Below are 57,671 nucleotides of genomic sequence, written 5' to 3'. Positions count from 1 at the left end.
TCGGCAGCTGACCCGCCGTCGCCCTCCGCCGGTAGATCATGTGCGACACCAGGATGACGGCCCACACCAGGATGGCCCCACCGGTCGACACCGACGTGATGTACTCGAACGCCTTATCCGGGACCACCGCGTTCACCACCACGCCGATCCCCATGACCAGCGCGGAGATGACCACGGTCAGAACGGGCACACCCCGTCCGTTCAACCGCGACAGCACCTTCGGCCCGTCCCCGTTGACACCCGCCGTCCGCAGCATCCGGGACGTCGAGTACAGCCCTCCCGCGTTGCACGACGACAGCGCCGCCGTCAGCACCACGAAGTTGACGATGTCCCCGCCGCCCTTGATGCCGATCTGGTCGAAAGCCAGCACGAACGGGCTCGCACCGCCCTTGAACGCCGTCCACGGCACCACCGCGAGGATCACCAGCAGCGACCCCAGGTAGAACAGCGCGAACCGCACCGGCAACGCGTTGATCGCCCGCGGGATGTTCTTCTCCGGATCCTTCGCCTCACTCGCGGTCACGCCCACGAGCTCCACGCCCAGGTAGGCGAACATGACCATCTGCAGCGTCATGAGCGTCGGGCTGATCCCCTCGGGGAACACCCCGCCGTGCGACCACAGGTTGGAGACCTCCGCCGTCTTGCCCGCGTCGCTGAACCCGAAGATCAGCACACCGAGCCCGACCAGGATCATCATCACGATCGCCGCGACCTTGATCATGGCGAACCAGAACTCGAGCTCACCGAACAGCTTGACCGAGATCAGGTTGACCACGAACAGCACGATCAGCGCCACCAGCGCCGTCTGCCACTGCTCGACGCCCGGCCACCATTTCTGGATGTACTTGCCGGCCGCGGTCAGCTCCGCCATCCCGGTCGTCACCCAGATGATCCAGTACGTCCACGTCGTGGCATAGCCCCAGAACGGACCAAGGAACTCCCGGGCATACCCGGCGAACCCCCCCTCGGCCCGCCGGTAGGTGAGCAGCTCACCGAGCGCCCGCATGACAAAGAACAGCATGAGCCCTGCGACGGCGTACGTCAGGATCAGGCTCGGCCCGGCCTTGGCGATGTTCTCCCCGGCCCCGAGGAACAACCCCGTGCCGATGGTTCCGCCGATCGCCAGCATCTGGATCTGGCGGGTACCTAGTCCTCGTTGGTAGTCCTCTTCAGCCTGGTCTGGGAGCTTTGCGACCATGCGTTCCGGCCTCTCTCACATCTCGGCCGCCCCTCCGAGGCGACGCTGACCCGGGTCAGAGTAGGAACTCCGACCACAAAAGCGAAACACCGCCTGCACCACCAAACAAACCCGCCCCCTATCGGTACCGGCCCGGTACCGCTCCGTTACCGCCCTCCCCCCGTTAACGAGTTGGCGCCGTCCTCGGCCATCGCGTATGCTCACGGACGTCGCCAAGCGCCGGTCCCCCGGCCAAGACACTCCTCCGGACCCGCTAGGCTCGGAGACGCAAGGTCCTGTGGAGCAGTTAGGAGTGCTCGCCACCCTGTCAAGGTGGAGGCCGCGGGTTCAAATCCCGTCAGGACCGCCAGACGCGCCGACGCGCGTCCTGGGCAGGTAGCTCAGTCGGTACGAGCGTCCGCCTGAAAAGCGGAAGGTCGGCGGTTCGACCCCGCCCCTGCCCACCTCAAAGGCCAGCACAAACGCCCCGGAGCCAGCAGGCTCGGGGCGTTGTCTTTGACGGCAACGGATGTCCTTCAGAGGCGGACGGTCGGCCATCGATATGAGCCACAGGTTATATTGGTGGAGTGCTCTGGGACGTCATCCTCCTCGAACCAGTCGAGAGTTCGTTCCTCAAGCTCTGCGAATCCCACACGGACACCGCAGCCTTGATCGAGCAGGCCATCGACAGGTTGGCCGCAGTAGGGCCGACACTGGGACGGCCGCTCGTCGACACCCTGGAACACAGCGAGCTGCGCAACCTCAAGGAGCTGCGACCCGGCAGCCGTGGGAGATCCGAGATCCGCATGCTGTTGTCTTCGATCCCGACCGCGCCGCGATCTTCCTCGTCGCCGGAGACAAGGCCGGGCAGTGGTCCCGGTGGTACGACAAGGCCATCCCACTGGCCGAAGCCCGCTGCACCGAATACCGGGCTGCGAAGGATAAGGAGGCCGGACGATGAGTACCGGACGCCGTTGGCAGGACATCAAGTCCGAAGCGCACCGCCGCAAGCCCGAACTGGCTGACCCCCAGCGGCAAGCCCAGGCCCGCGCCGAACTGGACGCCTATGTCGCCGGCCATCATCTCAAGGAACTTCGCAAGGCTATCGGCAAGACACAGGCCGAGGTCGCCCGGATCCTCGGCGTCTCCCAGTCCCGCGTTTCCCAGATCGAGAACGGCGACCTTGAAGCCATGGAACTGGAGACGCTCCGCGCCTACGCCACCGCGCTCGGCGGGCACGTGGACATCACCGTCAGCGTCGGCCCCCACTCAATCAAAGTCGCCTGACACGCGAAAGCTGACAGTAAACGGTGACAGCAACAGCAGGAACCAGCTCCAACCACGGGCGCACGCTGGCAGCCGGTCAGCATCAGGCGATGCTTCGCCGGTAGAGGTGTTGTGTAGCTGAAAAGCGGGAGGTCGGCGGTTCGACCCCGCCCGTGCCCACCTCACGTGACCAGCGAAAACGCCCCGGAGCCACACAGCCTGGGGCGCCGTTTTTGACGGCAACGACCACCATGGCACGGCAGACGGTCGACCATCGATATAAGCTAAAGATTACATTGGCAGGTGTGGCCTGGGACGTGTCATCCTCCTCGGATCTGTCGAGAGCTGACTCCCCAAGCTGCGCGAAGTCGATGTGGACACCGCAGCCGTTGATCGAGCAAGCCATCGACCAGCTCGCCGAAGTCGGGCCGACGCTGGGACGCCCGCTCGTCGACACCCTGGAACACAGCGAGCTATGTAACCTCAAAGAGCTGCGGCCCGGCAGCCGAGGCCGGTCAGGGATCCGCATGCTGTTCGCCTTCGATCCGGACCGTTCCGCGATCCTTCTCGTGGCCGGGACTGGGCCGGGCAGTGGCCTCGATGAGGACGAGGCCATCCCACTGGCCGAAGCCCGCTACGCCAAGTACTGGGCTGCGAAGGAAAGGAGGCCGGGCGATGAGGACCGGAGGCCGTTTGCAGGACATCAAGGCCGAAGCACATAGCCGCCAGCCCGAGTTGGCCGACCCCGAGCACCAGGCCCAGGCTCGCGCCGAACGGGATGCCTATGCCGCCGGCCACCACCTTAAGAAACTCCATAAGGCCGTCGGCAAAACGCAGGCCGAGGTCGCCCAGATCCATCGGGTCTCCCAGTCCCGCGTCTCCCAGATCGAGAACGGCGACATCAAAGCCATGGACTAGAGACGCTCCGCGCCTACGCACCCGCGTTCGGCGGACACCCTCAACGTGGGACCTCACTCAATCAGGGTCGCCTGACGACACCGACCATCTGACGGCACTGCCAACACGCCAAGGGCACCACGCGCATCCACCAGGCACTGCCCGACCTCGGTAGACGCCGAGGCAGTAGTGGCTGTCACTCCTGAAAGCGGAAGGTCGGCGGCTTGCTGCGTATGGCTGAGGCACCGTTCAGGGCTAGGCGATCGTCTGACCAACGGGCCAGAGCACGACCGCGCGGCACATCGGTGTAAAGCCTATCCAAGGGAAGGCAGTGCAGCCGCGAGAGTCAGGAGGAGGACGAACCGAGTTGAGAGTCACGCCGCACGGTGGACTGCTCTTTTCGGGCGGTCGCATAGAGAGAGCGCCACTGCTGCAACTCCTCGCTTTCCGATGAAGTTTTGAGTGCACACTGCTGTGCGTAGGTGAGACATGAGATGACGAAACTTGCGACCCATTCCCAGCGGGGAATCTTGTTCCGACGGCGCCCGCTCAAGACATTACTGACAGTAGTCGGCGAAAGTGGGGCAAGGTGGAGGTTGCCATGCCGCTGACGGTATGACAACTGGGCAAGCGTCCTGTAACTGGGCTGGCCGCACGCCAAATGATATGCCTTGAGCAGGTCGATGAATTGGGTTGAGTCTGCGGGGCCAGTCGTCGATGAAAAATGGGTACGCGACGACGTGGACGTTCGGGGAGGAGTTGTTAGGTAGCCATGCTCAAGCTGAAGAGCGATTAGCTCACGAACTTGCGGAAGCCTCTCCAAGACTTCCAAGAATTTGGCGCTGTCGATCGACAGTCCATGGACCGTCGTCAGCGCGTAGATCGTCGACATAGAGAGATTCTGTGTGGCCACAGCCTCGACGCCGACACAGTCGCCAGGGCCATAGGTCGCCATTCTGGCGATAGGCACATCAGCGGCGGCCCAGCCGTGCACGATAACGATCACAGCCTCCGGGAACCGCCCAGTGCAGGTAAGCGGTTCCCGGGGCTGGAATTCGCACTTCCGGGCCGAAGACAGAATGACTTCTCGTTCCCGGCCCGGAAACGTTGCAAAGAAGGATCCTTCGAAGATCTGCTCCAATGCCCTATATCCAGCTCTCATCCGAGCAATGCATAGAGGAGTGCAGGGAAGGCTGTTATCAGCCCTACGAGGGAGCCAATCATCAGATACGGGCGATGAGAAGAGCGAAGGATCGACGCGAGGTAGGCGACCAGCGCGAAGAACGCGATGGTAACAAATACTCCCGCCATAATGGGAAGTGGATCTTGCTTCACTTGTCTCCCTCAACTTGCCAGTCCGTGGCCTGCGAAGTGCTCGCCAAATCAGAGCATGATCGGGGGAAACTCTCTGGAAGCCCGACCGCACGTCGTTGATGTTGGCGGTCCTGAGGCTAGAGGGATCATTGTCAGGCGCACGGAGATATAGCAAATTGGGCGCTTCGATTGCAATCCGGCGGGGCGCTCGTGTATGCGCTCCGCAGCCCGTAGTGGGCCCGTGGGCTTCCACCCCCACGGACCCACCCAGATGCAGGCGCCGGACTGGCGAGCCTCGGCTTTGTCGCATCCGAGACCATGGTGGGCGAACTCGATGGACGTTCTTCGTTTTGGTACGAGCCCGAACGACATGGAACAACTGCGAACAGGATCCGGCACGAGTGCTGGCGGAATGTTCGGGTGAGTTCCCAAGGCCAGATCGTTCGGCAAACCGGCGACGAACGCTGGGGCGTCCTGCTCGCCGCGCTCGCCGAGCACCTGGCCGCCCAGCACGACCTGGCCCCACCTGACTGGGCCGAACCAAGAGTTCTGCGGCGCGCCTGGTTCCCCGCCGAGCTCGCGGTCCAGCGCGCCGACGCCATCGCCTGGGCACCCGCCGCTTTCCGCAAACACGGCGTTTATCTCTCCCTTAAGGACCTGGAAGCGGCATGAGCGAGCCGGCGGGCATCCTTCTCGGCCGAACCGAACTGGAACGCGCCTTCACCATGCTCGGCGAGCGCCTCGTCCGCCGCGGAGTCGTCGCCGACCTGTTCGTCGTCGGCGGTGCCGCCATGGCACTGGCATACGACGCCGAACGCATCACCAGAGACGTGGACGCGATGTTCGTCCCGCACGGCATCGTCCTCGAAGAAGCCCAAGCCGTCGCAGACGAGCTTGGGCTGCCGCGCTGGTGGCTCAATGAACAGGCCAGCGTCTACGTCTCCGGAAAGAACGACCCTGGCAAACGCCGAGTCTTCGACCACCCTGGGCTACGCGTCATGGCCGCGTCCCCCGACCACTTGTTCGCCATGAAAGCCCTCGCCGGTCGTACCCGAGACATCGACGACCTCCGGGCCCTCGCAGTCCTCGTCGGAATCGACACCGTCCAAGCCGCCATCGCCGTCTGCACCGATTCTTCCCCGACGAATCGATCCCCCCACGCGCCCTCGGAGTCCTCCATGAACTCTTCGGCGACAACGGTTAGCGTTTCTCCCGTCCAACAGCTTCCCCGAGGCCTGCTCCACTGGTCGCCTCAACGACAGCAACAGCAGGCACCAGCGCCAGCCGCAGGCGCACGCTGGCAGCCGGTCAACCTCGGTCGATGCTTGCGCGGCAGGGACGTTGCTATAGCTGAAAAGTGGAAGGTCGGCGGTTCGACCCCGCCCCTGCCCACCTCTCTGAACAGCGCAAACGGCCCGGGAGCCCCACGGCCCGGGGTGTTGTTTTGACGGCAACGTAGCTCCTGGGGCCAGCGGACGGTCATCCACGCGAGCCAGACCGAGGAGCAGGCAGCCTGAAGCGGGGTCTCGCGCGCCGAGGGTCACAGGCCCGAGGGGCAACTTCAGAACACAATCTGAGTACCATGGCGGCATGAGTACTACCGCGGATGCAGTGACCTTCTCCGACCTGTCCCGCAACCCCAAGTCCGTAGCCGAGCGTGCCGCGCGGCTCGGCCGGCTGCGTGTCACCCACCGCGACGCTCCCGACTTCTACCTCACAGCTGCCGACCGGGAAGAGCAGCGCGATGAGAGTCTGACGACCGCGTCGCGGATCTTTCTGGCGCTCATGAAGCATGATCCGAGCGCTCGGACATTGCTCCTGGCCATGCCCGATGTCTTCCCCTGGATACGTCACCTGAGCACTGAAGAGGTCCGCGCCTTCACCGTGGAGCTGGTCGAGGCATTGTCCGACGCTGCCGAACTCGACCTCGACACCAATGCTCAAGAGGTCATCACCGGTTGGCGAGCCACAGCACGGATCAAGGCGGATCGCACCGAGCATGAGGAAGCGTTTCGGCCGACATCTGGCGACTTTGGCCCAGTCGAGGTAACGCCTTGAGCCCCAAACGAGGGGATAGGGTCACTGTCCCGCCACCAGAAGACGAATGGGATGTCAGGTTCGGCACCAGCGAGGCGGTACGAGGCTGGGAAGAACTCTGCCGTCTCGCTCTGTCGAACACCCGCCGATGCCTGGAAGCCCTACGCACCGAGCCGCGTTCCCGCTCCAACCACGAGCGACAGCACCGACTCCGCGGAGATCTCGCAACACACCGGCACAACGGTCGCGACCTCGAACAATGGGAGTACGAGGTCACAAGCGGCGGGCGCGTCCGCTACGTCATCAACGATGACGACAGCACAATCTGGATCGCCTACGCATCCCCGGACACCGACCGCTGAGGGCGACTTTGACAGCAACCAACCAGCACCACAGACACACCGCAGGCACCTCCCGACCTCCGCAAACGGCACCACAGCAGGGTGATTGCTACTCCTGAAAAACGGAAGGTCGGCGGTTCGACCCCGCCCCGGCCCACCTTCACCACCTCTGATCAGCAGAAATATGGTCAGAGGTGCCTTCGTTTCCGGCCCGGGAACACCTCAAGCGGATGTACACCGCTCGAACACCTTCCGCCTATCGCTGATCGAATTCCCTGGCACCAACTCGGCGGCCGAACTCCACGGCCGTCACGCTCATCCCTGCGGCTGGCTGCAGCGCAGTGCACGTTGTTCCCGAACACTCAGCGGCAGAGGAGTGCGCCTGGGAAGTTGGCGACACCAGATATTCGGTGGCCTTACTCGGCTGACGGTGGTGGAGTGACGAGGTGAAGAAGCAGCGCAAGCGGCGGTCCAAGGGTCATACGATGCCCCTTCCCGTACGGCATCACGTACGCATCGCCGCAGCCCAGAGCGGCGATGCACGAGTGAACGCCTCGATCGGCCCCAGCGGCGAGGTCATCGCACTGTGGTCGGCCGCCGCCGATGTGCAGGCCGTGACGTCGACGACGACGCAACCGGGCGGGGCCACCTTCCCAGACCATCGCGCCCCTCGCCCGGTGACCGCTCGCGTGACGCTGCACTCACCGACGTTGACCAACGTGACCACGATCCACGACTTCCCGCTCGCGCACCCGACCGTCCAGCCGCTGCCCGAGGGCCGAGTTCTGGCCGTGGGCGCCAGGGCTCGATGGCGCCAGGACGGTCCAGATCGCAATGCGATCATCTACTCCGCCGAGGGAACCGCTCTGGCCGCTGAAACGCTCGGGGACGGCATTGAGCACGTCTTGACCACCGGCACCGGCCACGTCTGGGTGGGCTACTTCGACGAAGGTGTCTACGGCAACTACGGCTGGGGCCAGGCTGACGACCGGGAACCGATCGGCTCCTGCGGGCTCGCACGCTTTTCCTCCAACCTGGAGGCCGACTGGCGGTTCCCCTCCCACGTGAACAACCCGTGGGGTGCGATCAGCGACTGCTATGCGCTCAACGTCGACGGGGACACCGCCTGGACGTGCTACTACACCGACTTCCCCATCGTCCGCGTCCACGAAGGGGCTCTCACCGGCTGGCACGGTGACGGCGCTGCCGCGCATGCGCTCATCACCGACGGGTCACGCATTGCTCTGTACGGCGGATACGGCGCCGACCGCGACCGCTTGGTCGCCGGACAACTGGCCGACGGCCGGATGCGAAGCACCGGAGAATACCGGCTCGTACTTCCGAACGGGCAGAAACTCCCCGACGGTGCGCTCGTCATCGGACGCGGTCCCGACCTGCACATCCTCACGGACGCGGACTGGTACCGGCTCGACCTCAGCGACGTCCCAGCCCAACCATGACGCTATCCGCCGGGCGGGCACCGCGATCAGCAGCGCTCGACCAGCGGCATGAGAGTGTGTCCTTGGGCGGTGTCTGGCGTTACCTGAGGTTCTGCGTCGCGCGGCGATAGATCAGGTGAGTCACGCCGATCCCCTCGATGATCTCCGCTGGGTCGAAGCCGATCGGTGCTGTGTCGCCAAGCCCGGTCAGCATGGGTGTGCCGGCACCGAGAACCACCGGCACGATGTCCATCCGCAACTCGTCGAGCAGGCCGGCATTCAGCGCGTCGGCCACGGTGCCGCCGGGGCCGACACCGACGTCGCGATGCCCTGCCACCTCACGGGCCCGCGCGATCGCGTTCTCCACGCCGTCACTGACGAATGTGAACGACGTCGTAGTGGCCTCCCAGCCGGCCGGCGGTGGACGGTGGGTGACGACGAACACCGGCACGCCGCTCGGGTGCCGCCCATTCCAACCCGCGGTGAGGTCGAACAGGTTGCGGCCGACGACACAGGCCCCGATCCGCTCTTGGAGTTCACGCAGGTACCGGGCGGTCGCCTCGGAGGTGCGGTAGGTCAGCCGGTCCGGATCGGCCGTGGGGGTGGCGACGGTGCCGGCCGTGCACCATGCGAACAGCCGGTCGAATCCTGTCTGGCCAGGCCCGGAGATGTACCCGTCCAGCGAGACCGACGCCTGTGTGAAGACCTTTCCCATGGTGCCCCCAGAGCGTTCGCGATCTTGACAAACCCGGACCCTAACACATATAAAACCATCGGGTTATAGAACCGAAGGGTTATCGACATGGTGGCAAGCGACACGCTGGACGCGACGTTCGCGGCACTGGCCGACCCCACCCGGCGGGCCATCCTGGCCCGGCTCGCGACCGGTGATGCCACGGTCACCGAGCTGGCCGCGCCATTCGCGATGAGCCAGCCGGCCGTCTCCAAACACCTGCGGGTGCTTGAACGAGCCGGCCTGGTCAGTCGCGGCCGCGACGCGCAACGCCGGCCGTGCCGGCTGGTGGCCGAACCGCTCAGGACGGCCACGGACTGGCTGGCCGACTACCGCGACTACTGGGAAACGAGCTACCAGCGACTGGATGCCCTGCTGGGCGACCTGCAGGACGGCGGAACGTGACATCTCCACACCCCGGCCTCGGGCTGCGGGTCGTCGCGTCCGGGACCACCGACCTCGTCCTCACCCGCACATTCGCCGCTCCCGCGCCGCTGGTCTTCGCCGCGCTCACCCAACCGGAACTGCTCCGCCGCTGGCACGGCGCCCGCGGCTGGCGGCTCACCGTCTGTGAGGTCGACCTGCGCCCCGGTGGTGCCTGGCGGTTCGTCTCCACCGGCCCGGCCGGCGCCGAGATGGAACTCCATGGGCTGTTCCGCGAGGTCGTGCCGCCGGTGCGCCTCGTACAGACCGAGATCCACCGTGACTGGGCCGACGGTGAGGCACTGGTCACCACCGTTCTGGACGAGACAGACGGACGCACCGCCATGACCGTCACCGCGCGATATTCCTCGTCCGAGATCCGCGACGCGGTCGTGCGCAGCCCGATGGAACGCGGCGCCGGCGAAGGATACGACCGTCTTGCCGCCCTACTCGCCACCCTCATCCACGAAAGGCGCCATCCATGACCGACACGCCCACCCCCACCAACGAGATCCCCAAGGATTCCGGTAACCCTCCCGTGCCGCCCGGCATGCTGTTGCTGGAGCTGGTGCCGGTACCGGTCACCGATATCGAACGGGCCAAGGCCTTCTACCAGGACCAGCTCGGGTTCCGCCTCGACGTCGACGTCAACCCCAAGCCCGGTATCCGCATCGTCCAACTCACCCCACCCGGTTCGGCATGCTCGATCACCCTCGCCGAAGGCCTCCCCACCCTCGACATGCCGCCGGGAACACTGCGCGGTCTGCACCTGGTGGTCGCCGACATCGAGGCGTCCCGCGCCGAACTCCTCGAACGCGGCGTCGAGATCAGCGAGGTCGAGGACCTCGGCGGAGTGTTCTACGCCTACTTCGCCGACCCCGACGGCAACACCTGGTGCCTACAGCACATGCCCTGGCGTTAACCCCCGGGGACACGGCACAGCCGACGTCAGATCTCGCACGTACTCATCGGCAGACCAGCGCGTTTCTGTGTGGGGCCTTGGCTCAGGTGCCGCAGGCCATGTAGGCGGCGAGGATGTGGTCGGGGTGGCGGTCGCGGTTGCTGCGGGCTCGGTCGTAGCGCATGGTGGTGCGTGGGTCTGCGTGGCGTGCGGCGATCTGTACGTCGCGGAGGTCGACGCCGGCGTCGAGCATGGTGGTCACGACGGTGTGGCGGAGCATGTGGGGGTGCGTCCGTGGCAACCGGACGACGGATTGGGCCGCGAGTCGGCGCAATCGGCGGGTGGCGGCGTGCCGACCCATTCGGGTCCCGCGGGTGTTGAGCAGGATCGGCCCGCTGGTCCGGTCACAGGTGGCGTGGTCGATGGCTCCGCCGACTGCCGGCGGGAGAGGCATCAGCACGATCCGGTTGCCCTCACCGATCACGCGGAGGACTCGGCGACCGTGCTCCTCGCCCAGGTCGTCGATGTCGGCGCTGGTGGCCTCGAAGATCCGCAACCCGAGGAGCCCGAGCATCGCGAAGTCGTTGGGGTCGGCCGAGGCGCGTGCAGCTGACAGCAGGGCCTCGAACTGCGGATGGGACGATCCGAGCGTTGGCGATTGCGGCGGTACGTTCGGGCGACGGACATGGTCGGCGGGCGAGTGTTCCAGAATTCCGTCGATCACACAGGTCCGGTGGAAGCCGGCCACTACCGACAGCCGCCGGGACACGGTCGAGGCCCGGAACCGGCGGACCTCCTGCAGCCAGCGCACGGACATCTCCACCCGCGCGCGCCGTACCGCTAAGGGCTCTAGGTGCCGTTCGGTGCACCAAACCCGGTACGGCTCACCCTGTGTGCATGCGTGAGTCAGCCTTGTATCGGGCCAGGTAGGCGAGCGTCGCCCACCGCAGGATGTCCCCACTTGCGTTCCCAGCGCCAGGCGTCGCTCCCAGGAGCTCATCGAACGAAGTCATACCTGCGACGCTGCGCCCGTATCAGGCGCAGGACCAGACCGACGACACTCGGCATGAGCGGAGGTCGGCCGGCGGTGTCCCACCGAAGCGTGGTCCCTTTCGACACGTTATGTGACGCCTACGGCTTGGCCGAGGAGGTGATCGGCGATCCGGGCGGGGCTGCGGAGTCTGGCACCCCCGCGTAGTCGGGCAGCTCTATGCCGTTGATCGCGCGCCCGACCAGCTCGGCGAACCATTCGCCGGCGAAATCGGGACGTGGCTCGGCGTCTGGCCCTGGGACGTCGCGGCTGCGGGCGTTCAACCGGCCGATCTCCTGGTTGGCCTCGACGAACGAGCGCATCCCCGCCTCGTAGCGGGCGAACCCGGTGTCGGGGTCCCATCCGGCGGCGGCCAGCTCTCCGGCCAGCAGGTAGGCGCCGACCAGGGCCAGACCGGTGCCCTGTCCCGACATCGGCGAGGAGCTGAACGCCGCGTCCCCGAGCAGCCCCACCCGTCCACTGGACCAGCGGTCCATCACCACCTGGGCGACCTGGTCGAGGTAGAAGTCCGGGGTGTCGTCCAGGTGCGCGAGGATGCCCGGGGTCAACCAGCCCAGGCCCGCCATCCGCTCACGCAGCAGGACCTTCTGGGCCGCGACGTCACGGTAGTCGACGTCGAAGTCGGCCGAGGCGAAGTAGAACATGGCCATCGCCCGGGTGGCGTCCTGGATGGGCCGCAGGAGGGCAGAGCGCCCGGACTCCTGGTCCTGGTGCTCCAGCAGCCAGCGGTCCAGTCCGAACTCGTTGGGCACACTGTAGAAGGCCAGCACGTGCCCGAGGTGGCGGAGGAACCGCTCATGCGGCCCGAAGACCATCGCTCGCAGCTCCGAGTGCAGCCCGTCGGCCCCGACCACCAGGTCGAAGCGCCGCCGGTCGCCGCCCGCGAAGACCACGTCGACCCCGTCCGCGTCCTGGGCGAGCCCGGCGATTCGGTCGCCGAAGACGTACTCGACGCCGTCGCGGGTGTCGTCGTAGAGCACCTGGGCCAGGTCCCCGCGCAGGATCTCGATGTCCGCGATGAACCCGTCGCCACCGTCGTCGTCGGCACGGAAGGTCTCCAGCACCTGCCCGTCCGCGCCCACGGTGTGCGCGCCGGCGGTGTCGGTGCACGCCGCGCGCACCGCCGCGTCCAGCCCCATGCGCCCGATGACCTCCCTGGCGACCCCGCGCGCGTCCACCGCCTGCCCGCCGGGACGCAGCTCAGGAGCCCGCTCCACCACGGTCACCTCGGCCCCCCGCCGGCGCAGCCAGTGGGCCAGCGCGGGTCCCGCGATGCTCGCCCCCGCCACCAACACCCTGGGACCGTTCACCCGCGTCCCCCGCTCACCAGTCCGGATGGTGTGCTCCTGCTTGGAACCGTCGACGCTCATCACTGCCTCCATGCGCTTCCTCCCGCGCTGGAATGTTCCCAGCACAGGCCCACCGCTGTCGGTGTCCAGCCGTATCGACCACGCATCCGCACAAAACTCATCGGCACAACCGAAATCGCGTCCACGCTCCCGCAAACACCCTGAACTCGGCATCCCAGCACGATCCGTCTGCGGGCCCTGGTTCAGGTGCCGGAGGCCATGTGGGCGGCGAGTATGTAGTGGGGGTGGCAGTCGAGGTTGTTGCGGGCTCGGTCGTAGCGCATGGTGGTGCGTGGGTCTGTACGTCGCGGAGGTCGACGCCGGCGTCGAGCTTGGTGGTCATGAAGGTGTGGCGGAGCATGTGCGGTGCATCCGCGGCCCCGCTCTCGGGCAGAAGTGGCGGCGAGGCGAACCGGTATCGCCCAGCAGGGGGAGCGCTCGCCGAGCCTAAGCCGGCTGGTGGAAATTGCCTCCAGGCCCGTCATGCGGGCGCGGTTGCCATGCCATAGTCGCCGGATATGAACTGGTGCATCCCCGGTATCCAGGAGGTCCCCGAAATTCACGTCTCCAAGCAGTTGCGGAGGGTGGCAGTAGAAGTTGGTTTCCGGCACCACGAACCGCGCCGACGCCAGCGTATCTAGGCTTGCCCACCGCTCCTAATGGGCGGCCAATTCGTCGGCTGCCGCCTTGAGGACGTCGCTTTGCGCCGCCACCTACTCGCTGCGGAGTGCCCAAGCCACGCTCGGAACAACTGCGGAGTCCCTTCGTGGGTTGTTGGCCCCGTCTGCCCGAGAGATTTGGAACGTCCGCCAGGACTAGGCAGGGAGGACGTTGTGGGTGCGCCGGAACACGTTGCCGGGGTCGTAGCGGCGTTTGACCTCGGCCAGGCGCCGGTAGGTGTCCGGTGGGTAGGCCGCCGCGACGTCCGCGGGTTCGGCCGAGCCGAGGAATCCGACGTAAGCGCCCGAGCCCAGGGCGCTCACCTGCGACCACCGGTGCAACGCCTGATCCAGGAGCCCGGGCGGTGCGGCGTCCGGGATCAGGAAGGCGGCCGCCACCATGACTTCGGCGTCCCGGTGGGCGAAGGCGGTCGCGTTCGGGCTGACGCGCGCGGCCGCACCGCCCATGCTGCGTAGCGAGAGCGCCGCTCCGCCGCCGGTGAACAGTTCGTCGACTGCGGCGACGCGCGTGTCGTCGAGCGTGCTGAAGAAGGTGTTGCGCACCTCCATGCGCAGTCCGGGAGGCAGCGGCCCGGCGTCCTCAAGCACTTCGGCGTAGGGCATGGGCCTGATGCCGTCGGAGATGACCGGGGCGAGTGCTCGGAACGGACGCAGCGCCTGCTCCGCCTCACCGCCGTCCGAACCGGCGTAGCAGCACGTCAGCGTGACGCCCGCGGGATGCCCGGGCATCGCCGGCATGAAGCTGAGCGTCGTGGTCAGCTTCTCGTCGGCGGCTCGCATCAGGTCGCGCCAGCAGGCGATGAGTCCCGGCAGGTCGCCGGCCTGGTAGCTGATCGTTCCGAAATGCACGGAGGTGATCGGCTGGGCGATGAAGTCGAAGCCGACCGCGACGCCGAAGTTGCCGCCGCCACCACGCAGCGCCCAGAACAGGTCGGCGTGCTCGACGGCGTCCGCGCCGATCAGCCGGCCGTCCGCGGTGACCAGCCGAACCGCCGCCAGGCTGTCGATGGCCAGCCCGTGCCGGCGTACCATCCAGCCGATGCCGCCTCCCAGCGTCAGCCCGCCCACACCGACCTGCTTGGTGTCTCCCGCGGTCAGCCCCAGCCCGTGCGGGCTCAGCGCCGCGGCCACCGCACCCCAGGTCGCGCCCGCACCGACGCGCACCCGCCCGGAGGCCGGGTCCAGCAGGCGCGCATCATTGATCCGCCGCGTGTCGATGATCATTCCGTCGGTGCTCGTGCTCAAGCCCGCCATGCTGTGTCCGCCGGACCGCACCGTCACGGCCAGCCCGGTGTCGGCCGCGTAGCGCAGCGCCGCCGCCACCCCGGCCGCGTCGCGGGGACGGACCACCAGGTCGGGCGTGCCGTCGGCGAACAAGATCGCCGCGGACTCGGGGTAGTCTTCGTCCCCCGGCCTCAGCACCTCCGCGACCGTGTCCAGCGCTGCTGCGGGACGTTCGCTGCTCGATATCTGTGTCATGGGGACGATGGTGCCGACCCCGCAGGTCTTCGGTCGTCGGGTACAGGGTGTGTCTTTCTCCTGCTCAGCGGGGAGTCAGCGGTCCGCCGGTGTACTACGGCGGGAGTAGGCGGCAATGGGTCCAGCGGGAGGACGCGCCTGCGGAACCGGCCCGTATCCTGGGAGAATGCGTACCGATCGCGGCTTGCGGAGGCTCTACGGGACCGGATGGCTCATCTCCGCGGGCGTCATGCTCGTCGCCGCCCGCATGTGGCTGCTTCACCTGCGCGAGGTAGAGCAGCGCGCCGAAGAGGCGGAGCGAACCAAGGACGAGGCCGCCAGGCGCAGGGCCGTAGAGGAGCGGTTGCGCATCGCACGGGAACTGCACGATTCGCTCACGCACAGCATCTCGGTGATCCAGGTGCACGCCGGCGTCGAGGTGCACCTGGCGGGCAAGCGCGGTGAGGAGGTGCCGCCCGCGCTGCTGGCGATCCAAGAGGCCGGCGCGGACGCCGCCAGGGAACTGCGGGCCACACTCAGCGTGCTGCGCACCGACGAGGACGGCGAGACCAGCGGCCTTGACCAGCTGGAAAGCCTGGTGGCACGGGCGCGCACGGCCGGGCTGCAGGTCACCGTGACGGTGACCGGTACGCGATGCCGGCTCACGCGCGACGTCGACCAGGCCGCCTACCGCATCGTGCAGGAGGCGCTCACCAACGTCTCGCGGCACGCCGCAGGGGCGAGGGCCACGGTTCAGGTGCGCTACGGGCCGGACGAGCTGATCGTCCAGGTGGACAACGACGGCGCCGTGTCCAGCGTCCCGCCGGCGGGCCAGGGGCTCGGCCTGATCGGCATGCGCGAACGGGTCGCCGCGCTCGGCGGCCGCCTGCACGCCGGGCCGCACAAGGACGGCGGCTTCCGGGTATGCGCCGAACTGCCGATCCGGGCGGCGGCATGATCCGTGTCCTGCTGGCCGACGACCAGATGCTGATCCGCAGCGGGATCCGGTCGCTGCTCGACTCCGAGGACGACATCGAAGTGGTCGCCGAGGCCGCCGACGGGCAGCAGGCGATCGCACTGGCCGTGGAGCACCGCCCGGACATCGCGCTGGTCGACATCCAGATGCCGGTGCTCGACGGCATCGAGGCGACCCGGCAGATCGTCGCCGACCGGCGGCTGGCCGGCGTCCGCGTCGTCATCCTCACCAACTACGGGCTGGACGAGTACATCTTCCGCGCGCTGCGGGCCGGCGCGAGCGGCTTCCTGCTCAAGGACACCCACCCCGCCGAGCTGCTTCAGGCGCTGCGGGTGGCCGAGCGCGGGGACGCGCTGCTCTCTCCCGCAGTCACCCGTCGGCTGATCAGCGAATTCGTCGCCCGGCCACCGGACGTGCTGCCGGCAGCGGGAATGGAGTCGCTGACCAACAGGGAACGTGAAGTCGTCGCCTTGGTCGCCCACGGACTGAACAACGACGAAATAGCCGAAACCATGGTGCTCAGCCCCACCACGGCCAAGACCCACGTCAGCAGGGCGATGACCAAGCTCGGCGCGCGCGACCGCGCCCAGCTCGTCGTGTTCGCCTACCAAAGCGGCCTGGTAAGCCCCCGCGATCCCACCCCACCCACCAGCGGCACCCGCTAAATCACCGGCCGCCGGTTCGTTTGGTGCCGATCACCTGCGCTTGGCGCTAGAGAACGCGGAGCGCGGGTCTCGGCGCCGCTATCGCCGGTGGTCTGCTCGGCGCGGCTTATGGGGCCTCGGCCGTGCCTGCCCGTTGGCGGCCGGGGCTGCGCGGGACTTCGTCGCCCTTGCGGCTGGCATCGCCACCGGCGGGACGGTTGCGCCTCCGGTCTACGGTGCCGGATATCGTCCCGCGGTCATCGAGCCGCACCCCGACGATGCGGGGCTCGTGCTCGCCGACATCGCCTCCTCGTACGGTCCCGGGATAGGGCGAACCAGACGCACTTCCCCCGCCGCCCGGTGCCGCACGAGATGGTGTCCGAGGCGCTGCAACAGCCATCCGCAGCCGGAGCCCAGCGAGTTGCTGATCGAGCATGAAGCGAGCTCGGCCAATCAGGCGTTCTGGATGAGCGCAGTGCCCTCGCTCGTCGGTCGGAGAGCGTTTCTCGAACCCCTGTATGCTCCGGACATGTCGCTGGACCTTGGGCTTTTCACGTCGTGCTACAGCGAGGTTCCTCGGTCGTCGGAGAGGCTCGCCGCGATCGGCGCCGAACGCCTGGGGCTCTCATGAGAGTGCTCGATCCGCGCGACCGGATCGCGCTCGCCGACCTCGTCGCCAGGTACGCGCTCTTGGTCCACACCGAGCGCCCGCAGCACCGGTCGCGCAAGCCTCAGCAGTGCGCGCAGTGCGATGTGCCGGGACAGCAGCACGCCCAGCGCCGATAACAGGCGCGCGCCGGCGCGTTCGGCCAGCTCCCGCACGACCACACCGATCTGCGAGGTCAGGCGGGGTGTACAACGCTGGTCGCGGCCATGGGTGGGGTGGGTCGCCGGATGTGCATGGCGACCCTCCGGGTGTGCCCAGGTCACCCAGTGGCAGGGCACAGCGTTGGCGTGCTGGTCAGAGGCTTGTCTGGGTGGTGGCGGCGCCTTCGGCAGGATTCGCTTAGGGCGACTATGCGCGGCGGGGCGGTGGCATCGCCATGATCGGTTTCATCGGGTGAGGGCCAGTGCCAGGACCTCAGCGCCCGGCAGGTCCGCGATGGCCTTGCCGGGAAGCAGCAGCTTTGACCTGCGCAGGCCGCTGCCGAGGACGACCTGCGGCGCGTTCACGACTGCCTCGTCCACCAGGATGGGCCAGTCCGGCGGCAGGCCGAGGGGCGTGATGCCGCCGTACTCCATCGAGGTGAGGGAGGTGGCCTCCGCCATCGGCGCGAAGGACACCTTGCGCGCGCCCAGGTGCTTGCGGACGACCCCGTTCACGTCGGCGCGACCGGTGGCCAGGATCGTGCAGGCCGCGTAGGTGACCTCGCCGCCGCGCTTGGCGGCCACGATCACGCAGTTCGCGGTCGCCTCCGGCGGCACCCCGTAGCGCTCACAGAAGGCCGCGGTGTCGGCCAGCTCCGGATCGATCTCGGCGACCCGCGCCTCCGGCTGTCCGGCGATGACCTCTGCGACCGGGTCGGCGAGCAGTCCGGCCCGGTCGGCTGCCGGCTGCCACTCCAGGCTTCCCATCGGGTTCTCCTCTTGTTTCACCCTGCCACGGTAGTGGCTCGTCTCGTGGGACGTGGCTCAATGAGCTGGACGGCGCGAAACTGCGCTGGCGATCGTGATGCTGACGGGTTAGTACCGGGTGATTTGAAACGGCCTGTGCAAAATGGCGTCCTGGGACGAGGACGTAGAGGCGGACGGAGACGATCACGGTTGGGCGGTCGTCTCGGTCCGCCTCTGTTCGACGACGCAGGAACGGCGGGCCGTGTCACTCGTCGGGGTTGCCGCCCGTCGTCCAGCGATGCCGATCAGGTGTGCTTGCGGAGTGTGAAGAGCCAGCTCACATGTTCGTGCTCGTATTCCCGGTAACCCTCGTGCGGCGGTTCAGTCCAGGTGACGGGCTCCAGGGCGACGAGGTCGGCGGCGTCTTCGACCTCGTCCACGAGTTCCTTCGCGGCGGACTTGTCGTAGAAGCGGAAATAGAAGCGGTCGTCGAACAGGTACGTCTCATCCCCGATGGGCACCATGTCGACGCCGCGCGTCGAGTCTTCGAGCGCGAACACGTTCGCCATGAGGTGGTGGCCCGGACGGGTGATGCGCAGCAGTTCCCGGATGGCCCGCGCTGGTTCCTGCAGATGGCCGAGCACGTCGCAGCAGAACACGCCGTCAAAGCTCGCGTCGGCGAAACCGGTCGCGTAGACGTCGGCTTTGAGGAGCAGCACGTTGCGATAGCCGGCGGCCGCGGCGCGTCCTGCGGCGATGCCGATGGCGTTGTCCGAGGAGTCGGCGCCGACCACCGTACTGAAACGCTCCGCGAGTTCGGGCAGGTTCCGGCCATCGCCCACAGGCAGGTCCAGGACCGTCTGCGCGCCGTCGCCGGCGAAGTAGTCGGCGGCGGTCGTGACGAACGGTACGGGCGGGTCGCCCCACAGGTTCGGCTGTTCGGTCAATACGTAGGAGTCGTTCCACCGGACCTTGCCGATGACGTCCAGATTAAGATCGGTCACGATCGGCCTTTCGTTATGTGATGGGTGGATCGAGGTCGATGGCGGTCACGGTCATGTCGGTGATCGAGGCATGGGGGACGTTCGTTCGCCATACACCGGGAGTGGTCTCGGTAAGGGCGAGTCGCCGCGCGGTCGGTTCGTCGCCGGCCAGGTAGACGAGGGTCACGGCGTCGTGCCGGGAGTCGAGCATTTCGAAGCGTTCCCCTTGCCATGTGGCGGTGGCGCGGTAGAAGCGGACACGGTCGCATTCGGCGATGGAAACGGTGAGGGGTGGAGTGCCGGGCTCCGCGGGTGCGAGGGTGAGCCGGGCGGGTCCGGGTCCGAGGTCTGTGTCGAAATCGGTGCCGTCATAGGTGGCGCGGATTCCGCGGTGGATGGTGCCGACGGGGTGAGCGGGTTTCAGCCCCCACCGGGCGGGAGTCGCGGTGGGAAACCCAGGGTGCGGTTCCCAGCCGGAACGGCGGCCACGGTAGCTGCCGAGGACGTCGGTGCGGCTGCCCGGTCCGGTGCGGACGAGTTGGGTACCGACAGGGATGTCGGCGATGGGGATGTAGCGGGTATGGCGGTCCGCGGGTTCGCCGGTGAGTTCTTCGAGCCGGCCGATGGCCGGAAGGCGCAATGCGAAGCGCGTCGCGGGATCGGAGGTGTCGTCGGGGCCGCCGTCCGGTTCGGTGAGGTCGTCGTGAAGGAGCCCGGCGAAACGGGTCGGCTCGAAGTGCCCGGGGACGCTGATGTTCGCCAGGTACAGTTCGGCGGCTCCGCGTGTGATCAACACGAAGAACGACGATTCGAGTGCAATTGCTAGGTCCCCCATCCCTGATTCCTCCGAGTTGCGGGCTACGCCGAGATCATCGATCACGGCCGTCGGCGGGTACTGGTGATCCCGGGGCGGCGGACACCAGGTGGGTCAGCGCGCCGCGGTCCACCTTGCCGTTCGCGGTCAGGGGCAGTTGCGGCAGATAATGGAAACTGCGGGGGAGCATTTGCGGAGGAAGCCGGCGGCCAAGTGTGGCCAGGAGTTCGCCGTTGGGCACAGGGCGCCCCGTGTAGATCGCCTGGAGGAGGCTGGCATCGTCGCCGACGTGTGTCACCACTACGACGGCTTCGAGCACGGCGGGGTGTTCCCGCAGGACCGACTCGATCTCGCCCAACTCGATCCGGTAACCGTGAAGCTTGATCTGGCTGTCGAGGCGTCCCAGGTGGACGAGGTTGCCATCGGGCAATACCTGCACGCGGTCTCCGGTCCGGTACCAGTGTGCCGGGGTGAGCGGTTCCTCCCCCTTGTACGGAACGGCGGGACCGGGTGCGCTGTAGGAAATGAATCGGTCTGTGTTGTCGTCGGGATTGAGGTATCCCGCTATCCGCTGGGTACCGCGTACGCACATCTCTCCGAGCGTCGATTCGCGGCCGTCGCCGTCCAGCACGACATAGGACTGACCGGGGTCGACAGTGCCGATGGGAACCGTGCCATTACTCGTCCTCGGCAACGGCTCCCCCGGCGGGACGTGGAAGGCGGTGCAGGTGATGGTTACTTCGGTGGGCCCGTAGATGTTGCCAAGGACGGCGTTTGGAGCCGCGTTCCGCCATGCCTCGGCCTGCTGCACGGTCAATGGCTCACCGCCGAACAGGCTGTACCGCATCTCCGGCATGCAACCAGCGGGCAGCCTGCCCAGCCGCGCGGCCAGTGAGACGACAGAGGGCACCGACAACCAGTGGGTGAGGTTGTGCCGCTTCGCATAGCCTGCCGGATCGAGCATATCGTCGCGGTCGGCGACGACCAGAGTTGCGCCGGAACCCCAGCTGATGAACATGTCGAACACGGAGGGGTCGAAGGTGAGCTGGTACATGTGGGACAACCGGCAGCCTGGCCCTGCCTGGTAGCGCTCGATGTTGTGGCTGAGGTACGCGGAGATGTTGTCGTGCCCCACCGGGACGCCTTTCGGTGTCCCGGTGGATCCCGAGGTGTACAGGATGTAGGCGATGCCGTCTTGGTCGTTCCGGCCATCGTCGCCGTGGCGGCTGTCTCCGAGGCCGGATTCGGCCGTTTCGATCTTCTCGTCGGACTGGCCATGGGCGTAGATTTCCGCGCCGGCGGCAGCGGCGATCGCGCGGATGCGATCCTGTGGAAATGTCGGGACGACGGGTACGACGGCCGCGCCGAGCCGCTGTGCGGCGAGGTAGATGAAATAGCTGTGCGCGGTGCGATCGGCCATCATCAGCACTCGCCGTGGCCTGCGGCCGAGCGCTTCCTGAATGGCCGTGGCTCGCAGCCGCACTTCGCTGGCGAGTTCCCTATAGGTGTACTCCGTCCCCGCGACGTCGAGGGCGATGTGGTCGGGATGGCGGCGGACGGACGTATCGAACCATTCGTACATGGTCTTCATCGTGCGCTCCTTGTATGTCCAGGCACCGCTCGAATTCACGTCACCGCGCTCAGGCGATACGCCCTGAGGGTGTATTCATCGGCCTGTCATGCGGTTCGGGTGAGGATCGGACTGGCCGCACAGAGGCGAAGACCCGGTCGAAACGATCCAGCGCGTCGGCCACCACCTGATCGGTGTGCGTCGCGCCGACGAACATCCGGCCGGAGCCTGACAGCATCAGCCCTTCCGCGGTGAACCCCTCGATCAGATGGATCATCGCTTCGCGCCGGGTCGCCAATTGCGAGGCGAAATCGGGTTGTGTCACCGAGAGTTGGTATAGACCCGACGTGTGCAGGTGCACGATCGAACCGAAATTATAGGCCACATAAGGCAGCTGATATTTTGCGATGAGGCGTTCCAGGCCGGCGCGCAGCAGGGCGCCCGCGCTTGCCGCCCGGGCGGGGGCGTCGGTACGAGCCATCTCCAGCAGGCTGTGGTAACCGGCGGCGCAGCTGAGCGGATTGGCCGAAAGAGTGCCGACGACCAGCGCGGACGCTCCGGTGCCCGATCCGATCGTCGCCATCACGTCGGCGCGTCCGCCGAGGGCGCCGGCCGCGGGGTATCCACCCGCGATGCACTTGCCGAAGATGAGGAGGTCTGGACTCAGTCCGAGCTGTTCGTGCGCGCCGCCGAGTCCGAGGCGGAAGCCCGTGATGACTTCGTCCACCACGAAAAGCGCCCCGAAAGAGCGGCACGACTCCTGGACCGCTTCGAGGTAGTCGGGGGCGAACGGGAAGGTGCCGCTCTGCGGTCCCAGCGGTTCGACGATCACTGCGGCAGTGCCGCCGCGCTCGGCATTGGCCGAAAGAAGGGAGCGCAACGCGTCCACGTCACCGGGAGGTACTTCCTGAGTCAGGGCTTGCGCCTGTTCGGGAATGCCGCCGGCCGAACGGCGCGCCGTCCCAGGGGCGTTGAGCCCGTACGCCAGCTGATCCGACCAGCCGTGGTAGGCGCCACCGAGTTTGACCACGTACGCCGCGCCGGTGTACGCCCTCGCCACCCGAACGGCCGCCATCGCCGCCTCGGTGCCACTGGCCGTCATGCGAAGCCGCTGCACGGCGGGCATGAATTCGCGGACCGTCCGGGCGAGCGCGATCTCGTACCGATGAAGCAGTCCGAGCGACGGCCCGCACTCGTCGAGAACCGCTTTCACCTTCTCCCGTACCGTTTCGTTGTTCGCGCCGAGCAACGAGGCACCGACGCCCTGGACGAAGTCGATGTAGCGGTTGCCGTCCGCGTCCCACAAGTGGGGACCGGCCGCCCGGTCGATCTGCAGCGGGAACGGAATATTCGCCTGCGAATGGTGGGTCCCACCGGGGATCAGGTCGGCGGCGTCCCGGCCGGCGGCTCGCGAGGAAGCGCAGTGCTCCTCGAACCACCGTTCGTATCTCGCCAGGGCTTCTGGCTCCAGGTCCGCGGCCGGTATCCGAACAAGGTGCTCCAGCCGTGCCTTCACCTCCCCGAGGTCAGGCTGGATCCGAGCGATACGCGAATGGTCGTCCACTGCCCACTCCCTCCCAGGAACGCTCGGTGGCCAGCCGACGCAGCCACGCCTTCATGACGTCCGGAGTGACGCCCGCCACTATTACGGGGACGAAGTCGGATGGGGCCGCGTCGGCTAAATGCTCCTGCCGCCCTCGCAGGCCGCGTATCGCCGCCGCCGCGAATTCGTGCTCCACCTGGTCGCCACTCGTCATCGCGCGCTCCCACGCGTGGTGCGGGAGGGTCCGCAGGGGGAAACCCAGTTCCCTCGCGGCGTGCAGGCATGCGGGCAGTGAGAAGCGTTCGGCGCTCGTGTACACGAAACGGCCCGCGGTTGTCGTGCGGGATGTGGCGACGAAAGCGCGGGCGGCATGGTCCACCGGGATCCAGATCTCTTCGCCATCGATCTCGGGTGCGATGCCGGCGTCCAGTATGGTGGCGATCGCGCGGTGCATGATGTCGCGATGGTTGTAGTGCCCCGACGTTGAATGGGCGCTGAGCCGGGGCAGCCGGGCGATCACGGCAGGAAGCCCGACCCGACGCTCGACCATGAGGTGATGCTCGGCCTCGCGTTTGCTGCTGGCGTAACCCGACTCTCGCGCGGGCGACGTCACCGACGTGGTCGACGCGAAATGCAGCGTCTTCGGTTTACCGGTGCGGGCCAGTCCGGCAAGTTCGATCGTGCCTCCGACATTGGCCCTCCATAGCCGGTCCAGCGGCAGCATGCCGTTGACGTTGGCGGCGCTGTGGACGATCGTGTCGACCGTCTGCTCGATCCCGGCCCGGTCTTCCGGAGACATCCCGAGGTCCGGCTTCTCCAGGTCGCCGAGCACTACCCGAACTCGCTCGCTCGGGTTGTCGAGTCCGTATCGCCGCATGGTGTCAGCCAGCCGCGCGTGCGCCTGAGCCAGGCTTTCGGCCCGCACGAGGCAAGACACCCGCGCAGCCGTTTGTGTCAGCAACTCGGGGAGGAGGAATGCGCCGAAGAAGCCCGTCACACCGGTGAGCAGGATGTGTTCGGCGTCGGCGATCGACCGGGCGGCCACCGGTTTCGCCTCGAACGCCGGTGTGGTGCTCTGCGGGGTCTCGGCCGGCGGCGGCTGGTGCTCGTTGTCTGGTTCGCCAGGCGTGGGACGGCGGGCGAGGGCGCGGGCGAGAGCCGCCGGACTGGAATGGCCGAGCACCAGGCGGAGGGGGATCTCCCTACTGAGGAGGTCGCGCAGTTTGCGGGCCACCATGACGGCGCTCACCGAGTCGCCACCGAGGGCGAAGAAGTCACCTTGCGGTGGTGCGTCCGCGATACCGAGGACGGTGGCGAACGCGTGCCGTATCACGTCCACGAGCGCGGCGTCCTCGACGAGGTCCGCGGTCTCGACGGGGCGCCACTGGGCGGCCAGCCGGCGCCGGTCGAGTTTTCCGTTCGCGGTCAGCGGCATCTCGTCGAGCGTCATTATCGCCGCGGGTATCGAGTGCTGGGGAAGGCGTTCGGCGAGCGCGGACCGTAACGCCGCGGCGTCGACATCCGCTCCCGGCGCCGGCCGGACATATCCGATGAGGCGGCTCGATCCAGCCGGGACCCGGTGGACCAGAACTGCGGCGTCGGCGACCTCCGGAAAGAGCCGCAGCGCGTGCTCGATTTCGCCGAGTTCCACACGGTGACCGCGGATCTTCACCTGGTCGTCGGCCCGGCCCACGAAGACGAGGTTTCCGTCATGCCGGCGGCGCACCAGGTCGCCGGTGCGGTACATGCGTGCCCCTTCGGCGTCGAAGGGGTCGGAGAGGAAGCGCTGTGCGGTCAGTCCCGGCCGCCGCAGATATCCTCGTGCCAGCCCGGCACCCGCGACGTACAGTTCCCCGATCACGCCTGGAGGGACCGGCCGCAAGTACTCGTCGAGTACGTACACGCGGGCGTTCGGTATCGGGCGGCCGATCGGTACCGGGCCCCCGGGCAGGTCCGCTCCGGCCGGCACGCGGAAGTCCAGGCAGCCGACAGTGCATTCGGTGGGCCCGAAGTGGTTGACGACGTCCACTCCCGGATGCGCGTCTCGCCACCGGCGAAGAGTCTCCGCGTCCAGCGCCTCACCGCCGAGAATCAGCTCCCCTGTGGGATGGAAGGCTTCGGGAAGCACGTCCAGCAACGGCATATGGCTGGGAGTGAGTTTCAGGTGGTCGATGGCCGCCGCGCCTACCGCGGACAATTCGTCCTCGTCCAGCGACGACAGGTACAGGCAACCGCCGGAGACCAACGTGCCGTACAGCGAAGTGACGCTGAGGTCGAACCACAACGCGGAATGCAGGACTGTGTTGCCGCGAAGGCCGCGGTACGCCTCGCGGCATCGGCGCAGATAGCTCGCCAGGGCGCCGTGGCCCACGACGACGCCCTTCGGCTGACCAGTGGACCCGGAGGTGTACAGCACATAGGCCGCGGTGTCCGGGTCGATCGGAGTCGCGGTGCGGGCGCCGCGCGTGGCGTCGCCGAGCGCCGGCCGGTCGTCGGTGACGGTTGGGGCGTCGACGGTTGGGGCGTCGACGGTTGGGGCGTCGTCGTCGAGCGTCAGCCGCGCAGCGTCGCAGGACGGTAGCCCGCTCGCCGTCCGCAGGTCGGTGACGACGCATGCGGGGCGGGCGTCGTCGAGCATGTACTGGATGCGCGACGGCGGATACGACGGGTCGATGGGGAGGTACGCGGCGCCCGACTTGAGCACCGCCAGCATCGCGATGATCAGTTCCGGGGACCGGGGAAGCGCGAGCGCGACGATCTTCTCGGGGCCGGCCCCGGCGCGGATCAGGCGTCCGGCGAGTGCGCGGGCGCTCTGATCGAGGTCGCCGTAGCCGAGTACGCCTGCGGAGGATACGACAGCGGGCGCATCGGGAGCCTTTCTGGCCTGCCTCTCGAACATGTCGACCACGGTGGCGTCGGTGGACGAGGCCGGCGGAACACTTTGCCCGGTCGGCAGCAGGGAGCGGAGTTGTTCCGCCGACAAGATCTCCGTCTTGCTGAGCTGGAGCTCCGGGTTCGCGACCACCGTCTCCAGTAGTCGCACCAGGTATTGGCCGATCAGGGAGATGGTTTCATCATCGAACAGGTCGCGGGCATAGTTGATGTCGATGTGCATGCCCGCCGGTGAACCATCCGCCGCGCGCGACTCGGCCACGTAGAACGTCAAGGGGAACCGGCTGAGCCCCACCGGCACCGCCAGTTGCTCGACGCCGACGCCGGGAAGATCGAGCCGGGGCCCGCCGAGGGCCTGGAACGCCAGCATTATCTGAAACGGCGAATCGGCCCCTCGCGGACGGTCGGGGCCGAGCGCGGCGACGACCCGGTCGAACGGCACGCCGTTGTGGGACAGCGCCGCGACCGTGACCGCGCGGGCGCGCCCGCACAATTCCAGGAAGTCAGGGTCTCCGGAGGTGTCGAGACGCAGGACGACGGTATTGGCGAGGAACCCGACGATCTGCGCGAAGGACTTACGGGTACGGCCGGTGACGGGTGTTCCGATCGTGATGTCGGTGCCGCAGCCCAGCTTGGTCAGCAGTGCTCCGATAATCGCCACGAAATGCATGAACGTGGTGGCGCCGGTAGTCCGGGCGAGCTCGCCGAGGGACGCGTGCAAGGGCCGGGAGATCTCTAACCTGATAAGGCCGCCGCGATGTGTCGGTCTCTCGGGGCAGGGACGGTCAACGGGCAGCGGGAGGTCGTGCGGTGCGCCGGCGAGGGCTCGGCGCCAGAAGGCCAGTTCGCGTGAGATCTGGCTTTCCGGATCGTCCTCGCTGCCCAACGCCGTGCTTTGCCAGGCCGCGTAATCGCTGTACTGGAGCGCGGGTCCGTCCCATCGCGGCAGACCGTCCCGGCGCCTGGCCGCATATGCCGCCGAGATCGCACGGAGCAGCAGGTGCGCGGACCATTCGTCGACGGCGATATGGTGCAGCACGAGGACGAGCACGTGGCGGTCCGGGCGCTCCGCCAGCAGCTGCGCCCGAAAGGGGATGTCTCGACGCAGATCGAAACGGCGGGTCGCCGCGGCGTGAAGCGCGTCCGCCGTCAGCGCCGGGTCGACGGTCTGGACGAGCAGAGGCTGTGCAGGCGGTGGCAGGACCTCTTCGCCCAGCTCGCCGTCCATGTCCCGGACGACGGTGCGAAGTGCCTCGTGCCGGTCCACCACGTCGGCGAGGGCTTGCGCGAGGGCGTCGCGGTCCAGGTCCCCGGTGAGCCGAAAAGCGATCGGAACATTGTAGAGTGAACTGTCGTCGGCTAATTCGTGAAGAAACCACATACGCCGTTTCGCGGACGACAGAGGATGCATTAGCGGTCACCTCTCGGCACGATGACGTGTTGCGACGTCCGGCACGTGAACCCAGGAGCGTGTGCCGACAGTACTTGCCCGCAACGCCTGCGGGTGGGCGCCCCACACCCGGCTGTGCGCCAGCTTAGAACGTGCCCACTTCCGCTGTCCAGTTCCTTTGTTCAGGGTTTTTTACTCTCTCTTTACTTCCTATGCCTGGAACGCTGTTTTGGCCATCCGTCCAACCTGTTATCGGACAACAAGGTATTGCGTTGACGGTCTATCATCAACGTGGTACACATGCTGGCGTGGTTCGATGTTGTGCCGTCAACCACGGGAAGCAACGCTAGTTGCAATGGCCGACAGGTAAACCCATCCGAGCTGACGTGACGTCGCACAGAGCGGCGTCCAGCAGGACTGTCCAGAATTCGGTAGCTCAGAACTTATGAGGTCCGTAGGTGACGGAGTGGGCACGGGCCCTCGCGGCCCTTTCGCCGAGACAGCGCGCACGATTCGACCACCTGGTTCGGAAGAACGGCGATCCCACCGACATATCTCCGATCTCTTCCGCGCAAAAGCGCATATGGCTTGTCGAGCGTTTTGGTACGGCAGGAATCACCTTCCACGCGACGGTACCGCTCAGCATTAAAGGAAGCCTGGACCACGAGATCCTGGAACGATCTGTCGGCACAGTCGTAAGTCGGCACGAAGCGCTGCGTACCACCTTTCCTGTCATCGGCGACACTCCGATGCAGGTTGTCTGGCCTCCGCCACCTACCGGCCGGATCGACATCCCGATAACCGACCGGGCCACGGCAGACGGTGAACGCCCGTCCGAGGCGGCGGTCCAGGCACTGCTGGCGGAGGAATTACACCGCCCGTTAGATCTGGCCGGCGGTCCGTTGTTCAGGGCGCGCCTGTTCCGGTTGGCACCGGACGCGTCCATTCTCATGTTCTCCGTCCACCACATCGTCTTCGACGAGCCGTCGAGCCTGATCCTGCTCGACGAGCTGACCGCGCTGTACACGGCGTTCGCGGACGGCGGGGAAGACCCGCTTCCCCCCTTGCGGTGGCAGTATGCCGATTTCGCGCGGTGGCAGAATGGGGAGCGCTTCGAGCGGGAGCTGGCGTACTGGAGGCGGCGGCTCGGCGATCCTCCCCCGGCGCTCGACCTGCCGACCGACCATCCCAGACCGAAGCTGCCGAGCTACGAGGCGGGACAGATCGAGGTGGTCCTGCCGGCCGCGGTCCGGGACCGGCTGCTTCACTTGGCCCGGGCAGAGAAGTCAACGATGTTCATGACCCTGCTGGCCGTGTTCGGGTGCCTGCTGTGCCGGTACAGCGGCCGGCCGGAAGTGCTCATCGGCACCCCCATGGCCGCACGTGAAAGGGCGGAGACGCGACGGCTCATCGGCGCCTTCATCAACATACTGGCGCTGCGGGTGGACACCGCAGAGGACCCCACGTTCCGTGAGCTGCTCGCCCGGGTGCGCGAGACCTCGCTAGGGGCCTACTCCCATCAGGGCCTGCCGTTCGAGAGAGTCGTGGAGATGGTGAACCCCCGGCGGGAAAACAGCCGCGGTCCGCTCGTCCAGGCGGCACTCGTGCTGTGGAATGGCCGGCCGCGGCATCTGAAGGTCCCCGGAGCGGTACTCGAACCGATGCGCCTTGGCACGGGAACGGTGCAACAGTACGACGTCGCGCTGCTGCTCGACAGCGAGCCGAGCGCCTTGCGCGGCGAGCTGCGCTACAGCCGTGCGCTCTTCGAGCCGGACACGGCCCGCGGCATGGTCGCTGACTTCCAGACGATTCTGCACGGGGCGATCGACGACGCGGATCGTCCGATCTCCCTGCTTCCGGCACCGGCGTTCCAGCACCGGCACCGGCAACGAACAGCCACGGGGGAAGGAGCCCCTCATGAAAAGCGATCGGATCGACGACCAGCGTGAAGGAGAGAAAGAGACCGGGCCTCTGGTCGTCCGTCTGTTCCAGGCCCGCGCCCGCGAGACCCCGGACGCGTTGGCAATCGTTTCCGGGCCCGACTCCATCACCTACGGAGAGCTGGAGCGGCGGTCGAACGGGCTTGCCCGGCACCTGGTCCGGCGCGGCATCGGACCGGACGACCTGGTCGGCGTCTATGCCGAGCGGTCCATTTCGTGGATCGTCGCGCTCCTCGCCGTATGGAAGGCGGGTGGCGCCTACCTTCCGCTCGATCCGGTACATCCGCCTGACCGCATAGGTCTGATGTTCGCCAATTCTCGGCCGCCGGTGGTCCTTGTACAGGACCATCTCGCCTCGCGGGTCCCCGCGGCCGCCGAGCAGATCATCTCACTTGAGCGCGCCCACACCGATTTTCATGACGAAAGTGCCGACGCCCCGGACGGCATCGCCCTTCCGGACAACCTCGCCTACGCCATCTACACCTCAGGTTCGACGGGCGCACCGAAAGCCGTGCTGGTGAGCCACCGCGCGATGGCGAACCTGCTGACCTGGTTGCGGGAGACGTTCGCCCTCTCGCCCCGCGACAGGTGCATGCAGCAAGCCCGCATGGGTTTCGACGCATGCTTGTTCGAGGTGCTTCCGTGCCTGTGCAGCGGCGCTACCCTGCATATCCTTGACGACAACACACGCTCGGCCGGGGACCAGCTCCATGACTGGCTGCGGGATGAGCGGATCAGCGTGGGGTTCCTGCCGCCGGTGCTGGGCGAGCCGTTGTTCGAGCGCGACCTGTCCGACCTATCGTTGCGGGTGCTGTTCACCGGCTCGGACAGAGCCTACCGGTACCCGCCGTCGTCTCTGACCGCGTCGTACGTCAATTGCTACGGGCCAACGGAAGCCGCTGTAGTGGTAACCGCGGGCGAGCTCGCGGAAGCACCGGACCAGCCGGACGGCCTGCCGCCCATCGGCTATCCGATTGGCAATACCGAATTGCACATCGTCGACGGAAAGCTCCGGTCGGTACCAGCGGGAACCGTCGGGGAGCTCTATATCGGAGGCGTCCAACTCGCCAGGGGATATCTGAAAGACCCAGCGCTGACGTCGGCGCGCTTCGTCGCGGATCCCTTCTCCGGGCGGCCGGGCGCGCGCCTGTACCGTACCGGGGATCTGGCCCGGCGCCGCGCCGACGGAAGCCTGGAGTTCGCGGGCCGAGCCGACGATCAGGTGAAGCTGCGGGGCTTCCGGGTGGAGCCGGCGGAGGTCGAGGCGGTGCTGCGCCAGTATCCCGCTGTCTGCGAGGCCGCCGTGCTGGTCGGCGACGACACGGCGCGCGGCCGGACGTTGACGGCGTATCTGCTGCCCCGCGGTGACCTGACGGCACCGGATCTCCGCAGGTTCATGTATGCGCGTCTCCCGTATTACATGGTGCCGTCCGTCTACGTGGTGGTCGACGAGTGGCCGACGAGCGGGAACGGCAAACTCGACAGGCGGCGCCTGGCGGCTATCGACGGCCGGCGTCTCGACGGCGGGCGTGCCGATGGCGGGCGTGCCGATGGCAGGCACCTCGGCGACGGCGCACCAGGGGCGCCGAACAAAACCGAGCAAGCGATTCTCGCCGACATCTGGGCGGAACTGCTCGGCGTGAACCACGTTGATCCGGACGACAATTTCTTCGACCTCGGCGGTCATTCGCTCCTGGGCACTCAGGCCGTTTCCCGGATCAGGGAGGCGCTCGGTGTCTCGTTGCCGTTGCGCACGCTCTTCAGCACACCGACCCTGGCAGACTGCGCGCAGGAGATCCGGTCTGCCCGAAGCCGGCAACACGACTCCGCGCCGACGGCGATCGAATCGGTAAGCCGTGACCGTGACCTCCCGCTGTCTTTCCCCCAGGGCCGCGTATGGTTCATGTACAAGCTCTTCCCCCGCAACCGGGCGTACAACTTCCAGACGACGTTCCGCATCCGTGGACGACTGGACGTGGCCGCCCTGGAGGAAAGCCTTGCCGAACTGACGCAGCGGCACGAGGTGTACCGGACGACATTCGCCGAGCGCGAAGGCACCCCCTACCAGACCATTCATCCGGTCTGCCCGCCCTGCTTCGACTACATCGACCTCACCGCGCTCGCCGAGGATGACCGAGCGGCCGAAATGGACCGGATCGTTGACGAGCAAGTGCATGTGGTCTTCGATCCGTCCCGGTTGCCGTTGGTCCGGTGGACGCTGCTCGCCCTGGACACCGATGACCACCTGCTCGTGCACGTGGAGCACCACATGGTGCACGACGGATGGTCGTTCACCCTGCTCATAGAAGAGCTCCTCCGCCTCTACCAGGCCAAGGTCGACGGTGTACCTGCCGATCTTCCCGCGCTCGGCGTCCAGTTCGCGGACTACGTGTGCTGGCAGCACCAGTGGGTGCGAAACGACGAGGCGGCGGCGCAACTGGAGTACTGGCGACGGCACCTCGCCGACTGCCCGCCCATCGTGACGATCCCCGCGGACCACAGGCGCCCCGAGGTGCCCAGCTTCCGCGGATCGACCGTGCGCACCGAGCTGGACGAGGCCCTGGCAGACGCCCTCCGCCGTCTGGCGCACAAGGAGGGAGCGACGCTCTTCGTGGCGATGCTCGCCGTTTTCGAGCTGCTTTTGCACCGTTACACCGGGCAGGACGACATCGTCGTCGGTTCCAGCATCGCCAACAGGCATCGTCCCGAGACGGAACGGCTGGTCGGCATGCTGGTCAACAATGTCGCGTTGCGCGTCGACCTTTCCGGGGACCCGACCTTCCAGCAGTTGCTGGAGCGTGTGAAGGAGGCCGCGCTGGGCGCGTACGCCAACCAGGACACGCCGTTCGAGCATGTCGTGCGGACGGTGGCTCCAGACCGCACCATCAGCCACAATCCGCTGTTCCAGGTGGCGTTCAGCTTCCACGACGCGCCCATGCCGGCGATGACGCTTCCCGGGTTGTCGATGAGCCTGCACGAGGTGATGAGCAACGGCACCGCGAAATTCGACCTCAACGTCATCGCGATTCCGCGGGCGGAGCAGAACCTTGGGCGCAGCGACACACCCGACGAAGGTGGTGTGCTGGTGGTGTACGAATACTCCACCGATCTCTTCGAAGCCGCCACGGTCGAACGGTTCGCGGAGCACTACCGGCGTCTGGCCGCCGAGGTGGTCGCCGACCCGGGCCGCCCGATATCGCGAGTGCCCATGCTCAGCGAGGACGATCGTCGGCAATTGCTGCCCGGCCGCCCCCGCGACGGCGACGGCGACGGCGGCTCTGACACCCTGCGGACCGTCCCCGAACTGATCGATACCGTGACCCGGTCGGCACCGGAGCAGCCGGCGATCATTTGCGGCGACGCCCGCCTGACCTATCGGGATCTCGACGCACGTGTCAATAGGCTGACCCGCCTGATAGTGCGTTCGGGTGTCGGCGCAGAGGATCGGGTCGCCGTTTTCCTGCCAGCGGACGAGAATCTGGCCGTGGCGATGCTTGCCATTATTCGCGCCGGCGCCGTGTGCCTTCCAGTGCCCCCGGATCACCCCGACAGAAGCATCGCGTCAATGTTCGTAGACGCGGACCCGGCCCTCGTCCTGACGACCATCGAACTCGACGGGCGGTTGCCGGTCGAGCAGGAGGCCACCCGCATTCTGCTGGATGACGCGGGCGCCCGTGAGGAGCTGAGCCGTCTGCCGGACACGAGACCGAGCCCCTCGGATCTCCGCGCGCGGTCGGCGGCCGAAAGCGCGGCGTGGATCTGCTGTACAGCGGGCACGGGCGATGAAGTCCGCGACGTGGTGCTCAGCCACCGCAACCTGGCCGCACTGGCAACGTCTTTACACCGGCGGTTGGCGACCAAGCCGGACGACGTGTGGTACACGTCATGCGATTTCGGCGCGATAGAGATCCTGGTGGCGCTGGCCGGCGGCGCCCAAGTCATGATGACAGGCAATAGGGGCGTCCCCGATGCGGTCCATTTGGCCGAAACCTTGGCCAGCCGGTCTGTCGCGGTCCTGTGGGCCACGCCGGAAACGTGGCGGGAACTGGTCGAACTCGGCTGCGACGTCGAGGGTCTCACCGCGATATCAGCCGGTGGAGAACTGTCAGCCGACGTGGCCCGGATACTGCTGGCGAGGGGCGCGCGGATCCATGGCACCTACGGTGGGCCCGAGACATCTCTCGTATCGCTGATGCGGGATATGTCGCCGGGTGACGACGTGCCGGTCGACGCGAATGCCCGCGTGATATGCGGCGAGCCGATCGACGGCGTCCATGCTGTCGTCCTCGACCGGCGTGGCGATCTCGTTCCCGCCGGTGTGCCCGGCGAACTGTACATCGGAGGCCCGGGCGTCGGCCGGGGATATCTGGGACGGGCGGCCGCCACGGCGGAGCGCTTCGTAGCCGACCGATTTTCGGAAGTGCCCGGTGCCCGGCTGTACCGAACGGGTGAACGGGCTCGCCGCCTCCGCGACGGCGGCGTGGAGTTGCTCGACTGCCTGACGAACCAGAACCGTCGCGCGAACGGCGACGGGCGGCCGGATCCCGAGGCGGCGGATGCCACTGCCGAACCGGCCTTTGTCGCGGCCCGAACGCCGATCGAAGCCCAGCTGGTGACGATGTGGGCTGCCCTGCTCGGTATTGAGCGAGTGGGTGTGTACGACAACTTCTTCGCACTGGGCGGGCACTCGATGCTCGCGATGGTGGCCATGAATCAGGCTCAGGAGGCGTACACGGCTGACATTCCTGCAGCCATCATCTTCGATGAACCCACCGTGGCCGCGCTGGCCGCGGTGATCGAAGAACTCGTCGGTGAACCAGGCCGTCCGGTCGCGGCGGAACGACAGGAACATCCGAGGGCCGCGCATCGGTCGGAGGAGGAGGCGTAGGCGGTGGAGAACGGCATTGCGAACGCTATTGTCGACGAATACCTGACGCTGGTCGACGACAGTTGTGTGGCGCTGCTCCCTCATGCCCTGAGGATCGCCGCCGAGTTCGGCCTGGCCGATTTGCTCACCGGCGGGCCAATGGATGTGGAAGTGCTGGCCCGAAGCGTCGACGCGGACGTGGGCGCACTGTACCGGCTGTTACGTGCGCTGGCGAGCGTCGGCTTCTTCGAGGAGGTGACCCCGCGTGTCTTCGCGCTTTCCGCACTGGGGCGACGGCTGTGCTCGGAGGGCCCCGACAGCGTCCGCGAATCGGTGCTGCAAAGTGATTCCTACCATGCCTGGGCGGCGGCCCCCGAGGCGTTCCGCAGAGGCACTCCGGTACCGCTGAGCAGCGGGCCGCACGGCGGTGGGCAGGACTTCTTCGCGCACAAGGACGTCGACGCGTCGGCCGGCCGGTCCTTCACGCGCCGTATGCGGGAACGGGCGGCGTCCTGCTACGCCGGTGTGGTCTCCATCGTCGACTGGAGCCGATCGACGGTGGTGCTCGACGTCGGCGGCGGCGACGGCTTCCTGCTCAGCGCCATCCTGCGCCATGAGCCGCGGCTGACCGGCGTGCTGTTCGACCGGCCTTCGGTCATCGCGTCCGTCGCCGGACGCCTCGGCGAGCTGGGGGAGCGGCTCCGGACGGTCAGCGGCGACTTCTTCCGCGAACTACCGGACGGCGCGGACACTCATGTGATGTCCAGTGTGTTGCACGACTGGCCCGATGAGCAGGTCGACACCATTCTCGAACGCAGCCGGACGGCGCTCGCACCCGGCGGCCGGCTGCTGATCGTGGAAATGGTCGTGTCTCCCGGTGACACCTGGCATCCCAGCAAATGGAGCGACCTCGGCATGCTGGTGCTCACCGGAGGCCGAGAACGAACGGGACCGGAATTCGAGGACCGGCTGAACAAGGCTGGATACACGGTGTCGGCTATACGTCCCATCCCCGGCTCGTACTTCACCCTCATTGACGCAGAACCCCGCTGATCGCGACCGCGAGGAACCGACAACGATGCGCTACTTGACTGATCAAGGATGGGAGAAACGGCGCCGTGCCGAATGAACCAGCCGTGCCCAACGAACCAGCCGGGCGGTTCCGGGACCCGCCCGAGGCAACGGTCAATGTGCTCGTCCATCGCCGCGGAGTCGCGCACCCGGATGCGGTCGCCGTCGCGGCGGCCGACGCGACGTTGACGTACGGCGAGCTTCTCCGACGGGCATATTCTCTCAGCCGTCGGCTGTGCGGGCTGGGCGTCGGGCCGGAAACGACCGTCGGGTTGTGCTTGCCGCGATCGGCGGCGCTTGTCGTCGGTGCGCTCGCCGTCCTCGACGCGGGCGGTGCCTACGTCGTCATTGATCCGAGCCACCCCGCGCAGCGGCAGCGTGTCATGCTGGACCATTCAAGGGCGCGGGTGGTGCTGGCGAGTCAACGTTCGATGGCGCTCGCCGGCGAGTCGGTGGAGGCCATCGGCATCGGCGAGTTCACTGGCACGGAAGAGCCGGACGGCTTCCTGCCGGCATCGCCTCCGGTATCAGTCGGTGGCAACAACCTCGCGTACGTCGTCTATACATCCGGTTCAAGCGGGCTTCCCAAGGGCGTGATGGTCGAGCACCGCAGCCTCCGCCGGATTGTCGACTGGTACACGCTGACCTTCGATATCGCCGCGTCCGACCGGGTGATGCAGATGCCCGACCCGGGATTCGACGCCTCCGTATGGCCGTGCCTGACGGCGGGAGCGTCGCTGCGGATACCCGAGGACGGCGTAGGAAACGATCCGACCGCTCTGCGTGACTGGATGCTCGCCCACGGAATCACCATCGGTTGCCTGCCGACTCATCTGGCTGAATCGCAGATGGTTCCGCATTGGCCGGACAGCGGGCCGAGGATAGTGCTGACCGGAGGCGATGTTCTGCACCGGGTGCCTCCGCCCGGGCTGCCGTTCGCGGTGGTCAACATTTACGGGCTGGCCGAAGCGACCGTCGTGTCCGCGTCCGGCCCGGTGAAGGCCGGGGCGGACGACGACCCGCCCGCCATCGGACGGCCCATCGACGATGTCGAGTTGCACATCGTGGACAGCGAGCTGCACCCGGTACCGGACGGCGAGGAAGGCGAGGTGCTCCTCGGCGGCCCGCTGGTGGCACGCGGATATCTGCACGCCACCGCACAGACCGCGCTGCGGTTCGTCCCCGACCATCTGGGGGGTCGTCCAGGTGCCCGGTTGCTCCGGACCGGCGACCTGGCCCGCCGTCGAAAGGGCGGCGACATCGAGTTCGTGGGCCGCGCCGACAACCAGGTGAAGGTTCACGGGTTTCGTGTCGAGCCCGACGAGGTGGCCGCGACGATCAGCCGGCATCCGGCCGTCCGGTCGAGCGTCGTCGTGGCCGCCGCGTCCGACCGCGGCGGGCGTGAACTGGTGGCGTACGTCGCGCCGCTCGGCACCGCGCCCGATCCGGACGAGCTGACTGCGTTTCTCGCCGAATTCTTACCCGCTTATATGATTCCAAGCCAATACGTATGGTTGGCCGGTTCATCGGCGCGAGAGACGGTCACCGAGCCGGACGACCGGACCGAGGTGCAACTGGCCTCAATGGCCGCCGTGCTGCTGCGACTGGATCACGTTGGCGTGGACGACGATTTTTTCCGCCTTGGTGGCCACTCGATGCTGGCAGCGCAGCTCGTCATGCGAATCGACGACCGGTTCGGCGTGGAACTGCCGCTCCCGTTCGTCTTCGACCATCCGACGGTGCGGGACATGGCCGCGGAAGTCGACCGTCTTGTCCGTGAAGAGGGCATGGCAGGGCTCGCCGCAGTAAGCACGGACGAGGGTGACAGTAATGACCGGAACCCGCTGATCGACAAGAAATCATTACGCGGATAAAAGGGGACGGCAGTGCACATCGACGCTATCGATCATGTCGAATTCTACGTCGGCGACGCTCGGCAGGCCGCCTATTACCTTTGCACCGCGTTCGGGTTCCGGATACGCGGTCAGGCCGGTCCGGAGACCGGGTTGGCCGATCAACGGTCGTTACAACTGCGGCACGGTGGCGTCGACCTGCTGCTCACCTCCGGCCTGGGCCCCGATCATCCCGCCACCGAGTACGTCGCCCGCCACGGCGATGGAATCGCGAAGATCGCCTTCCGGGTGGCGGATGCCGCCCGGACGCTGACCGAGGCGACGCGCCGTGGCGGCACCGTGGTGAGCGAGCCGTCCCGGTTCGAGGCGGGCGACGCGGCCGTGACGATTGCCGAGGTCGCCGGCGTCGGTGACCTCGCTCACCCTCTCATCGAGCGCGAAGGGCCGGGCACCGGCTTCCTCCCCGGTGTCATGGAGATGCTCCCGGCGGACGGCGATCCGCACGGCGATACCGGCGGCGAACCGCACGGAGGTACCGACGGCGACCCGGACGGCGAGACCGGCGGCGAGCCGGACGGCGGTCTCTTCCGCGAACTGGATCACGTCGCCGTCTGCCTGCCCGCTGGGACGCTGCACGAGGCCGTCCACTTCTATGGCCAGGTGTTCGACTTCCCCGAGATCTTCTCGGAGTACGTGGAGGTGGGGCGGCAGGCAATGGCGTCGAAAGTGGTCCAGAGCCGGTCGGCGAATGCCACGTTCACGCTCATCGAGCCGGACACGAACCGGGAACCGGGCCAGATCGACGCGTTCCTGCGTGCGCACCGCGGTGCGGGCGTCCAGCATCTGGCCTTCCGCACCGATGACATCGCCGCCGCGGTCCGCACACTGACCGACCGGGGGGTTCGTTTCCTCGAAACCCCGCCGGCCTATTACGACCGGCTTGACGCGAGGCTCGGCACGACGGATCTCGACAGTGAGCTACTGCGGCGGCACAACATCCTTGCCGACCGGGACCACTCGGGCGAATTGTTCCAGATCTTCAGCAAATCGATGCATGTACGCGGCACATTCTTCACCGAGGTCATCGAGAGGCGCGGAGCCCGGACATTCGGCAGCAGCAATATCAAGGCTCTGTACGAGGCGGTGGAGCGGGCGGCCTCAGACTCGCCGCGACCCGGCGAAGACGATGAACCAGATCAGCCGGGTCAGGGGCCTGAGGCCGCGGAGGTGGTCGCGCGTGCGTGAACACCAGCCGCTCGACCCCGCTATCGGGGCCACGGGCCGCACCGCGGAAGCGCAGGGTCACCTGCCGACCGCCTTCGCACGGCTGGCCAGGGCCCGTACATCCCCGGCGGTGTGGGACTTCATCGAAGGCGGCGCCGGGGAGGAGCGCACGGTGGCCGCCAACAGACGGGCCTTCGACGAGGTGGCCCTGCTACCGCGGGTACTCGGCGGCGTCACGGAACCGGACACCACCGTCCGCGTCCTGGACCGGATCTGGCGGGCGCCGATCGCCGTCGCCCCGCTGGCCTATCAGACGCTCCTGCATCCCGAGGGCGAGCTGGCGACGGTGCGGGGAGCGATGGAGGCCGGAGCGCCCGTCATCGTCAGCACGTTCGCCGGCCGGCGGTTGGAGGACCTCGCCGCCGACGCGGCAGGGGCGCCCCTGTGGCTGCAGCTGTACTGCTTCCGCGATCGCGACATCACGCAGCGGCTGGTGGCCCGTGCGGAGGAGGCCGGCTTCGAAGCGCTGGTCCTCACGGTGGACGCTCCCCGGCTCGGACGGCGTGGGCGTGACCCGCGCAACGAATTCCGCCTTCCGCCGGGGGTTGTCCCGGCGAACCTGCCCTCCGGGGATTACGCCTCGCCGTGGGATCACGCACGGCTGGCGCTGGATCCGGCGCTGGACTGGACGGTCATCGACTGGATCCGGTCGATCAGCTCGCTGCCCGTGCTCGTCAAGGGCGTGCTCAGCCCGGCCGACGCGGCGCTGGCGGTCGGGGCGGGCGTCGACGGCCTCGTCGTTTCGAACCACGGTGGCCGGCAGCTCGACGGAGCCCCGGCGACGCTGCGCGCGCTGCCCGCCGTGGTGGAGGCCGTCGCGGGCCGGTGCCCGGTGCTGCTGGACGGGGGTGTGCGGCGGGGCGGCGACGTGCTCGCCGCGGTCGCGCTGGGCGCGGCCGGAGTGCTCGTCGGACGCCCGGTCCTCCATGCGCTCGCGGCCGGCGGCGGCGATGGCGTCGCCGCGATGCTGGAGGCGGTGGTCGAGGATCTTGTGGAAGCGATGGTGCTGACCGGTACGGCATCGATCGCGAACGCGGGCCCGGACCTGATCGCCACGCCGGGAACCGCGCGGATACCCGGCCCGCGCCCAGGACGCCGTGCGCTGAACATGTCGGGGAACCGAAACGGGGAACTGCAAAAAGCAGAACTGCACCCCAGCCTCTCGGACCCGATGCTGGAAACGATGAACTTCCTCAACGAGATCGTTTGGAAGTATCCGGACGCGATCTCTTTCGCTCCCGGCCGGCCATTCCCGGGGTTCTTCGACGTCGAGCAGGTATTCGGCGCGACACGCCGCTACCTCCGCCACCTGGCCGAGCGCGGTGATACGCCGGACGAGATCCGGGAATCGGTCTATCAATACGGTCCGGCCGCCGGTCAGATTCGTGAGCTGATCGCGGCGTCGCTGGCGGCGGAAGAGGGGATGAGCGTCGCGCCTGAGTCCATCGTGGTCACGGTGGGATGCCAGGAGGCACTGGTACTCGCGTTGCGGGCGCTCTTCGCCGGGCCGGACGACGTCCTGCTGGTCGCCAGCCCTTGCTATGTCGGCCTCACGGGCGCGGCGCGCCTGCTCGACATCCCGATCCTGACCGTGCCCGAGACGGTGGACGGCCTTTCCGCCACCGACCTGGACTCGTCCATTCGCGCCGAACTCTCGGCGGGACGGCGTCCCCGGGCGTGCTACGTGGTTCCGGACCATTCGAACCCGTCAGGATCCATGATGCCGCTTCAGGCGAGAAGGGACCTGCTCGACGTCGCCGCCCGCTACGGGGTGCTCATTCTGGAAGACAGCCCGTACCGCCTGGTCAGTGCCGGTCAGCGATTGCCCACCTTGAAGGCGCTGGACCGCCACCGCGTCGTCGTCCACATCGGTTCCTACTCCAAGACGCTGTTCCCCGGCGCGAGGGTCGGCTTCGTCGTGGCCGACCAGGCCGTCCATGGCCCGGACGGCCGGACCGGCCTCCTGGCGGACGAGCTCGCCAAGGTGAAGAGCATGATCACGGTCAACACGCCGTCGCTGAGCCAGGCCGCGGTCGCCGGCATGCTGCTGGAGGCCGACCACCGTCCCGGCGAACTGAACCGTCCTGCGGCGGCGCATTACAAAGAGTGCCTGCAAACGATGCTGGGACAGTTCCGGGAGCGCTTCCCGCCCGAGCGGGCCGTCCGGCTGGGCGTCGAGTGGAATGAGCCGAGCGGCGGATTCTTCCTGTCACTGCGTGTACCATTCCAGGCCGACAACGCCGCCCTGTCCCGCTCGGCGGACCGACATGGCGTGATCTGGACTCCCATGTCGTACTTCTATCCCGATGGGGGTGGGGAACGCACCATTCGGCTGTCGTTCAGCTACCTCACGCCCGCCCTCATCAAGGACGGTATGACGAGATTGGTGGAATTCATTGAGACCGAAAGCGCAGCCGGTTTTCGGTAAGGAGCGAAAGCGTCGTCCGACAATCATCGACCGGAGGTCAGGGTGAGCCCAGGCCAAGGAGGGCTGCTGCGCCAGGGGGACTTCCGGCGGTTGTTCTTAGCCGACACGGTCAGCCAGGTGGGCAGCCAAGTCAGCCTGCTGGCGCTGCCGCTGGTGGCCGTATCGACGCTGGACGCCTCCGGCGCCGAGGTCGGATTCCTGTCCGCCTGCGGCACGCTGGCGTTCCTGGTGGTCGGCTTACCCGCGGGCGCATGGGTGGATCGCACACGCCGGCGCTCCGTACTGATCGTCGCCGATATCGGGCGAGCACTCGTCCTCGGTTCCATCCCGGTCGCATGGAAACTGGGCGTGCTCACCATGGCGCAGCTCTATCTCGTCGCGCTCCTCGCCGGAATACTGACGGTGTTCTTCGACGTGGCCTACCAGAGCTATCTGCCGCATCTGGTCGGCCGCGAACATCTCACAGAGGGCAACGCCAAGCTCGAAGGGGTGCGGGCGGTCAGCCAGATCGGCGGTCCGACTCTCGCCGGCCTGCTGATCCAGGTGTTCACCGCGCCCATCACCATCGCCGTCGACTCCGTCAGCTTTCTGGGTTCGGCGCTGTTCCTGCGACGTATCCGCAAACGGGAGCGGATACAGCGGCGAGAGACGAAGGCGCACCTCGGCAGCGAGGTGCGTGAGGGACTCGGTTTCGTGTTGGGCCACCGGCTGCTGCGGGACCTCGCGCTCTCGATCGCCTCGTACAATCTGCTCGCCGCCGCGCGGGCCACGCTGCTCATTCTGCTGCTGGCCCAGGTGCTGCGGCTTCCCGCCGGCGTGATCGGCGTGTTCTTCTCTATCGCCTCGGTCGGGAGCTTGATCGGCGCGTTGACCGCGAGGAGGATCGCCGAGCTTATCGGCCAAGGGCGGGCGATCTGGGTGACGGCCGCCGTGGCGGCACCGTTTCAGCTGCTGATTCCGATGGCTGAACGAGGGTGGCTGTTGTGGCTGGCGGCCGCGGCCAACATCGTGATCTGGCTCTGTGTTTCGGTGTTCAACATCACCCAGCTCAGTTTCCGGCAGCAGCTGGCGCCGGAGCGGCTGCTGGGACGGACGAACGCCACGATGCGCTTCCTGGTCTGGGGTGTATCGCCGCTGGGTGCCAGCCTCGGTGGCGTCCTCGCCCAGCTCATCGGGGCACGCTCCGCCCTCTGGCTGATCGCCTTCGGAGGCGTGATCCCCGTCCTGCCCCTGATCTTGTCTCCGCTGCGTTCGATGCGTGAACTGCCGGACAGCATGCGGCCAACGGACACCGCAGTGCTGCGGGGCCGCTGAATTCGTCCAACAGTCCGACCATAAGCAAGGAGGGAATCCACCATGGGGACCAACCCGTTCGACGACGAGGACGGCAGCTTCTATGTGCTGGTGAATGACGAGGACCAGTATTCTCTGTGGCCCATGTTCGCCGATGTGCCGGCGGGCTGGCGGGTAGTCTTCGGCGAAACCGACCGCGCATCGGCCCTCGACTACATCGAGAAGAACTGGACCGATATGAGGCCGAAAAGGCTCCGTGAAGCCATGGACAACGACGCGCGATCCACCGGCGCCCGCGGAACCTGACGAACTCTGGGCGACCGTGCATGGAGCCGTTTCCATCCAGGGCCGGAACTTCGGAACTACTCGTCCAGGGAGGCGGCGGTGACGTTCTGGCCGTTAACGCGTGGGTGAGCGTCCGTACGGGCCGGGGTGGGGCGAGACGCTCAGCGCAGATCGACCTCGACGCCGTGTTCGGCGAACATCTGCAGAAGGGAGTCGAGGGTGACCGCGGGCGCGTTCCGATGCCGGTCGTAGCCTGCGACGAGGTGTTGGCGTGCGACCGCCGAAGCGTGCCAGACCAGCCGGAACGGTGCCTGTGCGCCCCACCGGCCACGCAGGCGGTCATGGAGGGCATCGAGGTTCCAGCCGAAGTAGCCGCCCGGACCGTTGATCGCCTCACCGATGGCGCAGTAGAAGCCCTCGACGTCAGTGACGAAGCGGCCGTCGAGATCGAACGCGGTCCCTGCCGGCTGGTCCGGGACATCGAATTGACGATGGGCCGGCGCCACGCCGGCCCACTCGTGCCGCAGCCTCCGGTCATAGCGGGCCCATAGGTTGGGCTCGGTGGGTCGACCGGTGAACCACAGGTCCAGGATGCCGCGGTTCCACGTCCACCGCCGCTGCCACGGCTGATCGGCTCGGCCCTGGCGATCGGTTCTCACCCCCTGACCGTATCGGCGATCGAGGGCATCAGGTCCAGACGCGATCGGCGGGTGTGAGCCGTTTCCTGGGGGATTGAAGCGTCTACGCTGGGGGGATGCCGGAGGACGAGAGACGTTCTGCTCGGGTCGAGGATGTGCATGAGTACGCTCTCGCTATGCCGCATGTCACCGTTTACCCTGGGACCGGGGATAGGCCGATCTATCAGGTGGGCGGGAAATCGTTTGTCTTTTTCCGCACTCCGCGGCCGGATGCGGTTGATCCTGAGAGCGGTGAGCGCTATCGGGATGTGATCGTCTTCTGGGTTGCGTCCGAAGAGGACAAGCAGGCGCTGGTGCGTGACGAGACCTCGCCGTTTTTCACCACTGCGCATTTCAACGGGCACTTGTCTGTGCTGCTGCGGGCCGGCCGTGTCGGTGAGCTCACCCGGGATGAGCTGGCAGAGATAGTTCAGGACGCGTGGTTGTCGCGCGCGTCAGGTCGCCGGGCCGCGGCTTGGCTCGATGCTCATCCTCCGCCATGATCATTGTTCCGGGAGGAATACGACGTGACGGAAGCTGAGAGGCCGCCTGCGCTGCGGCATGTCTACTGGATTGGCGGCGGTAGCGGCGCGGGCAAGTCGACCGTTGCCCGGTGTATCGCGGCCCGGTATGGCTTGCGCGTTTATTCGTCCGATGACGTGATGGCGGACCACGCCGGCCGGAGCACGCCGGAAGATGCTCCTTGCCTGAGCAGGTTCAAGAACATGGGCATGGACGAGCGTTGGGTGAATCGGTCGCCGGAGGCGATGCTTGAGACCTTCCACTGGTTTCGGGGCGAGGGCTTTGGCCTGATCGTCGAAGACTTGCTGCGCCTGCCGAAAGATACCGGAGTGATCGTCGAGGGCTTCCGGCTGCTGCCTCGGCTTGTCAAGCCGCTGCTCGCCGAACCCGGCCGCGCAGTCTGGCTTTTGCCGACGCCCGAGTTCCGCCGGGCCGCGTTCGACAGCCGCGGCTGGGAGATTCCACGTAAGACCAGCAATCCTGGACTGGCCCGGCGCAATCTGCTTGAGCGTGACCGGATGTTCACCGACCGGCTCTCGGAGGAGAGCGGGTGCCTCGGGCTGCCTGTCATCGAGGTCGACACCGTGATGAGCGAGGACGAGTTGGTCGGACGGGTGACGCAGGCGTTCGGGCTCTGAGCCGGGATGCGCGGCCAGGTAACGGTCTTGCGGAGGCTGCGTGGTTCGCCAGGCTTTCGCCGGACGGCCAGCGGCCGTCGACGCCGGGGGCAGAATGGCGTGCATGACTCGGACTGTGAACCTGCCTGGTGGTACTGCGCTGCCGTTGATCGGTTTTGGGACCTGGCAACTGCGGGCCAAGAGCGCGTACGAGTCGGTGCGTACGGCGCTTGAAATCGGTTACCGGCATGTCGACACCGCGACGTTGTATCAGAACGAAGCGGACGTCGGCAGGGCCGTGAAGGACAGCGGCGTGGATCGGGAGCAGGTCTTCGTCACCACCAAGCTGCGGCCGCAGGACGCGCGGCATGCCCGTCGCGCTCTGGAGTCGAGCCTTCGTCTGCTCGACACCGGCTACGTGGATCTGTGGCTGATCCACTGGCCGACCGGCCGGGACGAGCTCGTCTCGACGTGGCAGGAGCTGTTGTCCGCGAGGGACGCGGGGCTGGTCCGCAACGCCGGGGTCAGCAACTACAGCCCGGCACTGATCGACCTGGTGACCGAGGCCACCGGGGAGCGGCCCGCGGTCAATCAGATTCCGTGGAGCCCGGCGCAGCACGATCCGGCCTTGCTGGAGGAGCATCGGCGCCGGGGGGTCGTCGTCGAGGGCTACAGCGGGCTGAAGAACACCGATCTGCGCAGTCCCGTTCTCACCGAGATCGCTCAGCGGCACGGAGTCACTCCTGCCCAGGTCGTCCTGCGCTGGCATCTGGAACACGACATCGTCATCCTCCCCAGGTCTTCGCGCCGGGAGCGCATCGCCGCCAACTTCGACCTGGAGGGCTTCGGCCTTACCAAGGAGGACGTCACCGCGATCGACGCCCTCACCCGGACCGGCTGACCGCCGCTGGAAGACCTAGGGCGTTTCTTATGGGTCCTGGGCGTCGCGCAACAGAACGAAGATCCGTAAGAAGCGCCCTAGGGGGACGAGGCCGCGTCGGGGGCGAGGAGGGTCCAGATCTCGGCGAGGCCGCGGAGGTGGTCGTCGTCGAGCCGGCTGAAGAAGAGCGCGCGTAGGTCGCTGTGGTGCCGGCGCCGCGCCCGGCGTATCAGCGCCCGTCCGCTGCTGGTCAGGGTCGCGTCGAAGCCGCGGCCGTCGATGGACGAGCGCCGTCGCTCGATCAGCCCACGGCTTTGGAGGCGGTCGGCGAGGCGGGTGAACCCGCCGCTGGACATCAGGCGGTGCTGGGCGAGCTCCGACATGCGCATGCCCTTCGGGCCGGCCTCGTGGAGCAGGGACAGAACGCTGTACTCGGCCATGCTCACGTTCAGCGGAGCGAGCCCTGCCTCCAGCGCACGCCAGAGCCGATCGTGAGTCAGCAGGAACCCTCGCCAGGCTTCCTGCTCAAGATCTGTCAGACCGTCGGTCGCCATGGCCGCACCGTATCCGGATCCCGCTCCCGGCACCAAGCCGGAATACCTGCTTGCGCAGACAGGTTGTTCGGCCTGCGTCGCTGGACACCGTGCCGGAGCGACCTCCGGCACCGACTGGAGAGGAACGGAAAATGGGATTCGAGATCGGCATCATGACGTTCGGTGAACTCACCGCTGGGGCCCTCGCGTCGCCGCGGCAGCGCGTCCGCGAAACGATCGAGCAGGCGAGAGTCGCCGACGAAGTGGGGCTCGACGTCTTCGGCGTCGGCGAGCACCATCGCACTGACTTCGTCGCATCGGCACCGTCCATCTTGTTGGCGGCCGCGGCGGAACGGACAAAGCGCATCCGCCTGACGAGCGCCGTCACCGTGCTCAGCTCGGAGGATCCCGTACGCGTCTGGGAGCAGTTCGCGACGATCGACCTGCTGTCGCATGGCCGCGCCGAGATCATCGCCGGACGCGGCTCCTACACGGAATCCTTCCCGCTCTTCGGATATGACCTGCGTGACTATGCCGAACTCTTCCGCGAGAAGCTCGATCTGCTGCTCAAGATTCGCGAGCAGAACCCTCTCAGCTGGTCCGGACGTTTCCGTGCGCCTCTGGTCGACGCCGACATCGCGCCTCGCGCCCACGGTGACACAATTCCGATCTGGGTGGGGGTCGGCGGATCGCCGGCGTCCGCCATCAGCACCGGACGGCTCGGCCTGCCCATGGCACTGGCCCTGCTGTTGGGGCCGATCACTTTCCACGAGCAGACCGTCGACCTCTACCGGGAGTCCGCCGCGGAGGCGGGGCATGACGCGCTGCCGATCAGCATCAACACGCACGGGCACGTCGGACGCACCAGTCAGCAGGCCAGAGACGTCATGTACCCCTACTTCGCGAAAGGCATGGCGGAGAACAACCACCAGCGGGGCCAAGGGCTCGTTCTTCCCAGGTCCGTATTCGACGCGCAGGCGTCGCCGAGGTCCGGCCTGCTGGTGGGCAGTTCGCAGGAGGTCATCGACAAATTGCTCACCTACCACGAGTTGTACGGCCTGAACCGCGTCATTATTCACATGGGTTTCGGCGGAATGCCGCAGAAGGAGCACCTGGAGGCGATCGAGCGGCTCGGCACGCAGGTGGCGCCTGTCGTGCGCCGTGAGGTCGCCGCACGTGAGAGGAGCGCGGCATGACCACCGTCGATGTGCTGCGTGTCGTCGTCGTCAACGGCAGTCCGAGCCGACCGTCCAAGACAATGGGGCTTGTCGACGTCGTGCTCGACAGTTTGGCTGAGATGCTCCCCATTGAGACGTCCCGGATTGACGTGTACCGCCTCGGCCCGGGGTTCACCGGAGCGATCGAGCGCGACGGCGTCACGCCCGAAGTCGAAGCCGCGATCCGGCTCGCCGAGGAAGCCGACCTCCTGGTCGCGGCGGCGCCGGTGTTCCGCGGTTCCTACCCCGGCATGTTCAAGCATTTCTTTGACCTCGTCGACCAATACGCACTGGCCAACAAGCCCGTCCTGCTCGCCGCGACAGGCGGAGGCGACCACCATGCGCTCGTCCTGGAGCATGCCCTGCGGCCCCTTTTCGCCTTCTTCCAGGCGTTGACCGTGCCCGTCGCCGTCTTCGCGTCCGCGGGGGACTTCGACGGCACGGTGGTGCTCAATCCCCGCGTCCATGGGCGCATTCAGGTGGGTCTCACCGATGTGGCGGACCTTCTCAAGGCCCGCGCAACCGGTACGCGAGCAACATCGGTCTCATCTAAAGCGGTGTAGGTGCGCACGAACACCGTCGGCGATAGGCGCGGGGGTGTCGAAGGTCGCGATCACCAGGACGCCGACCCGTACAACGGCATGCAGCGCTGCCCAGAGTGTCTCAGTGGGCCGGTACGCTCCCGCCGTCGCGGACTGGACTGAGGAGCGGGACATGGGAGCCAAGACCGGCTTGCTGGTATACGCCGACGGTGATGTCAAGGAGGTCCTTCGTGCGGCGCCCCCACCAGATCCGGAGCAGACCGCAGCCCTGATCGAGCGCCTTTATCCTGGTTGGACGGTCCGAGAGGGCGAACCGTCATCTCTCGGCGACGGTTGTTATCCGCGCTATGGGACGACCTACGCCACGAGGCTTCCGGGGGTCGACATCATCTGCGATCAGCGGGTGATGCTCGACCGTCCCTCGCAGCTCCCGGCTCATCTGATCGAGGCGGGCGCGGGGCGCAGGGTGATCCTGCATGCGATGCACAGCGTCGTCGACTGGCTGGCCTTCGCCGTATGGGAAGACGGACGGCTGATCCGTTCGCTCAGCCTGTCCCCCGACAGTGGGGTCATGGAGAATATTGGCGACCCGTTTCCTTTCGAGGCGGCTTACTGGGCCGGGGAGCATCCGGTCGCAGACGATCCCGGCTGGTCGGATGAGCCGTACGCGCTGCCGTTCCACCCCCTTGACCTCGGTGAGGACGCGCTGCGCGCGCTGCTCGGTTTCATCCTGGAAGGCGAGCCCGAGCCGGACGACGCCGATCCGGACGATGTCGGGCTTCTTGGCTTCCAGCTCACCGATCCATCTGACCCCGACGAGGTGGCCAAGCATGATGCCGCCGTTCAGGAGGCCGTCAAGGCCGTGGAGCCGCCGCGTCGCTTCACGTTGCGGCCTGACGGCTCGATGTACGAGATCGACGGCTTTTAGATGCTCGGCCGGGTCAGCGGGCTATGGCCAGGCGGTAGTCCTTGTTGGTGCTGAGGAGGTTGCGGTGGGTGTCCTGGGCTGTGATGGCGCCGTCGTCCAGGACGAGGACGCGGTCGGCGGCGTCCAGGAAGGCCGGGCTGCTGGTGATCACGATGGTGGTGCGGCCTCGGCGCAGGTCGGTGATGTTGCGTGCGATGAGCTGTTCGGTGACCGCGTCGACGGCGGTCGTCGGGTCGTGCAGGACGAGGATGTCGGCGTCGGCGGCGAGGGCGCGGGCCAGGGACAGCCGCTGGCGCTGGCCGCCGGAGAGGTTCGCGCCCCGGTCGCGGACGCTGTGGTCGAGCCCCTCGCGGTGCAGGGCGACGACGTCGGTCAGCAGGGACGCCTCGACGGCCTCGGCGACCATCCGGCTGGTGCCCGACGGGTCGATGTTGGTGCGGAGGGTGCCCGCGAAGATCTCCCCGTCGCAGGGGTTGACCAGCATGTGCTCGCGGACCGCTCCGATCGGCAGGTCCGCCGCGTCCTGTCCGCTGACCCGCACCGCGCCCTCGTACGCGCCGGGCGGGACGTTGAGGGCCAGGACCGACGCGAGGTCGGCCGCCGCGCGCGGTTGGTAGGCGGCAATCGCTACGAATTCGGCGGCGGACACCCGGAAGCTCAGTTCGCGCAGGGACCCGTACCGGACGCGATCGACTTCGAGGTCGCCGCCCGCGGCCGGGCGCTCCGGTCCCGGGGGCGGCACGGGCGGCGCGGCCAGCACCAGGGCCATCCGGTCGGCCGACGCGCGGGCGACCATCACGTACTTCGGCATCTCTGAGAAGAGCTTGAGCGGTTCCATGATGAACTGCGCCAGTCCGACGGCCATGACGAGCTCTCCGATGGTGATCTGGCCTTGGAACGCGAGCCGGCCCGCCGTCAGGGTCACGGCGGCGGCGAGGATCGCGTTGAGGGCCAGCGCGGTGCCCGCGTACGCGCCGTTCGCCTTGGCGACGGTGATCGCCTGGTGCCTGGCCTCCTCGCTGACCGTCCGGTAGGACCGGAACGCCGCGCGGTTGCCGCCGAAGCCGTGCAGCGGGCGCAGGCCGAGGATCAGGTCGGCGACCTTCGCGCCCGCCCGCGCCACCCGGGCCTGCTGCTCCCGGGTACCGGCGCCGATCCGCTTGGACAGCACGCTCAGGGCCGACAGGATCGCGACGGTCCCCACGATCACCAGCAGCCCGAGGCGGACGCTGGCCATGCCCAGTGTGACCGCCGCGATCAGCACCGCGACCAGCGAGCTGATCAGCAGCGGCACCACCTCGATGATGTCGGCGGTCTGGTCGGCGTCCTCGGTGGCGATGGTCAGCACCTCGCCGGACCGGAGATCGGCGTCCCGGGCCACCGGCTGGAGCCCGCAGGCCGCGACCCGCACGCGCCAGCGGTGCGCCTCGGTCGTGTTGGCCTTCTGCAGGACGCGCATCCCGAAACGCCACGAGAGCGACACGGTCGTGATGATCACGGCGAGCGCGGCGATGGACAGGCCGAGCGAGCCGAGGTTCCGGTTCCGCATCGTGTGCTCGACGATCAGGCCGAGCGCGATGGGGAAGGCGGTCTCGCCCGCCTGGTACAGGCCCATGAGGACGGTGCCCCAGGTCATGGCGCGGGCGTTGCGGCGCAGCGCTGTCCGGAGGATCTCAGGCCCGGTGCGGGGCGTCATCTGCTGCCCGCTCGCCAGGCCCGCCACAGCCGGGCGTACCGGCCGTCCAGCGCCACCAGTTCCTCGTGGGTTCCCTGCTCCACCACGCGTCCCGCGTCCAGGACGGCGATCCGGTCGGCCGCCATCGCCTGGCTGAGCCGGTGCGCCACGAGCAGCACGGTGCGGTCCCGGCACGCGGCCAGGACGGCCCGCTCCAGCTCCGCGGCGCCCTGGCTGCCCGCCTCCGCGGTCGATTCGTCCAGTACCACGACCGGCGACCGGCCCAGGGCCAGCCGGGCCAGGGCGATCTGAGCGGCCTTGGTCCCGTCCAGGCGTTCGCCGCCCTCGCCGACCATGGTGTCCAGCGCGTCGGCCCATTCGCCGGCGCCGACCGTGCGCAGGGCGTCCATCAGATCGGCGTCGGTGGCCTCCGGCGCGGCCAGCCGCAGGTCGTCGGCGAGCGGGCCGGAGAACACGTGGGTCTCCTGCGTCAGGATGCTCACCAGGGCGCGTGTCCCGGCCTCGTCCAGATCGGCGAGGTCGGTCGGCCCGATGCGCACCGAGCCGGCCTGCGGCGTTCCGAGACCGGCGATCAGCGCGGCCAGGGTCGTCTTGCCCGCGCCCGTCGCCCCCACCAGCGCGAGCGAGCCGCCGGCCGGGATCGTCAGGTCGACGTCCCGGAGGACCGGCTCTTCGGTGCCGGGATAGCGGAACGTCAGCCCCTCGACCGTCACCGGGTACGCCACGGCGTCCGCAGGCGGGACGGACGTGTCGCCCACCAGCCGGGCCTCCGCGGCCTCCCCCAGCACCCCGGTCAGCCGGGTCAGGCTCGCGCCCGACTTCTGCGCCTCGTCGAAGGTGAACATGATGGAGCCGAGCGGGTTGAACAGCCGGTGGAACAGCAGCGGGGCCGCCGACACCTCGCCCAGGCCGGCGGCGCCCGCCTCCAGCAGTGCGTACCCCACCACGATGATCAGGACGAGCCCGATGAACTCGGCGCGGTTCTCCCTGCCGACGAACCGGCCGAAGAACCGGAACACCTCGATGCCGAGTTCACGCACCCGCCACGACTCGCTGGTGACCTTCGAGCGGAAGGCGTCCTCAAGCCGGTACGCCCGGACGGTGTCGATCCCGTTCAGGCCGCTCATCAGCGCCTGCGCCCGGTCGGCCTGGGCGGCGCGCTGCCGCTGGTAGAGGGGGGCCGAGCGGGGCAGGTACCAGCGCAGGGCCAGCGCGTACGCGGGCAGCGCGCCGGCGCCCGCCAGGCCGAGCCGCCAGTCCAGGCCGAACATGCCGGCGGTGGCGATGACGACCAGCACGCCCGCCGAGAAGACCGTGGGGACGGCCGTCCGGATGCCCTTGGACAGGACGGCCACGTCGTCGCCGACCCTGGAGAGCACGTCTCCCCGGCCGACCTGCTCGATCCGTGCGCTCGGCATTCCCAGCACCGCCCGGACGGCACCCTCCCGCAGCCGCGCGAGCAGGTCCGCGCCCAGCCGTCCGATCAGGTATGTCGACGCGGCGGCGGCCGCCGCGCCGAGCAGCGCGGCGGCCCCCATCAGGGCGCCGATCGTGACCAGGACCGAGGGCGATTCGTCCTCGACGACCCCGTCGACCACCCGGCCGAGCAGGAGTACCGGCAGCACCTGGAGCGCCGCCCCGGCCACTGTGGTGAGCACGGTGGCGGCCGACAGCCACGGCGCTTCGCGGCAGTGCGCCATGACCCATCGGGCGGCCTCGCGCCCGGTCGCCGTGCGCAGGGTCGCCGGGACGGCGTGCGCGTCGGTGGTGCTCACGTCCTAGCCGACCGACTTGACCATCTCGTCGATCGCGTACGGCAGGGACAGCAGGGTGCCCTGGGACATGGCCGCACCGACCCCCGGGCCCTCGCTGTCCAGCAGGTACGACACCTTCCCGTTCTTGACCGCGGGGAGGTTGGTGAACAGCTTGAACCTCTTCAGCGCCGCCTGGTCCGCCTGGTCGTTGATGACGAAGATGCGGTCGACGTCGACGAGATCGATGCGCTCGGGGGACAGCACGGTGAAGAACTTGCCGCCCGCGATCTTGTCGATCTCCGTGGCGCCCTTGAAGCCGATGCCCGAGATCAGCCGTCCGCGCACGTCGGTGGTGGTGAACGGAGCGACCGAGTTCTTGTACCAGGACAGCGCGACGGCCGTCTGGCCCGCGAACTCCGGGTGCGCCTTGCGAGCGGCGTCGAGCTTGCCCTGGATGCCCTGCACCAGCTTGGTGCCCTCGGCCTCCTTGCCGAGCGCCTTGGCGATGTGCACCGCGTTGTCCTGCCACGACGCGCTGAACGGCTCCTTCTCGGCCTTGGTCCGGCCCACCGTCGGGGCGATCTTGGAGAGCTTGTCGTAGGCGGCCTTGTCGATCTCGGAGTAGACCGCGATGATCAGGTCCGGCCGCAGCTCGGCGATCTTCTCGAAGTTCGGGCCGGAGTCGCCGTTGCTCATGACGACCTCGGGACGGGTGCCGCCCCACTTGTCCTTCACCCAGGGCCACTGGGTGTTGATGTCGGGGGACTTGCCCGGCGGGTTCGGGTACTGATCGACCATGCCGACCGGCTTGGTACCGAGCGCCAGGACGGCCTGGTCGTCGGTGTAGCCGACCGAGACGACCCGCTCGGGAGCCTTGGTGATCTTCGTGGATCCGAACGCGTGCTCAACGGTGACCGGGAACACGCCGCCCGCGGCCGCCGGGGCGCTGCCGCCCGATTCGTCCGCCGAGTCGGAACCGCAGCCCGCGAGGAGGGCGACGCCGAGGGTCGCGGCGGACACGATCGCCGCCAGCCGCCGCAGGGACTTCGTCATGTTCGTTCGATGGAAAAGCAATCGAAATCCCTTGCTGTTGATGCTGTCCCGCCGCAGCCCGTCCAGGGCAGGGGGACCCTTACCTGCGGAAATAAGGGGAGCCTAACCTAACCCGGATCTCCGCTCCCGACCGGGTCACGTGTCACGGGGCCGGACGTGGGGCCGGACGTGGGTGCGGCCGATCGGCACGATGAGCGGCCGGTCGCCCACCGGGTCGTCGATCACCTCGGCGCGCAGCCCGAACGCCTCGTCCAGCAGCCCGGCGGTGATCACGTCACGCGGATGCCCCTGCGCCAGGATCGACCCCGCTCGCATCACGATGAGGTTGTCGCTGTAGCGCGCGGCCAGGTTGAGGTCGTGCAGCACCATGACCACGGTGCGCCCCGACTCGTGCAGGTCGTCCACCAGGTCGAGCACGTCGATCGCGTGCGCCAGGTCCAGGTAGGTGGTCGGCTCGTCCAGCAGCAGCAGGTCGGTGCCCTGGGCCAGGGTCATCGAGATCCAGACGCGCTGGCGCTGCCCGCCCGACAGCGCGTCGACCGGACGATCGGCCAGGTCGGACACCCCGGTCATGGCCAGCGCGCGCTCCACGACGGCGGCGTCGTCCGACGACCACTGCCGCAGCCAGCTCTGGTGCGGATGGCGGCCCCTGGCGACCAGGTCGGCCACCGTCAGCCCCTCCGGCGCGACCGGCGCCTGCGGCAGCAGGCCGAGCCTCTTCGCCACGTCCCTGGTCTTGAGCTTGACGATGTCCTCGCCGTCCAGGACGACCGTGCCCTTGGACGGCTTGAGCAGCCGCGACAGCGTCCGCAGCAGGGTCGACTTCCCGCAGCCGTTGGGGCCGATGATCGTGGTGATCACCCCCGGCGGGATCACCACGTCGAGGTCGTCGATGACCGTCCGGCCGCCGTACCCGACCGTGACGCCACTGGCGGCCAGGCGTGCGGCGGTGATGTGCTGAACGGGCACAAGATCTCCTTTGCCTATTTGAGGTTCGCCCGCACCAGCAGGTAGACGAGGAAGGGGCCGCCGATCGCGGCGGTGACCACGCCGACCGGCAGGGTGACCGGCAGCGCCGTCCGCGCCACCACGTCCGAGCCGATCAGCAGCAACGCGCCCACCAGCCCGGACACCACCAGCGGCGGCGTCGGGCACCTCGCCAACCGCATCGCCGCCTGCGGTGCCACCAGCGCGACGAACGGGACCGGGCCCGCCGCGCTCACCGCCACACCGGCCAGCAGCACCGCGCACAGCAGCATGACCGCCCGCACCAGCGAGTACCGGACGCCCAGGCCCGCGGCGACCTCGTCGCCGAAGTGCATCGGCCTGAACTGGAAAGCGGCGCCCGCCACGATGGCCATGAGGACGAGCGTGCAGCCGAGCGCGACCCGGACCTCGTCCCACGATCGGCCGTCCAGCGACCCGACCAGCCACGTCTGGGCCCTGGCCACGTCCTTGATGTCGGCCGTGACCAGGAGCCAGCTCGTGATCGCCTCCATCACGGCGCTCACCGAGATGCCGATGAGGATGAGCCGGAAGCCGTCGACCCCCCGTCGCCACGCCAGGAGGTAGACCAGCAGGCCCGTGCCGAGACCGCCCGCGAGCGCCGCCGCGGACACGCCCACGGAGCCGGCGATCACCGCCGCGGTCCCGCCCGACACCGTCACCAGCAGCACCGCGACCGCGCCGGCGCCGCCGGTGATCCCCAGGATGTCCGGGCTGGCCAGCGGGTTGCGCGCGATGGACTGCGTGATCGCCCCGGACACCCCCAGCGCGATCCCCACGACGAGCCCGGCCAGGGCGCGCGGCATCCGCAGATCCATGATCACGAACTTGTCGACCCGCTCACCCCCGCCGAAGATCGTGGCGATCACCCGGGGCAGGCCGACGGTGAAGTCGCCGAGGCTGATGGACAGGCAGAACGCCAGGAAGGTCGCCGCCGCCAGCAGCAGCGTGACGAGGACGAGCCAGGGCCGCCACACGAACGACACGCGGCCGAGCCGCACGCCCGGCGCCACCGAAGGCTTCACGTCCGTCCCGTTCATGCGCTCTTGAACTTCCCGCGCCACACCAGGGCCGCGAAGAACGGGGCGCCGACGAGGGCGACGACGATACCCGCGTCCAGCTCGCCCGGCCGTACGACCACTCGTCCCACGATGTCGCAGGTCACGAGGACGACGGCTCCGAGCAGACCCGCGTACGGCACCAGCCATCGGTAGTCCGGCCCCGTCAGATACCGCGCCACATGCGCCACCATGAGCCCGAGGAAGGCGATGGGACCGCACGCGGCCGTCGCCGCGCCCGCCAGCAGGGTGATGGCGACGATGCCGACGGTTCTGCTCAGCGCGATGTTCACCCCTAGCCCCCGCGCCACGTCGTCGCCCAGGTTGAGCAGGTTGATGGCGGGCAGCGTGATCGCCGCCAGGACCAGCCCGACCGCGATGAAAGCGGACACCGGCCAGATGACGTTGAACCCGACGCCGGTCACGGAGCCCGAGTTCCAGAACCGCCAGGCGTTCAGCGACGCCTGGTCCGACAGCGCGACCGCCGTGGTCATCGCCGCCAGGAACACCGTGATCCCCTGCCCGGCCAGCGCGAGCGTCAACGGGTTCCCGGCGCCCCGTCCGATGCTCGCCAGCCCGAACACGACGACACCGGCGGCCGCCGCCCCCAGGAACGCGAACCAGACGTACTGGAACGGGTTGGCGAGCCCGAACACGGAGATCGCCGCCACCACGGCGAACGAGGCGCCGGAGTTCACCCCCAGCAAGCCCGTGTCGGCGATCGGGTTGCGCGTGCACCCCTGGATCAGCGCCCCGCCGACCCCCAGCGCGACGCCCGCCACGATCGCGAGCACCGTCCGGGGCAGCCGCACGGTCTGGACGATCAGCCTGATCTCCGTGAGCCGCTGGTCGGAGCCCGGCTCCGCGAACAACCCGCGCCACACCTCACCGGGACTCAACGCCCGCGCGCCGACGGCCAGCGACGCCGCCCCCGCGACCACGAGAACCACCACCAGCACGCCCAACCCCACGACCCGCCGCCGCCGACGAACCGCCACAACCCCGGACGCGGGCCGCGTCCCAGTGATCGTGCTCATCCACGTCCGTCGAATCCGGCCGGCACCACTTTTCCTCCGAGATCGACAGACAAGTGAGGGCAGCCTAACCTAATCCCCCGCCATCGAGCCCCTCGCCCCGGTCCTCAAGGCCCCGCTTGACCAGCCGGTATGAAGCGCCGCCGCCCCGGGCGCCCTCGGACAGGCGCACCCGGCCGCCGGGAAAGCAGCATGGCGAGCGCGGCCTAGACGGCGGACCAGCCGATCTCCGACGTGCGGACGGCCTCGGTCACCAACACGCCGTCGTCCACGAAGCGCGGTCCACCCGATCCGAGCGCGCAGAAACCAGGCCGATGCGCACATGCCCGGCCGAACGCCCCGGCCGGCCGGACTTCCAGAACTTGGGCGTCCCGCGCGTCCGACGAGGTGTCGTAAGCGACTTCGACCGGCCGCAGCGGCTCGCGCTCACCGTGACGGGTCGCCGCCCGCCGTGGACCTGCTCATCGACTACACGAACTGAGCCGAACGCAGGACGCCCCGCCGACCGCGACGATCGGCGGAGCGTGGTCGCGTGCGGGGTAGCTACCCGGCGATCAGGGCTTCTAGTTCCTGGACAGCAGGACGCCCCGCCGACCGCGACGATCGGCGGTGGCGTCGCCGTGCCCGGGATTCAGATGCCAGCGGTCAGCGCACGGAGGTCCCGTGCCGCAGGGAGCGTCTGTGCCTGCGCTGGAACGGCGGCAAGAATGTGGCCAATGAGGCGATTTCGGGTCGCGGTGTCCGTTGTGGTGGGGGCATCGTGAATTACTTGCAGCGCTTGCGCAAGTCCCCCATTGATATCGCGTTCCTTGACCAAGCCGATCGCACGCATGAGGTTGAGAGACCCCGTTCCGTACCAGCCAGCCGGGGAGCGGTTGACGGCCTCGTCCAGGACTGAGGGAGCCTTGGCGTTGCCGGTAAGCGTGTAGACGTATCCCTCATGCCAGCGGAGGAACCGTCCTCCGACGTGTGCGATGGGGTCGGCCGCGAAGGAGCCTGGAAGGTTGTTGAGCGTCTCAGTGAGTTGATTGAGCGAGGCGTGGGCTTTGGAGACGTCGCCCATCTCTGCCCAGAGGTCGGCGCGGACGGTATATGCCCTGGCGAGGCCGTGCGACGGGTTGCCCTTCGCAATGGCGATCGCTTGATCTGCGAGTGCGGCGACGACGGGGCGGGGCGCTCCCCCCCACAAAGCTCCGTCCGCCTCCTTGGCACGAACCCAGACCGACAGATCCCGGTCGCCGGACGAGTCGGCCGCACCGGTCGCGACCCCCCAGGTGACACGCGCGGCCCTGCGATCCCCGATGGCATCGAAGTGCATGGCCAACAGCCCGGACAAGGCCGCGCTGACACGAAGCAGACCAGCGGAGACGACCGGTTGGTGAGGCTGGTCGAGCAACTGGCCGACATCAATGATGTCTGCGGTCAACTCCTCCAGGGATGCCTCTGACGGCCGCGTGATGCTGTGCCGGTGGCCGTATTCCCATACGACACGTTCCCACCGGTCCAGATCGACGGCGCCGCTAGTCGCACTGACGTGTTTGATCCCGGAAAGAAGCTCGTCCAGCGGACCAGGCGGGACAGCGGCCCCCGCCCCCATCGCGGTGATAATCCGTATAGCGGCGCGGCGTTTCACGTCGTCCCCCTGGGTGGGAGTGGGGCTTTGATCCACAGTACCCATGGGGGCCGGGGTAGGTGCTTCGGG

The 57,671-nt window shown here is 67.9% G+C and carries 48 protein-coding genes and 2 tRNA genes (1 of these 50 running past the window's edge); 28 read left to right on the top strand and 22 right to left on the bottom strand.

From position 1 onward, the window contains the following. On the bottom strand, positions 1 to 1,198 hold the 5' portion of the coding sequence (locus tag E1298_RS05280; protein ID WP_131889610.1) for an amino acid permease. It extends 227 nt beyond the left edge of the window; only the first 1,198 of its 1,425 coding nucleotides appear in the window; its start codon is at positions 1,196 to 1,198; its stop codon lies beyond the left edge, outside the window. 271 nt (positions 1,199 to 1,469) lie between these two features. On the opposite strand from E1298_RS05280, the gene E1298_RS05275 reads away from it, so the two are divergent. The 5 genes from E1298_RS05275 to E1298_RS05250 all read left to right on the top strand — a co-directional run bounded on the left by E1298_RS05275 (position 1,470) and on the right by E1298_RS05250 (position 3,361). After that, a tRNA-Asp gene (locus E1298_RS05275) sits at positions 1,470 to 1,547 on the top strand. Positions 1,548 to 1,567: 20 nt separating this feature from the next. Then, positions 1,568 to 1,641, top strand: a tRNA-Phe gene (locus tag E1298_RS05270). Between the two features lie 493 nt (positions 1,642 to 2,134). Continuing rightward, a complete protein-coding gene (locus E1298_RS05260; protein ID WP_131889609.1) occupies positions 2,135 to 2,464 on the top strand; it encodes a helix-turn-helix domain-containing protein in 330 nt (109 codons plus the stop codon). 284 nt (positions 2,465 to 2,748) lie between these two features. Continuing rightward, complete coding sequence (locus E1298_RS05255; protein ID WP_341770592.1) at positions 2,749 to 3,165, top strand: type II toxin-antitoxin system RelE/ParE family toxin; 417 nt, start codon at positions 2,749 to 2,751, stop codon at positions 3,163 to 3,165. Continuing rightward, entirely contained in the window at positions 3,137 to 3,361 is a 225-nt protein-coding gene (locus E1298_RS05250) for a helix-turn-helix domain-containing protein (protein ID WP_243725400.1), read from the top strand. Before E1298_RS05255 ends, E1298_RS05250 begins: the two co-directional genes overlap by 29 nt. Before the next feature lie 325 nt (positions 3,362 to 3,686). On the opposite strand, the gene E1298_RS05245 is transcribed toward E1298_RS05250, so the two are convergent. After that, positions 3,687 to 4,481, bottom strand: a complete 795-nt coding sequence (locus E1298_RS05245; protein WP_131889608.1) for a Crp/Fnr family transcriptional regulator — start codon at positions 4,479 to 4,481, stop codon at positions 3,687 to 3,689. 593 nt (positions 4,482 to 5,074) lie between these two features. Here E1298_RS05245 and E1298_RS05240 point away from each other — a divergent pair. The 4 genes from E1298_RS05240 to E1298_RS05220 all read left to right on the top strand — a co-directional run bounded on the left by E1298_RS05240 (position 5,075) and on the right by E1298_RS05220 (position 8,492). Further along, entirely contained in the window at positions 5,075 to 5,326 is a 252-nt protein-coding gene (locus tag E1298_RS05240; protein ID WP_131889607.1) for a hypothetical protein, read from the top strand. After that, positions 5,323 to 6,102, top strand: a complete 780-nt coding sequence (locus E1298_RS05235; protein WP_131889606.1) for a DUF6036 family nucleotidyltransferase — start codon at positions 5,323 to 5,325, stop codon at positions 6,100 to 6,102. Before E1298_RS05240 ends, E1298_RS05235 begins: the two co-directional genes overlap by 4 nt. Before the next feature lie 142 nt (positions 6,103 to 6,244). Beyond that, on the top strand, positions 6,245 to 6,712 hold the full coding sequence (locus E1298_RS05230) for a hypothetical protein (RefSeq protein WP_131889605.1): 468 nt from the start codon (positions 6,245 to 6,247) through the stop codon (positions 6,710 to 6,712). A 766-nt stretch (positions 6,713 to 7,478) separates the two neighbouring features. Then, entirely contained in the window at positions 7,479 to 8,492 is a 1,014-nt protein-coding gene (locus E1298_RS05220) for a hypothetical protein (protein ID WP_131889603.1), read from the top strand. 79 nt (positions 8,493 to 8,571) lie between these two features. Here the strand turns inward: E1298_RS05220 and E1298_RS05215 are convergent, their stop codons facing one another. Continuing rightward, on the bottom strand, positions 8,572 to 9,186 hold the full coding sequence (locus E1298_RS05215; protein WP_131889602.1) for a dihydrofolate reductase family protein: 615 nt from the start codon (positions 9,184 to 9,186) through the stop codon (positions 8,572 to 8,574). 90 nt (positions 9,187 to 9,276) lie between these two features. Here E1298_RS05215 and E1298_RS05210 point away from each other — a divergent pair, with 90 nt between their 5' ends. Genes E1298_RS05210 through E1298_RS05200 form a run of 3 tightly spaced genes read left to right on the top strand, consistent with a single transcriptional unit; the run spans position 9,277 to position 10,549 of the window. Further along, positions 9,277 to 9,609, top strand: a complete 333-nt coding sequence (locus E1298_RS05210) for an ArsR/SmtB family transcription factor (protein WP_131889619.1) — start codon at positions 9,277 to 9,279, stop codon at positions 9,607 to 9,609. Continuing rightward, a complete protein-coding gene (locus E1298_RS05205) occupies positions 9,606 to 10,112 on the top strand; it encodes an SRPBCC family protein (RefSeq protein WP_131889601.1) in 507 nt (168 codons plus the stop codon). The genes E1298_RS05210 and E1298_RS05205 overlap by 4 nt, the downstream gene beginning before the upstream one ends. Further along, positions 10,109 to 10,549 (top strand): VOC family protein, encoded by a 441-nt coding sequence (locus E1298_RS05200; RefSeq protein ID WP_131889600.1) that lies wholly within the window; start codon positions 10,109 to 10,111, stop codon positions 10,547 to 10,549. The genes E1298_RS05205 and E1298_RS05200 overlap by 4 nt, the downstream gene beginning before the upstream one ends. An 82-nt stretch (positions 10,550 to 10,631) precedes the next feature. On the opposite strand, the gene E1298_RS05195 is transcribed toward E1298_RS05200, so the two are convergent. The 3 genes from E1298_RS05195 to E1298_RS05180 form a co-directional block, all read right to left on the bottom strand. Further along, the gene (locus E1298_RS05195; protein WP_207944446.1) at positions 10,632 to 11,339 is read right to left on the bottom strand and encodes a tyrosine-type recombinase/integrase; all 708 of its coding nucleotides are present in this window, start codon (positions 11,337 to 11,339) and stop codon (positions 10,632 to 10,634) included. A gap of 320 nt (positions 11,340 to 11,659) precedes the next feature. Further along, complete coding sequence (locus tag E1298_RS05190) at positions 11,660 to 12,949, bottom strand: FAD-dependent monooxygenase (protein ID WP_207944445.1); 1,290 nt, start codon at positions 12,947 to 12,949, stop codon at positions 11,660 to 11,662. A 794-nt stretch (positions 12,950 to 13,743) separates the two neighbouring features. After that, the gene (locus E1298_RS05180) at positions 13,744 to 15,087 is read right to left on the bottom strand and encodes an FAD-binding oxidoreductase (RefSeq protein ID WP_131889599.1); all 1,344 of its coding nucleotides are present in this window, start codon (positions 15,085 to 15,087) and stop codon (positions 13,744 to 13,746) included. Between the two features lie 166 nt (positions 15,088 to 15,253). Between E1298_RS05180 and E1298_RS05175 the strand changes: the two genes are divergently transcribed. Together E1298_RS05175 and E1298_RS05170 are read left to right on the top strand one after the other, a co-directional pair. Further along, a complete protein-coding gene (locus tag E1298_RS05175) occupies positions 15,254 to 16,024 on the top strand; it encodes a sensor histidine kinase (RefSeq protein ID WP_243725399.1) in 771 nt (256 codons plus the stop codon). Further along, positions 16,021 to 16,707, top strand: a complete 687-nt coding sequence (locus E1298_RS05170; RefSeq protein WP_131889617.1) for a response regulator — start codon at positions 16,021 to 16,023, stop codon at positions 16,705 to 16,707. The genes E1298_RS05175 and E1298_RS05170 overlap by 4 nt, the downstream gene beginning before the upstream one ends. A 540-nt stretch (positions 16,708 to 17,247) precedes the next feature. On the opposite strand, the gene E1298_RS51705 is transcribed toward E1298_RS05170, so the two are convergent. The 7 genes from E1298_RS51705 to E1298_RS05135 all read right to left on the bottom strand — a co-directional run bounded on the left by E1298_RS51705 (position 17,248) and on the right by E1298_RS05135 (position 27,453). Continuing rightward, positions 17,248 to 17,508: a hypothetical protein gene (locus tag E1298_RS51705; protein WP_207944444.1), complete on the bottom strand. Its 261-nt coding sequence runs from the start codon at positions 17,506 to 17,508 to the stop codon at positions 17,248 to 17,250. 231 nt (positions 17,509 to 17,739) lie between these two features. Then, positions 17,740 to 18,261, bottom strand: coding sequence for a YbaK/EbsC family protein (locus tag E1298_RS05160; protein ID WP_131889597.1), 522 nt, complete (start codon positions 18,259 to 18,261; stop codon positions 17,740 to 17,742). Positions 18,262 to 18,545: 284 nt separating this feature from the next. Further along, positions 18,546 to 19,244 (bottom strand): class I SAM-dependent methyltransferase, encoded by a 699-nt coding sequence (locus E1298_RS05155; RefSeq protein ID WP_165975305.1) that lies wholly within the window; start codon positions 19,242 to 19,244, stop codon positions 18,546 to 18,548. Positions 19,245 to 19,257: 13 nt separating this feature from the next. Beyond that, positions 19,258 to 20,019, bottom strand: a complete 762-nt coding sequence (locus tag E1298_RS05150; RefSeq protein ID WP_131889595.1) for a hypothetical protein — start codon at positions 20,017 to 20,019, stop codon at positions 19,258 to 19,260. Positions 20,020 to 20,092: 73 nt separating this feature from the next. Beyond that, complete coding sequence (locus E1298_RS05145) at positions 20,093 to 21,628, bottom strand: AMP-binding protein (protein WP_131889594.1); 1,536 nt, start codon at positions 21,626 to 21,628, stop codon at positions 20,093 to 20,095. Positions 21,629 to 21,677: 49 nt separating this feature from the next. After that, a complete protein-coding gene (locus E1298_RS05140; RefSeq protein WP_131889593.1) occupies positions 21,678 to 23,171 on the bottom strand; it encodes an aspartate aminotransferase family protein in 1,494 nt (497 codons plus the stop codon). Beyond that, positions 23,134 to 27,453 carry a non-ribosomal peptide synthetase gene (locus E1298_RS05135; RefSeq protein ID WP_131889592.1) on the bottom strand — a complete coding sequence of 1,440 codons (4,320 nt, stop codon included), beginning with the start codon at positions 27,451 to 27,453 and terminating at the stop codon, positions 23,134 to 23,136. Before E1298_RS05135 ends, E1298_RS05140 begins: the two co-directional genes overlap by 38 nt. 437 nt (positions 27,454 to 27,890) lie before the next feature. Here E1298_RS05135 and E1298_RS05130 point away from each other — a divergent pair, with 437 nt between their 5' ends. The 8 genes from E1298_RS05130 (at position 27,891) to E1298_RS05095 (ending at position 42,474) form a co-directional block, all read left to right on the top strand. Further along, the gene (locus tag E1298_RS05130; RefSeq protein WP_131889591.1) at positions 27,891 to 29,381 is read left to right on the top strand and encodes a condensation domain-containing protein; all 1,491 of its coding nucleotides are present in this window, start codon (positions 27,891 to 27,893) and stop codon (positions 29,379 to 29,381) included. Then, positions 29,350 to 34,260: a non-ribosomal peptide synthetase gene (locus E1298_RS05125; protein ID WP_131889590.1), complete on the top strand. Its 4,911-nt coding sequence runs from the start codon at positions 29,350 to 29,352 to the stop codon at positions 34,258 to 34,260. Before E1298_RS05130 ends, E1298_RS05125 begins: the two co-directional genes overlap by 32 nt. A gap of 3 nt (positions 34,261 to 34,263) precedes the next feature. After that, positions 34,264 to 35,292, top strand: coding sequence for a methyltransferase (locus tag E1298_RS05120; RefSeq protein ID WP_131889589.1), 1,029 nt, complete (start codon positions 34,264 to 34,266; stop codon positions 35,290 to 35,292). Between the two features lie 83 nt (positions 35,293 to 35,375). Further along, positions 35,376 to 37,184 (top strand): non-ribosomal peptide synthetase, encoded by a 1,809-nt coding sequence (locus tag E1298_RS05115; RefSeq protein ID WP_131889588.1) that lies wholly within the window; start codon positions 35,376 to 35,378, stop codon positions 37,182 to 37,184. Between the two features lie 12 nt (positions 37,185 to 37,196). Then, on the top strand, positions 37,197 to 38,408 hold the full coding sequence (locus E1298_RS05110) for a VOC family protein (protein WP_131889587.1): 1,212 nt from the start codon (positions 37,197 to 37,199) through the stop codon (positions 38,406 to 38,408). After that, positions 38,401 to 40,875, top strand: coding sequence for an aminotransferase class I/II-fold pyridoxal phosphate-dependent enzyme (locus E1298_RS05105; RefSeq protein WP_207944443.1), 2,475 nt, complete (start codon positions 38,401 to 38,403; stop codon positions 40,873 to 40,875). Before E1298_RS05110 ends, E1298_RS05105 begins: the two co-directional genes overlap by 8 nt. 42 nt (positions 40,876 to 40,917) lie before the next feature. Continuing rightward, the gene (locus tag E1298_RS05100) at positions 40,918 to 42,189 is read left to right on the top strand and encodes an MFS transporter (protein ID WP_279497814.1); all 1,272 of its coding nucleotides are present in this window, start codon (positions 40,918 to 40,920) and stop codon (positions 42,187 to 42,189) included. 42 nt (positions 42,190 to 42,231) lie between these two features. Beyond that, positions 42,232 to 42,474, top strand: a complete 243-nt coding sequence (locus E1298_RS05095) for an MbtH family protein (protein WP_131889585.1) — start codon at positions 42,232 to 42,234, stop codon at positions 42,472 to 42,474. Positions 42,475 to 42,614: 140 nt separating this feature from the next. On the opposite strand, the gene E1298_RS05090 is transcribed toward E1298_RS05095, so the two are convergent. Next, positions 42,615 to 43,112: a barstar family protein gene (locus E1298_RS05090; protein WP_207944442.1), complete on the bottom strand. Its 498-nt coding sequence runs from the start codon at positions 43,110 to 43,112 to the stop codon at positions 42,615 to 42,617. A 95-nt stretch (positions 43,113 to 43,207) separates the two neighbouring features. Between E1298_RS05090 and E1298_RS05085 the strand changes: the two genes are divergently transcribed. The 3 genes from E1298_RS05085 (at position 43,208) to E1298_RS05075 (ending at position 45,170) form a co-directional block, all read left to right on the top strand. Continuing rightward, entirely contained in the window at positions 43,208 to 43,633 is a 426-nt protein-coding gene (locus E1298_RS05085) for an MmcQ/YjbR family DNA-binding protein (protein ID WP_131889583.1), read from the top strand. A gap of 24 nt (positions 43,634 to 43,657) precedes the next feature. Further along, a complete protein-coding gene (locus E1298_RS05080; RefSeq protein WP_131889582.1) occupies positions 43,658 to 44,290 on the top strand; it encodes a hypothetical protein in 633 nt (210 codons plus the stop codon). 115 nt (positions 44,291 to 44,405) lie between these two features. Next, on the top strand, positions 44,406 to 45,170 hold the full coding sequence (locus E1298_RS05075; protein WP_207944441.1) for an aldo/keto reductase: 765 nt from the start codon (positions 44,406 to 44,408) through the stop codon (positions 45,168 to 45,170). A gap of 77 nt (positions 45,171 to 45,247) precedes the next feature. Here the strand turns inward: E1298_RS05075 and E1298_RS05070 are convergent, their stop codons facing one another. Then, positions 45,248 to 45,703, bottom strand: a complete 456-nt coding sequence (locus E1298_RS05070) for a MarR family winged helix-turn-helix transcriptional regulator (RefSeq protein ID WP_131889581.1) — start codon at positions 45,701 to 45,703, stop codon at positions 45,248 to 45,250. 131 nt (positions 45,704 to 45,834) lie between these two features. Here E1298_RS05070 and E1298_RS05065 point away from each other — a divergent pair, with 131 nt between their 5' ends. From E1298_RS05065 to E1298_RS05055, 3 genes are all read left to right on the top strand, one after another. Next, positions 45,835 to 46,878, top strand: coding sequence for an LLM class flavin-dependent oxidoreductase (locus E1298_RS05065; RefSeq protein WP_131889580.1), 1,044 nt, complete (start codon positions 45,835 to 45,837; stop codon positions 46,876 to 46,878). Continuing rightward, the gene (locus E1298_RS05060; protein ID WP_131889579.1) at positions 46,875 to 47,462 is read left to right on the top strand and encodes an NAD(P)H-dependent oxidoreductase; all 588 of its coding nucleotides are present in this window, start codon (positions 46,875 to 46,877) and stop codon (positions 47,460 to 47,462) included. Before E1298_RS05065 ends, E1298_RS05060 begins: the two co-directional genes overlap by 4 nt. A 151-nt stretch (positions 47,463 to 47,613) precedes the next feature. Continuing rightward, positions 47,614 to 48,369 (top strand): DUF6928 family protein, encoded by a 756-nt coding sequence (locus E1298_RS05055; protein ID WP_131889578.1) that lies wholly within the window; start codon positions 47,614 to 47,616, stop codon positions 48,367 to 48,369. A gap of 13 nt (positions 48,370 to 48,382) precedes the next feature. Here E1298_RS05055 and E1298_RS05050 read toward each other — a convergent pair whose 3' ends face one another. The 7 genes from E1298_RS05050 to E1298_RS05020 form a co-directional block, all read right to left on the bottom strand. After that, positions 48,383 to 50,065: an ABC transporter transmembrane domain-containing protein gene (locus E1298_RS05050; RefSeq protein WP_131889577.1), complete on the bottom strand. Its 1,683-nt coding sequence runs from the start codon at positions 50,063 to 50,065 to the stop codon at positions 48,383 to 48,385. Further along, the gene (locus E1298_RS05045) at positions 50,062 to 51,840 is read right to left on the bottom strand and encodes an ABC transporter ATP-binding protein (RefSeq protein ID WP_165975304.1); all 1,779 of its coding nucleotides are present in this window, start codon (positions 51,838 to 51,840) and stop codon (positions 50,062 to 50,064) included. Before E1298_RS05045 ends, E1298_RS05050 begins: the two co-directional genes overlap by 4 nt. 3 nt (positions 51,841 to 51,843) lie before the next feature. After that, positions 51,844 to 52,872: an iron-siderophore ABC transporter substrate-binding protein gene (locus E1298_RS05040; RefSeq protein ID WP_131889576.1), complete on the bottom strand. Its 1,029-nt coding sequence runs from the start codon at positions 52,870 to 52,872 to the stop codon at positions 51,844 to 51,846. A 135-nt stretch (positions 52,873 to 53,007) separates the two neighbouring features. Beyond that, complete coding sequence (locus E1298_RS05035) at positions 53,008 to 53,841, bottom strand: ABC transporter ATP-binding protein (RefSeq protein WP_243725397.1); 834 nt, start codon at positions 53,839 to 53,841, stop codon at positions 53,008 to 53,010. A 14-nt stretch (positions 53,842 to 53,855) separates the two neighbouring features. Then, positions 53,856 to 54,902 carry a FecCD family ABC transporter permease gene (locus E1298_RS05030; RefSeq protein WP_243725396.1) on the bottom strand — a complete coding sequence of 349 codons (1,047 nt, stop codon included), beginning with the start codon at positions 54,900 to 54,902 and terminating at the stop codon, positions 53,856 to 53,858. 11 nt (positions 54,903 to 54,913) lie between these two features. Further along, positions 54,914 to 55,972 (bottom strand): FecCD family ABC transporter permease, encoded by a 1,059-nt coding sequence (locus tag E1298_RS05025; RefSeq protein WP_131889574.1) that lies wholly within the window; start codon positions 55,970 to 55,972, stop codon positions 54,914 to 54,916. A gap of 628 nt (positions 55,973 to 56,600) precedes the next feature. Further along, positions 56,601 to 57,647, bottom strand: a complete 1,047-nt coding sequence (locus tag E1298_RS05020; RefSeq protein WP_131889573.1) for an XRE family transcriptional regulator — start codon at positions 57,645 to 57,647, stop codon at positions 56,601 to 56,603. Positions 57,648 to 57,671: the final 24 nt, after the last annotated feature.

Source organism: Actinomadura rubrisoli (assembly GCF_004349215.1).
Classification (GTDB): Bacteria; Actinomycetota; Actinomycetes; order Streptosporangiales; family Streptosporangiaceae; genus Spirillospora; species Spirillospora rubrisoli.
Note: the sequence above shows the minus strand (reverse complement) of the source record. Positions and strands in the feature narration are given on the sequence as shown.

Excerpts from the sequence above, each read along its gene's own strand:
- E1298_RS05020 (WP_131889573.1), bottom strand. The coding sequence starts at position 57,647 with ATGGGTACTGTGGATCAAAGCCCCACTCCCACCCAGGGGGACGACGTG.
- E1298_RS05135 (WP_131889592.1), bottom strand. The coding sequence starts at position 27,453 with ATGCATCCTCTGTCGTCCGCGAAACGGCGTATGTGGTTTCTTCACGAA.
- E1298_RS05170 (WP_131889617.1), top strand. The coding sequence starts at position 16,021 with ATGATCCGTGTCCTGCTGGCCGACGACCAGATGCTGATCCGCAGCGGG.
- E1298_RS05050 (WP_131889577.1), bottom strand. The coding sequence starts at position 50,065 with ATGACGCCCCGCACCGGGCCTGAGATCCTCCGGACAGCGCTGCGCCGC.
- E1298_RS05060 (WP_131889579.1), top strand. The coding sequence starts at position 46,875 with ATGACCACCGTCGATGTGCTGCGTGTCGTCGTCGTCAACGGCAGTCCG.
- E1298_RS05230 (WP_131889605.1), top strand. The coding sequence starts at position 6,245 with ATGAGTACTACCGCGGATGCAGTGACCTTCTCCGACCTGTCCCGCAAC.
- E1298_RS05260 (WP_131889609.1), top strand. The coding sequence starts at position 2,135 with ATGAGTACCGGACGCCGTTGGCAGGACATCAAGTCCGAAGCGCACCGC.
- E1298_RS05180 (WP_131889599.1), bottom strand. The coding sequence starts at position 15,087 with ATGACACAGATATCGAGCAGCGAACGTCCCGCAGCAGCGCTGGACACG.
- E1298_RS05215 (WP_131889602.1), bottom strand. The coding sequence starts at position 9,186 with ATGGGAAAGGTCTTCACACAGGCGTCGGTCTCGCTGGACGGGTACATC.
- E1298_RS05065 (WP_131889580.1), top strand. The coding sequence starts at position 45,835 with ATGGGATTCGAGATCGGCATCATGACGTTCGGTGAACTCACCGCTGGG.
- E1298_RS05055 (WP_131889578.1), top strand. The coding sequence starts at position 47,614 with ATGGGAGCCAAGACCGGCTTGCTGGTATACGCCGACGGTGATGTCAAG.
- E1298_RS05200 (WP_131889600.1), top strand. The coding sequence starts at position 10,109 with ATGACCGACACGCCCACCCCCACCAACGAGATCCCCAAGGATTCCGGT.
- E1298_RS05175 (WP_243725399.1), top strand. The coding sequence starts at position 15,254 with ATGCGTACCGATCGCGGCTTGCGGAGGCTCTACGGGACCGGATGGCTC.
- E1298_RS05145 (WP_131889594.1), bottom strand. The coding sequence starts at position 21,628 with ATGAAGACCATGTACGAATGGTTCGATACGTCCGTCCGCCGCCATCCC.
- E1298_RS05025 (WP_131889574.1), bottom strand. The coding sequence starts at position 55,972 with ATGAGCACGATCACTGGGACGCGGCCCGCGTCCGGGGTTGTGGCGGTT.
- E1298_RS05070 (WP_131889581.1), bottom strand. The coding sequence starts at position 45,703 with ATGGCGACCGACGGTCTGACAGATCTTGAGCAGGAAGCCTGGCGAGGG.
- E1298_RS05235 (WP_131889606.1), top strand. The coding sequence starts at position 5,323 with ATGAGCGAGCCGGCGGGCATCCTTCTCGGCCGAACCGAACTGGAACGC.
- E1298_RS05095 (WP_131889585.1), top strand. The coding sequence starts at position 42,232 with ATGGGGACCAACCCGTTCGACGACGAGGACGGCAGCTTCTATGTGCTG.
- E1298_RS05160 (WP_131889597.1), bottom strand. The coding sequence starts at position 18,261 with ATGGGAAGCCTGGAGTGGCAGCCGGCAGCCGACCGGGCCGGACTGCTC.
- E1298_RS05190 (WP_207944445.1), bottom strand. The coding sequence starts at position 12,949 with ATGAGCGTCGACGGTTCCAAGCAGGAGCACACCATCCGGACTGGTGAG.
- E1298_RS05040 (WP_131889576.1), bottom strand. The coding sequence starts at position 52,872 with ATGACGAAGTCCCTGCGGCGGCTGGCGGCGATCGTGTCCGCCGCGACC.
- E1298_RS05125 (WP_131889590.1), top strand. The coding sequence starts at position 29,350 with ATGAAAAGCGATCGGATCGACGACCAGCGTGAAGGAGAGAAAGAGACC.
- E1298_RS05085 (WP_131889583.1), top strand. The coding sequence starts at position 43,208 with ATGCCGGAGGACGAGAGACGTTCTGCTCGGGTCGAGGATGTGCATGAG.